General features: G+C 57.6%; 48 protein-coding genes (2 of these 48 only partly in view). 17 read left to right on the top strand and 31 right to left on the bottom strand.

All coding sequences use genetic code 11. From position 1 onward, the window contains the following. The 6 genes from AUC60_RS01155 to AUC60_RS01130 all read left to right on the top strand — a co-directional run. Positions 1 to 846, top strand: partial view of a M20 family metallopeptidase gene (locus AUC60_RS01155; RefSeq protein ID WP_087264177.1) — the 3' portion only. Its footprint begins 447 nt before the window's first position; 846 of the gene's 1,293 nt are visible here — the last part of the coding sequence; its start codon lies off the left edge, out of view; its stop codon occupies positions 844 to 846. 95 nt (positions 847 to 941) lie between these two features. Beyond that, positions 942 to 2,513, top strand: coding sequence for an ABC transporter substrate-binding protein (locus AUC60_RS01150; RefSeq protein WP_087264176.1), 1,572 nt, complete (start codon positions 942 to 944; stop codon positions 2,511 to 2,513). Between the two features lie 15 nt (positions 2,514 to 2,528). After that, the gene (locus tag AUC60_RS01145) at positions 2,529 to 3,476 is read left to right on the top strand and encodes an ABC transporter permease (RefSeq protein WP_087264174.1); all 948 of its coding nucleotides are present in this window, start codon (positions 2,529 to 2,531) and stop codon (positions 3,474 to 3,476) included. Further along, on the top strand, positions 3,469 to 4,302 hold the full coding sequence (locus AUC60_RS01140) for an ABC transporter permease (RefSeq protein ID WP_087264173.1): 834 nt from the start codon (positions 3,469 to 3,471) through the stop codon (positions 4,300 to 4,302). Before AUC60_RS01145 ends, AUC60_RS01140 begins: the two co-directional genes overlap by 8 nt. Next, a complete protein-coding gene (locus tag AUC60_RS01135) occupies positions 4,299 to 5,933 on the top strand; it encodes a dipeptide ABC transporter ATP-binding protein (RefSeq protein WP_087264171.1) in 1,635 nt (544 codons plus the stop codon). The genes AUC60_RS01140 and AUC60_RS01135 overlap by 4 nt, the downstream gene beginning before the upstream one ends. Then, positions 5,920 to 7,140 (top strand): M20 family metallopeptidase, encoded by a 1,221-nt coding sequence (locus AUC60_RS01130; protein ID WP_238599490.1) that lies wholly within the window; start codon positions 5,920 to 5,922, stop codon positions 7,138 to 7,140. The genes AUC60_RS01135 and AUC60_RS01130 overlap by 14 nt, the downstream gene beginning before the upstream one ends. 196 nt (positions 7,141 to 7,336) lie before the next feature. On the opposite strand, the gene AUC60_RS01125 is transcribed toward AUC60_RS01130, so the two are convergent. Together AUC60_RS01125 and AUC60_RS01120 are read right to left on the bottom strand one after the other, a co-directional pair. Next, a complete protein-coding gene (locus AUC60_RS01125; RefSeq protein ID WP_087264168.1) occupies positions 7,337 to 7,624 on the bottom strand; it encodes a DUF1883 domain-containing protein in 288 nt (95 codons plus the stop codon). 46 nt (positions 7,625 to 7,670) lie between these two features. Further along, on the bottom strand, positions 7,671 to 7,973 hold the full coding sequence (locus AUC60_RS01120) for an ArsR/SmtB family transcription factor (RefSeq protein WP_087264167.1): 303 nt from the start codon (positions 7,971 to 7,973) through the stop codon (positions 7,671 to 7,673). An 85-nt stretch (positions 7,974 to 8,058) separates the two neighbouring features. On the opposite strand from AUC60_RS01120, the gene AUC60_RS01115 reads away from it, so the two are divergent. After that, positions 8,059 to 9,147, top strand: coding sequence for an NADH:flavin oxidoreductase/NADH oxidase (locus AUC60_RS01115; protein WP_087264166.1), 1,089 nt, complete (start codon positions 8,059 to 8,061; stop codon positions 9,145 to 9,147). Between the two features lie 93 nt (positions 9,148 to 9,240). Here the strand turns inward: AUC60_RS01115 and AUC60_RS01110 are convergent, their stop codons facing one another. Next, the gene (locus tag AUC60_RS01110; RefSeq protein ID WP_087264164.1) at positions 9,241 to 10,140 is read right to left on the bottom strand and encodes a polysaccharide deacetylase family protein; all 900 of its coding nucleotides are present in this window, start codon (positions 10,138 to 10,140) and stop codon (positions 9,241 to 9,243) included. A gap of 523 nt (positions 10,141 to 10,663) precedes the next feature. Between AUC60_RS01110 and AUC60_RS01105 the strand changes: the two genes are divergently transcribed. Then, entirely contained in the window at positions 10,664 to 11,101 is a 438-nt protein-coding gene (locus tag AUC60_RS01105; protein WP_087264162.1) for a response regulator, read from the top strand. 146 nt (positions 11,102 to 11,247) lie between these two features. Here AUC60_RS01105 and AUC60_RS01100 read toward each other — a convergent pair whose 3' ends face one another. The 6 genes from AUC60_RS01100 to AUC60_RS01075 all read right to left on the bottom strand — a co-directional run bounded on the left by AUC60_RS01100 (position 11,248) and on the right by AUC60_RS01075 (position 19,151). Further along, a complete protein-coding gene (locus tag AUC60_RS01100; RefSeq protein ID WP_087264160.1) occupies positions 11,248 to 14,346 on the bottom strand; it encodes an error-prone DNA polymerase in 3,099 nt (1,032 codons plus the stop codon). Beyond that, a complete protein-coding gene (locus tag AUC60_RS01095) occupies positions 14,343 to 15,758 on the bottom strand; it encodes a Y-family DNA polymerase (protein ID WP_087264159.1) in 1,416 nt (471 codons plus the stop codon). The genes AUC60_RS01100 and AUC60_RS01095 overlap by 4 nt, the downstream gene beginning before the upstream one ends. A 7-nt stretch (positions 15,759 to 15,765) precedes the next feature. After that, positions 15,766 to 16,383, bottom strand: a complete 618-nt coding sequence (gene imuA, locus AUC60_RS01090) for a translesion DNA synthesis-associated protein ImuA (protein WP_144443217.1) — start codon at positions 16,381 to 16,383, stop codon at positions 15,766 to 15,768. Continuing rightward, complete coding sequence (lexA, locus tag AUC60_RS01085) at positions 16,383 to 17,000, bottom strand: transcriptional repressor LexA (RefSeq protein WP_087264155.1); 618 nt, start codon at positions 16,998 to 17,000, stop codon at positions 16,383 to 16,385. The genes imuA and lexA overlap by 1 nt, the downstream gene beginning before the upstream one ends. A gap of 65 nt (positions 17,001 to 17,065) precedes the next feature. Then, positions 17,066 to 17,746 (bottom strand): hypothetical protein, encoded by a 681-nt coding sequence (locus AUC60_RS01080; RefSeq protein ID WP_087264153.1) that lies wholly within the window; start codon positions 17,744 to 17,746, stop codon positions 17,066 to 17,068. A 286-nt stretch (positions 17,747 to 18,032) separates the two neighbouring features. Continuing rightward, positions 18,033 to 19,151 carry an MFS transporter gene (locus AUC60_RS01075; protein ID WP_087264152.1) on the bottom strand — a complete coding sequence of 373 codons (1,119 nt, stop codon included), beginning with the start codon at positions 19,149 to 19,151 and terminating at the stop codon, positions 18,033 to 18,035. Positions 19,152 to 19,283: 132 nt separating this feature from the next. Here AUC60_RS01075 and AUC60_RS27805 point away from each other — a divergent pair, with 132 nt between their 5' ends. Next, complete coding sequence (locus AUC60_RS27805) at positions 19,284 to 19,430, top strand: hypothetical protein (protein WP_158099086.1); 147 nt, start codon at positions 19,284 to 19,286, stop codon at positions 19,428 to 19,430. Between the two features lie 79 nt (positions 19,431 to 19,509). Next, entirely contained in the window at positions 19,510 to 19,782 is a 273-nt protein-coding gene (locus AUC60_RS01070) for a DUF1652 domain-containing protein (protein WP_158099085.1), read from the top strand. Positions 19,783 to 19,910: 128 nt separating this feature from the next. Here AUC60_RS01070 and AUC60_RS01065 read toward each other — a convergent pair whose 3' ends face one another. Continuing rightward, on the bottom strand, positions 19,911 to 22,319 hold the full coding sequence (locus AUC60_RS01065) for a UvrD-helicase domain-containing protein (RefSeq protein WP_405622777.1): 2,409 nt from the start codon (positions 22,317 to 22,319) through the stop codon (positions 19,911 to 19,913). 363 nt (positions 22,320 to 22,682) lie between these two features. On the opposite strand from AUC60_RS01065, the gene AUC60_RS01060 reads away from it, so the two are divergent. After that, the gene (locus tag AUC60_RS01060) at positions 22,683 to 23,378 is read left to right on the top strand and encodes a pirin family protein (RefSeq protein WP_087264148.1); all 696 of its coding nucleotides are present in this window, start codon (positions 22,683 to 22,685) and stop codon (positions 23,376 to 23,378) included. A gap of 227 nt (positions 23,379 to 23,605) precedes the next feature. Here AUC60_RS01060 and pgm read toward each other — a convergent pair whose 3' ends face one another. From pgm to AUC60_RS01040, 4 genes are all read right to left on the bottom strand, one after another. Beyond that, complete coding sequence (gene pgm / locus AUC60_RS01055) at positions 23,606 to 25,246, bottom strand: phosphoglucomutase (alpha-D-glucose-1,6-bisphosphate-dependent) (RefSeq protein WP_087264146.1); 1,641 nt, start codon at positions 25,244 to 25,246, stop codon at positions 23,606 to 23,608. 133 nt (positions 25,247 to 25,379) lie between these two features. Further along, the gene (locus AUC60_RS01050; protein ID WP_087264485.1) at positions 25,380 to 27,692 is read right to left on the bottom strand and encodes an ATP-dependent DNA helicase; all 2,313 of its coding nucleotides are present in this window, start codon (positions 27,690 to 27,692) and stop codon (positions 25,380 to 25,382) included. A gap of 210 nt (positions 27,693 to 27,902) precedes the next feature. After that, complete coding sequence (locus tag AUC60_RS01045) at positions 27,903 to 29,408, bottom strand: hypothetical protein (RefSeq protein WP_087264144.1); 1,506 nt, start codon at positions 29,406 to 29,408, stop codon at positions 27,903 to 27,905. 678 nt (positions 29,409 to 30,086) lie between these two features. Further along, the gene (locus AUC60_RS01040; RefSeq protein ID WP_087264142.1) at positions 30,087 to 31,115 is read right to left on the bottom strand and encodes a zinc-dependent alcohol dehydrogenase family protein; all 1,029 of its coding nucleotides are present in this window, start codon (positions 31,113 to 31,115) and stop codon (positions 30,087 to 30,089) included. Between the two features lie 559 nt (positions 31,116 to 31,674). On the opposite strand from AUC60_RS01040, the gene AUC60_RS01035 reads away from it, so the two are divergent. After that, positions 31,675 to 32,589: a LysR family transcriptional regulator gene (locus tag AUC60_RS01035; protein WP_087264140.1), complete on the top strand. Its 915-nt coding sequence runs from the start codon at positions 31,675 to 31,677 to the stop codon at positions 32,587 to 32,589. Positions 32,590 to 32,735: 146 nt separating this feature from the next. On the opposite strand, the gene AUC60_RS01030 is transcribed toward AUC60_RS01035, so the two are convergent. Beyond that, complete coding sequence (locus tag AUC60_RS01030; protein ID WP_087264138.1) at positions 32,736 to 33,986, bottom strand: MFS transporter; 1,251 nt, start codon at positions 33,984 to 33,986, stop codon at positions 32,736 to 32,738. Positions 33,987 to 34,088: 102 nt separating this feature from the next. Here AUC60_RS01030 and AUC60_RS01025 point away from each other — a divergent pair, with 102 nt between their 5' ends. Next, a complete protein-coding gene (locus AUC60_RS01025) occupies positions 34,089 to 35,057 on the top strand; it encodes an AraC family transcriptional regulator (RefSeq protein ID WP_087264137.1) in 969 nt (322 codons plus the stop codon). 37 nt (positions 35,058 to 35,094) lie between these two features. Here the strand turns inward: AUC60_RS01025 and AUC60_RS01020 are convergent, their stop codons facing one another. From AUC60_RS01020 to AUC60_RS00980, 9 genes are all read right to left on the bottom strand, one after another. Further along, positions 35,095 to 35,856 (bottom strand): SDR family oxidoreductase, encoded by a 762-nt coding sequence (locus tag AUC60_RS01020; RefSeq protein WP_087264135.1) that lies wholly within the window; start codon positions 35,854 to 35,856, stop codon positions 35,095 to 35,097. 29 nt (positions 35,857 to 35,885) lie between these two features. After that, entirely contained in the window at positions 35,886 to 36,713 is an 828-nt protein-coding gene (locus AUC60_RS01015) for a DMT family transporter (RefSeq protein WP_087264133.1), read from the bottom strand. A 74-nt stretch (positions 36,714 to 36,787) separates the two neighbouring features. Next, positions 36,788 to 37,693, bottom strand: coding sequence for a transcriptional regulator GcvA (gene gcvA, locus AUC60_RS01010; protein WP_087264131.1), 906 nt, complete (start codon positions 37,691 to 37,693; stop codon positions 36,788 to 36,790). A 219-nt stretch (positions 37,694 to 37,912) separates the two neighbouring features. Then, positions 37,913 to 38,638 carry an ABC transporter substrate-binding protein gene (locus AUC60_RS01005; RefSeq protein ID WP_087264130.1) on the bottom strand — a complete coding sequence of 242 codons (726 nt, stop codon included), beginning with the start codon at positions 38,636 to 38,638 and terminating at the stop codon, positions 37,913 to 37,915. 162 nt (positions 38,639 to 38,800) lie between these two features. Continuing rightward, entirely contained in the window at positions 38,801 to 40,444 is a 1,644-nt protein-coding gene (locus AUC60_RS01000) for an acetolactate synthase large subunit (RefSeq protein WP_087264127.1), read from the bottom strand. Between the two features lie 83 nt (positions 40,445 to 40,527). Continuing rightward, positions 40,528 to 41,853, bottom strand: a complete 1,326-nt coding sequence (locus tag AUC60_RS00995) for an MFS transporter (protein ID WP_087264484.1) — start codon at positions 41,851 to 41,853, stop codon at positions 40,528 to 40,530. A gap of 61 nt (positions 41,854 to 41,914) precedes the next feature. Further along, the gene (locus AUC60_RS00990; RefSeq protein WP_087264126.1) at positions 41,915 to 42,967 is read right to left on the bottom strand and encodes a lactonase family protein; all 1,053 of its coding nucleotides are present in this window, start codon (positions 42,965 to 42,967) and stop codon (positions 41,915 to 41,917) included. Positions 42,968 to 43,063: 96 nt separating this feature from the next. Continuing rightward, positions 43,064 to 45,739 (bottom strand): aconitate hydratase AcnA, encoded by a 2,676-nt coding sequence (gene acnA / locus AUC60_RS00985; protein ID WP_087264124.1) that lies wholly within the window; start codon positions 45,737 to 45,739, stop codon positions 43,064 to 43,066. Between the two features lie 147 nt (positions 45,740 to 45,886). Then, the gene (locus AUC60_RS00980; RefSeq protein ID WP_087264122.1) at positions 45,887 to 46,777 is read right to left on the bottom strand and encodes a LysR family transcriptional regulator; all 891 of its coding nucleotides are present in this window, start codon (positions 46,775 to 46,777) and stop codon (positions 45,887 to 45,889) included. A 168-nt stretch (positions 46,778 to 46,945) separates the two neighbouring features. Between AUC60_RS00980 and AUC60_RS00975 the strand changes: the two genes are divergently transcribed. After that, the gene (locus AUC60_RS00975) at positions 46,946 to 47,851 is read left to right on the top strand and encodes a GntR family transcriptional regulator (RefSeq protein WP_087264121.1); all 906 of its coding nucleotides are present in this window, start codon (positions 46,946 to 46,948) and stop codon (positions 47,849 to 47,851) included. Here AUC60_RS00975 and AUC60_RS00970 read toward each other — a convergent pair. After that, on the bottom strand, positions 47,838 to 48,908 hold the full coding sequence (locus tag AUC60_RS00970; protein ID WP_087264119.1) for an isocitrate/isopropylmalate dehydrogenase family protein: 1,071 nt from the start codon (positions 48,906 to 48,908) through the stop codon (positions 47,838 to 47,840). The genes AUC60_RS00975 and AUC60_RS00970 overlap by 14 nt on opposite strands. A 219-nt stretch (positions 48,909 to 49,127) precedes the next feature. Between AUC60_RS00970 and AUC60_RS00965 the strand changes: the two genes are divergently transcribed. Next, a complete protein-coding gene (locus tag AUC60_RS00965) occupies positions 49,128 to 49,808 on the top strand; it encodes an aspartate/glutamate racemase family protein (protein ID WP_087264116.1) in 681 nt (226 codons plus the stop codon). A 93-nt stretch (positions 49,809 to 49,901) separates the two neighbouring features. On the opposite strand, the gene AUC60_RS00960 is transcribed toward AUC60_RS00965, so the two are convergent. The 3 genes from AUC60_RS00960 to phbB form a co-directional block, all read right to left on the bottom strand. Continuing rightward, a complete protein-coding gene (locus tag AUC60_RS00960) occupies positions 49,902 to 50,885 on the bottom strand; it encodes a GntR family transcriptional regulator (protein ID WP_087264114.1) in 984 nt (327 codons plus the stop codon). Between the two features lie 111 nt (positions 50,886 to 50,996). Further along, on the bottom strand, positions 50,997 to 52,322 hold the full coding sequence (locus AUC60_RS00955) for a CitMHS family transporter (protein ID WP_087264112.1): 1,326 nt from the start codon (positions 52,320 to 52,322) through the stop codon (positions 50,997 to 50,999). Positions 52,323 to 52,446: 124 nt separating this feature from the next. Beyond that, entirely contained in the window at positions 52,447 to 53,190 is a 744-nt protein-coding gene (gene phbB, locus AUC60_RS00950) for an acetoacetyl-CoA reductase (protein ID WP_087264110.1), read from the bottom strand. Between the two features lie 297 nt (positions 53,191 to 53,487). Here phbB and AUC60_RS00945 point away from each other — a divergent pair, with 297 nt between their 5' ends. Further along, complete coding sequence (locus AUC60_RS00945) at positions 53,488 to 53,922, top strand: DUF4174 domain-containing protein (RefSeq protein WP_087264109.1); 435 nt, start codon at positions 53,488 to 53,490, stop codon at positions 53,920 to 53,922. 19 nt (positions 53,923 to 53,941) lie between these two features. Here the strand turns inward: AUC60_RS00945 and AUC60_RS00940 are convergent, their stop codons facing one another. The 3 genes from AUC60_RS00940 to AUC60_RS00930 all read right to left on the bottom strand — a co-directional run bounded on the left by AUC60_RS00940 (position 53,942) and on the right by AUC60_RS00930 (position 57,229). Then, positions 53,942 to 55,147 (bottom strand): MFS transporter, encoded by a 1,206-nt coding sequence (locus AUC60_RS00940; RefSeq protein WP_087264108.1) that lies wholly within the window; start codon positions 55,145 to 55,147, stop codon positions 53,942 to 53,944. 158 nt (positions 55,148 to 55,305) lie between these two features. Beyond that, entirely contained in the window at positions 55,306 to 56,094 is a 789-nt protein-coding gene (locus AUC60_RS00935) for an SDR family NAD(P)-dependent oxidoreductase (RefSeq protein WP_087264106.1), read from the bottom strand. A 52-nt stretch (positions 56,095 to 56,146) separates the two neighbouring features. Then, positions 56,147 to 57,229, bottom strand: coding sequence for an alkene reductase (locus AUC60_RS00930; protein WP_087264104.1), 1,083 nt, complete (start codon positions 57,227 to 57,229; stop codon positions 56,147 to 56,149). A gap of 131 nt (positions 57,230 to 57,360) precedes the next feature. Between AUC60_RS00930 and AUC60_RS00925 the strand changes: the two genes are divergently transcribed. Next, positions 57,361 to 57,671: the 5' portion of a TetR/AcrR family transcriptional regulator gene (locus AUC60_RS00925; RefSeq protein ID WP_087264100.1), read on the top strand. It continues 277 nt past the right edge of the window; the window shows 311 of its 588 coding nt (coding positions 1-311); it begins with the start codon at positions 57,361 to 57,363; the stop codon falls past the right edge of the window.

Raw genomic sequence — 57,671 nt, 5'->3', positions numbered from 1 at the left:
CTGCCATTGCGCTATTGCCCGGCGCTGCTGCTCTGCACTGACGAAGAAGGCGGACTTTACCCCGGCATACGGTATCTGGCTGAACAGCAATTGGTAGAAGGTCATATCCTCAGCTTCAACGGCGGCGCGGCACCACGGGTATGGGCCGGTTGCTTTGGCAGTATCGACCTGAAAATTACGGTCAAAGGGCGATCGTCGCATTCGGGTGAGCCGGTCAATGCGATCAACGCCATTGAACAGAGCCTGCCGCTGCTTAACGCACTGCACAGCCTCAAGCACGAAGTACAACTGCGCGCCTGGCCAATGCCCGCACCGCCGCACTACAACGGGGCCCCGCTGATTTCCCGCATGACCCTGGCCGCCGCCCACGGTGGCAGCAAAGGCTCAACCGTCCCGGCACAGTTCGAGATCCTGATCAATCGTCGCTACGCGCCGCAAGAGCCATTCGAACAGGTCATGGCTGAGCTGCAAAATTGCATCGATCGCGCGATGGCGGATACCGAAGCGTTGTCCGTCGAACACGAAGTGATCGGCCATCTCGCGCCGGTGGCCGACCCTACCGGTCCGCACTGGCCACGCTGGCAGGCGGCGCTGGGAGTCGGCTTTGGCTTCACCCCGGAACAATTTCAATGTTATGGCTCATCGAGCAGCTCGGACATGGGCTGGGTGCAGCAAGCTGGCATACAGGAAATTCTCCTCGGCGGGCTGATTCGTCCGGAAAGCCGAATCCATGCCGCCGACGAATACACCACGCGCAGCGACCTGATCGCCCTGGCGCAATCTATCCTCGCTTACCTGGCAGCCGACTTCACCCCGTCCTGCCCGGCTGAACACTCGGATTCTTAAGGACCGTAAGCCCCGAAGACTGGCATCAAGACTGGTTATCGGCGTTGTTTTACCTGGCTGCCCTACGCCCACTCATCGCTAAGTGAAGTATTGCCATGAATACAGTTTTCAGGCTCAACCGCCGTCGTTTCCTGACCACCTCCGCCATCGTCACCGGTGCCGCCATGCTGCCGTTTTCCGGCACACTCTGGGCTGCTGCCGCAGCGCGCAAGGGTGGCACGTTGCGCATCAGCGTCGACCAGGCGGTCGGCATGCTCAACCCGCTACTGGCGCGGATCAACCCCGAGTATCTACTCAGCGAGCTGCTTTATAACGGTCTGACCCGCCTGAGCCCGGACATGCAGGCTGAACCCGATCTGGCAGAATCCTGGACCCACAGCGACGACCTCACCGAGTGGACCTTTACCTTGCGCAGCAATGTGCTATTCCACGACGGTAGCGCTTGCACCGCCAAGGATGTCGCCGCCAGCCTGCAAGCGATCCTCGATCCTAAAACGGCTTCGCCCGGCCTGCGTAACATCGGTCCGATTCAAAAAGTCGAAGCGCTCGATGACCTGCGGGTCAAGCTCACCACCAACGCGCCTTACGCCGACTTGCCGGTAAGCCTGGCTTACCCGGACGCCAAGATCGTCCCGGCAGCCATCGTTCAGGGCGATCTGGCGCGTCTGTCCCGCGAAGCAATCGGCACAGGCCCGTTCAAACTGGTGTCGTTCGAGCCGGAGCGTATGGTGGTGGTTGCCCGGAACGAGCACTTCTATGACCCGCAGCGTCCGCACCTGGACCGCGTGGAAATCCGTGTTTATCCCGATCCATCCTCGGAAGGCTCGGCATTGATCTCTGGCGATATCGACCTGATGCTTTCTGCGCAAGCCACCGAGTTCAACCGTCTCAGTGAAGCGAACGGCGTCGAAGGCCTGCGCGTCGCCTCTGGTCAGTTCCTGAATATCAACATGGCGTGCGATCAGCCGCCCTTCAATGACGTGCGCGTGCGCCAGGCGCTGTCTCTGTGCGTCGACCGCGCAGCGCTCGTGGACTTTGTGGCTGAAGGCTTCGGCACACCCGGTAACGACACCCCGCTCAATGCCGCTTACCGCTACCACGCGGATATCCCACTGCGCGAAGCGAATATTGAAAAAGCGAAAAAACTGCTGGCCGATGCCGGTTACCCCAACGGTCTGGACATCACCCTTGTGGCCTCGGACAAACCCTCCACGCGCACCCAACTGGGGATTACCGTGCGCGAAATGGCCAGGCCAGCGGGCTTCAATATCAACGTCGCAACCATGGCCAACAGTACTTATCTGGATCAGGTCTGGAAGAAAGGCAACTTCTACGTCGGCTTCTACAACATGCAGCCTTCAGCCGATGCGTTGTTCTCGCTGTTGTACACGTCAGACGCGGCGTGGAACGAAACCCGCTGGAACAACGCCGAATTCGACGCTGCAGTCGCGGCTGCCCGCGGTACTGACGACCCGGTCAAACGCGCAGCGCTGTATGCCACCGCGCAGAAGCTGATGTACGAGCAGGTGCCGTCGCTGATTCCGACGTTCTTCGATGTATTGGCAGCTCAACGCAAGTACGTTCAAGGCTATCAACTGCACCCGCGCGGCGCGGTATTCCGTCTCGATCAGGCCTGGCTGGACGACAGCGCTCCCAAGCGTGGATGAACCGAGGATAAACCCGTGACTGCTGCTTATCTGACCAAGCGTTTGCTGTTGGTCGTGTACACCTTGCTGATCGTTTCACTGCTGGTCTTTGCCATCACGCAGATACTCCCGGCAGATGCCGCGGTGACGTTGCTCGGCCAGAGCGCCACGCCCGAAGCCTTGGCTGCACTGCGCGCCAGACTCGGTCTGGATCAACCCGCATGGCTGCAATTCGGCCGCTGGTTGATGGCGGTTCTGCAAGGCGATCTGGGTGTGTCAATGCGCAATGGCCAGCCCGTGCTCGGCTCGCTGGTCGATGCGCTGGGCCGCTCATTGTTGCTGGCAGGCTGCTCGCTGCTGTTGATGCTGGCGGTGGCAATTCCCTTGGGGATCATTGCCGCTGTGCGTCGCGGTCGCCCGGTGGACCTGATCATCGGCGTGTTGTCGTATATCGGCGTTTCGTTGCCGGAATTCGTCACCGCCACATTACTGATACTGCTGTTTGCCGATGTCTGGCAATTGCTGCCAGCGACCGGTTACGTGCCACTGGGTGACAACGTTGGCGAGAGTATTCGCCACTTGATCCTGCCGACGCTAACGGTGTCGATGATCATGGTTGCCCATGTCTCGCGCATGGTGCGCTCGGAGATGGTCGACGTCCTGGAAACCGACTATATACGCGCGGCACGTCTCAAAGGCCTGACGCGGCGGCGGGTATTACTGCGGCACGCACTGCGCAATGGCTTGCTGCCGACGATCACCATCGTCGCTCTGGACGTGGGCTACCTGCTGGGCGGCATCGTGGTGGTCGAAGAGATTTTCAACATCCCCGGTATCGGCCGTGAACTGCTGGTGGCCGTTGCCGCCCGTGACTTGCCGGCCATTCAGGGCGGTGTGTTGATCCTTGCTGCTACCTATTGCCTGGTCAACTTCGTGGCTGACCTGACCTATGCCTATCTCGACCGGCGAATTCAATATGCGTAATGTTTTTTACCGGCTGCTAACCACGCCGCAAGGCTTGCTCGGCAGTCTGATCCTGTTGTTGGCCGTGGTACTGGTCGTCGCAGGACCGGCTCTGGCACCGTTCGACCCGGAAGCCATTTCAATCCTTGCCCGCTACAAAGCCCCCAGTCTCGTGCATTGGCTAGGTACCGACCAGTTGGGCCGAGACATCTTCAGTCGCTTGCTGATTGGCGCACGGGCGACGATTTCGCTGTCTGTTTTCGCCACCGTCATGGCCATGCTCATCGGTGCGTTGCTGGGCACCGTCAGCGGCTACCTCGGCGGGCGTATCGACGAAGCACTGATGCGTACGCTGGATGCGGTGATGTCGATCCCCACCCTGTTGTTTGCACTGTTGATTGTCAGCACGCTGGGCAGAAGCGACTTCAACGCGGTACTGGCGATCACCATTGCCTTCGTTCCCGGCATGGCGCGTATCGCTCGTAGCGTTGCCCTCGCTGCTCGCCGTCAGGACTACGTCAATGCGGCGATTGCCCGTGGTGAATCCACGGGCTACATCGTCGTGCGGGAAATGCTGCCCAATATCGTGGCGCCGATCATCGTCGAAGCAACCATCCGCGTGGCCTTCGCCATCATGCTGTTCGCCACGCTCAGCTTCCTCGGCCTTGGCGCGCAACCACCGCAGCCGGAATGGGGCCTGATGGTTGCCGAAGCCCGCCGCTATTTCTTCCAGGCACCGTGGATGATGCTGATGCCAGGCCTGGCGATCGCGATCATTGCGATCGGTTTCAATCTGTTGGGCGATGGCTTGCGCGATGCCCTTAATCCCAAGGGGCAGCGCTCATGAGTACCGTCTTGCAAGTGGCTGATTACAGCCTCGACTATCAATTGCCCACGGGCGCCCTGCACGTTTTGCAAAATATTGATTTCAGCGTCGCGGCAGGCGAAGTCGTCGGTCTGGTCGGTGAGTCCGGTTCAGGCAAGACCACCCTTGGCTGGGCGATCATGCGGTATCTGGCTGGCAACGCTCGGGAGCTTGGCGGCAGCATCAGCCTACAGGGCGAGAACCTGCTGCAGATGCCTCAACGTGAGGTAGAAAAGCTGCGTGGCGGACGTTTGGGGATGATTTTTCAAGACCCGAGCGCCTCGCTCAACCCGACGCTCAGCCTTGGCGAGCAAGTGGTCGAAGTGCTCACCCGACACCGAAACCTGGGCTATCGCGAGGCCTGGGCCTTGGGCGAGCAGTTGCTGGCCGATGTCGACCTCAAAGACCCGGCCGCCATGATGAAGCGCTTCCCTCACGAAGCGTCCGGTGGTGAGAAGCAACGCGTGCTGATTGCGACAGCCTTCGCGTGTCGCCCCCAGTGTCTGATTTTCGATGAGCCGACCACGGCCCTTGACGTGATCAGCTCCGCGCAGATCCTGCAGTTGTTCCGCCGCCTGCGCGAAGAAACGGGCGTTGCTTCTCTTTATATCTCCCATGATCTGGCTTTAGTGTCGCGAGTCGCGGACCGGGTTTGCGTCCTCAATCAGGGACGCATCGTCGAACAGGCACGTGGCGGGCGTATTTTCAGCGCCCCAAGTGATCCTTACACGCAACGTCTGGTGGCCGCCGTACCAGCCGCAGACAAGCGTCTGCTGGATGAACAGAAAGCCATTGGCGCCCCGCTGCTGCAAGTCAGCGACCTCAACGTTCGTTATGGTCGGCCCGGCATGCTCGACAGCCTGCTGCGGCGCAAGTCGGTGCCCTCAATGGGTGCTCGCGATATGAACCTGAACATGGCGCGCGGTGAGATTCTCGGCATCATCGGCGAGTCCGGCTCGGGTAAATCGACCCTGGCCAAGGCCCTGACCGGTTTAACGCCGTTCACCGGCGCTGTGTATTTCGACGGCAAACCGATTTCCGGCCCGGCGCAAATGGATCGCGATTACCGACGCAAAGTGCAGATTATTTTTCAGCACCCGGATGCGTCGCTGAACCCACGCCAGACCATCGGTCAGATCCTTTCGCGACCATTGCGCCTGTACGGCCTGAGCGAAGGCGAAACGGAGGCTCAGGCCATTGCCCGACTCCTTCGTGAAGTGCGTCTGCCCGAAGACTTTGCCAGCCGCCACCCTCACGAGTTATCGGGCGGACAAAAGCAACGTGTGGCCATTGCGCGCGCCTTCGCCGCCCGCCCGGAACTGGTGATTTGCGACGAAATAACCGCCGCGCTGGACGTCTCGGTGCAGGCCACGGTGATCGAACTGCTTCTGGAGCTGCGCCGCCAGCACGGCACCGCGTACCTGTTCATTACTCATGACCTCAACCTGATCCGGCAGATCGCCCATCGCATCGCCGTGATGTACCGCGGCGACTTGCTGGAAATTCTGCCCGCCGTGGATATGGCCGCGCAGGCCACTCACCCCTATACCCGCGCCCTGCTCGACGCAGTGCCGCAGCCTTTGAATGAACTGGAGCTCCATGATGACGCCTGAAGCGCTACTCGACCGCATTGACGAGGCGTACTGCCTGGATTTTCTGGCGCGCATGGTGCAACACAAAAGTTACAGCGCCACCCCCGAAGAACGGCAACTGGCCGAATACATGGCGGGGCAAATGCAGGAGCTGGGTCTGCACGCCGAACTGATGCCGGTTCCAGGCGAGCGTCTGAATGCGATCGGAACCCTGAAGGGACAAGGCGGCGGCCATAGCCTGCTGTTCAACGGGCACCTGGACACCAACCCGGTGACCGAGGGCTGGACCGTGGACCCTTGGGCCGGAAAGATTGATGACGAGTTCATCTACGGTATTGGCGTGTCCAACATGAAGGCCGGCGATGCGGCCTATTTCTGTGCGCTGAAAACCTTGATCGATGCCGGTATCAAGCTCAAGGGCGATGTCATCCTCACTTATGTGGTGGGTGAACTGCAGGGCGGCATCGGGACCATTGCGGCCATCGATCAAGGCGTCAAGGCGGACTACTTCATCAACTCCGAGCCCACCGACTTGCAGGCCGTGACCCTGCATGTGGGCTCTTTGATGTTTGTCATTGAGCTGACCGGCGACACCCGTCACCTGTCCAAGCGTGAAGAAGCCGTGGACGTGATCACCGCTGCGGTGCAGTTGATCCCGCAGATCAACGGCATCACCTTTAGCGGAGCCCGCTCGCCGGAACATGAAAAGGTCAACCGCGGGCATATCGGCGTGGTGCGCGGCGCCCTTGGCCGCGACCTCGAAGAATGGCGTCCTCCGCAAGTCGCAGACTTCTTGCGCCTGCGCGGTTCGGCGCGCTACACCCCGGGCCAGACCGTAGAGTCGGTACTGGCTGATTTGCAGCGCCTGCTGGATCAGCTCTGCGAGCAATTTCCGGGGCTGCAGGCCACGCTGATCAATGACAGTGACAACCAACCGCTGATGCCGCCGTTCGAAGTGTCCCACGACTCGTTGATCGTCAAGGCCGTCAATGAGGCCTACCAACAGGTGCGAGGTGAACCGCAACCTACCGGGATCATCACACCGCCCGCCTATTTCGGTACCGATGCGGCGCATTTTTACCAGCGTCTGGGCATGCAAGGCGTGGTCTGCGGCCCGGGCGGCAAGTTCAACACCATGCCGGACGAACGCGTACACATCAGCGATTACCTGGACATGGTGCGCGTCTACATTCTGGCCATCCTCAAGATTTGTGAGGTCGCCGAATAGCTCTGCTTCGAATTGCCCTGTTTTGAATAACGCTGCATCTAATGACAGTGAATTCACGCACAAGAATTCATAACCAGACGGCAAGGACGCCAACATTTTCTGTAGGAGCTGCCGAAGGCTGCGAAGCATTTAGCCTGACACACCCCGATCGCAGCCCTCGGCAGCTCCTACAGGTCTGATTCCGCAGGCAGCAGTATCAAGACCTGCGAATAATCTTGATCGAGTGCGTCAGTGTCGGTTTGCGTGTCACGCTGATGGCTCGGCGCGTGACGGTATCAAGGGTGATGTTCCAGTAGCCACTGCTCGGTACAGTGATTTTGGCTGGAAATGTATCGAACGCTCCGCCGTGATAGGTATGCCGTCCGCCGTTCTTGAAGCTGCGGAAGTTTGCATCGCTCATCAGGCGAATGTTGCAGGTCTGCGAAGCCTGAATGACCACGATGTCGTCTTCATTGAGGTGTTCACGCTGGTGTATGAATTTCATTTACCGCTCCGGCCAGGTGGGTCAGGCCTTTCTGTCGTTGAAAGCTTCAAGCCTTTTGGGCAAGGATCGCGGCCATCAGCCCCGGAAATCGACTGTCCAGATCATCGGTTCGCAGCGAGTTCATGTGCGTGGTGCCTACGTTCTGGGTCATGACCAGACCTGCATCACGCAGCACCCGGAAATGATGGGACATGCTCGACTTGGGTCTTCCGCCGTCAAGCTCGCCACACGTGGCCTGAGGCACGCTGCCCAGATGACGGACAATCTCCAGACGGACCGGATCGCTCAAGGCATGAAACACGCGCTCGAGTTCGAAGTCGCTGGCAGGGGGATGTTTGAATGGGCGCATGGGGCGAATCATACACGGGGGTTTACCGAACAGCCATTGTTCGAATAGTATCGAACAAACGAAACATCATCCCGAGGCCTGTTCAATGTCTGCTTTATTCCAACCGTACACCCTGAAAGACATCACGCTGCGTAATCGAATTGCGGTTCCGCCCATGTGCCAATACACCGCTGTCGATGGCCTGATTAACGAATGGCATCAGGTTCATCTGGCAGTCATGGCCCGCGGCGGTGCAGGTCTGGTTATCGTCGAAGCTACCGCAGTTTCGCCCGAAGGCCGGATCACTCCGGGTTGCACCGGTATCTGGAACGATGAATTGGCGCAGGCGTTTGTGCCTGTCGTGAAGGCCATCAAGGCAGCTGGTTCGGTACCTGGCATTCAGATTGCGCACGCCGGTCGCAAGGCCAGCGCCAACAGGCCATGGGAGGGTGACGATCATATCGCCGCTGATGATGCACGCGGCTGGCAGACCATCGCCCCCTCCGCCATTGCCTTTGGCGCTAACTTGCCGAAGCAGCCAACGGCCATGACCCTGGACGACATTGCCCGTGTTCGCGAGGACTTCGTCGCTGCGGCCCGCCGGGCGCGGGATGCCGGTTTTGAGTGGCTGGAACTGCACTTCGCACATGGGTATCTGGCTCAATCGTTCTTCTCCGAGCACTCCAACCATCGCGAAGACGCCTACGGCGGCAGCTTTGAAAACCGCAGCCGTTTCCTGCTGGAAACCCTCGCTGCCGTACGCGAAGTCTGGCCAGAGCATCTGCCACTGACTGCACGTTTCGGCGTACTGGAATTTGATGGCCGCGACGAGCAGACGCTGGTGGAGTCCATTGAATTGACTCGTCAGTTCAAGGCTGCTGGTCTGGATATGTTGAGCGTCAGCATTGGCTTCAGCATTGCCGAGGCGCAAATTCCTTGGGCTCCGGCGTTCATGGGCCCTATCGCCGAGCGTGTACGTCGCGAAGCCGACATTCCGGTTTCATCCGCATGGGGCTTTGGGTTCCCGGGTATCGCCGAGCAGGCAGTCAAGGATGGTCAGCTGGATCTTGTGATGGTCGGCAAGGCTCACCTGGCCAATCCGCACTGGGCCTATTTTGCCGCTAAAGAACTGGGCGTTGATCGGGCATCCTGGACATTGCCAGCGCCGTACGCTCACTGGCTTGAGCGCTACTAAGCGTTAGCTGCGCCGATTATCAAGCGAAAAGCAGAAAGGCGACCCGGTGTCGCCTTTCTGCTTTCTCAAAAGCTGCCTGTCGCTGTACGTGGTTTATCTGGAGTCGTTGTCCCAGCCCCATCCCCACAGTCCCGGCAAGTGCACGGCCACCGCACTGCTGGGCACCGTTCGTGACATGGCGGCGCGTTGTAATTCAGCGCGGTCGTCATAAAACGCCTTGGGAGCGACCTTCAGACCGGTTGCCTGGGCGCTGTCCAGCAGTATCTGCAGATATTCCCGAGTATGCCGCGCGGTGTAGCGATTCAAGTCGTGAAACGTCACCACAACCGGGATGGCACCATCTACCGCCGCAAATTCGCCGGCAGCAATTCGCTCGCGCACCTCGGACATTTCCCTAAGCATATGAGCCCGTCGGCGCGGGCTGGCATTGAAACCCCAGATCTTGCCGTCATTGGCGCTGATATCGGTCAGCAGCACGTGCAGGCCATGGCGCTGGTAAGCAGCAAATGTATGCTGATCGTAGTTCCAGAATGGCGGTCGAAGTAAGGTTGGCGCGCTCCCCATAGTTGAGGCAATGATCGCGCTACCTTCCTGTAAGGATTGCTCCAGTACTTCGGGGCTTAACGAACGGTGGTTGGTATGGCCAGCGGTCCCCGAGTGAAAGCCCAGAATATGCCCTGCGGCGCTTTCGCGACGCATGATCCTGCGCCCCCGATCGCTGTTGCCCGCGCGCGAAACACCGGTCTGAACGAAGAAGATCGCTTTGATATCGTTTTGCACGGGATTCTGCGCGAGGCTATGCAGCACTTGCAGTGTAGGGTTGGCCAGGCTGGAAGCGCTCGGACCATCGTCAAAGGTCACAACAAAGCGCACAGGCGGTTGCTGGTCCAATCGTTCCGAAGTTTGCTGACTCAGGGGGATAGGCGCCGAAATACACCCCGCCAGAACCGCCGAAAGGGTCAGTCCGGTTAAAACGATACAGATACTTCTCATTTGACGTGGTTTTTCCGGATTACAGCCGCAAGGTATTGCGCAGAGTCTCTTCAGGCACCCTTGCGAAGCAGATCGTGAGCGGTCTGGCGAAGAAGGCAACAGCCAGTCCACACAAGTCTTTTTGCCTGGATGTGCCGGATGATGCGAAAGCAACCAAGTGTATACGCCGGCCATTTGGCTGTGTAGATATTGATGCTCTCGTGCTCACCGCCCTCGCCTGCCACCGGTATCGTCCAAGCCCGGCAGGGCCTGAATCAGATCCAGTTCACAGCTCGATCCGCTGCATTCTTATTAACTGACTATGATCCATTCCAATCGTGATAACTTCGCTGCCAGTCGGGTTTGAACGGGTATTTTCCGTACTTGCAGCAGGGATAAATAAGCCGATTATCTGCAACTCGTCGTTTTTTATAAAAAAATGAATTTTTTCGGGTTTGATTTGTTCAGATATCGGGGAGCAACAAAATGGATCCACGTTGCAGTGCTTCCCGATTTTTAATGTATGAGGCTGAGGAAAGGAAAAATGACTCAATCACCGCAGTACGGGGAGTCCTCGCAAAACCAGGATCTGATCTTGATCGTCGAAGACGAACCGATGATCCGGGACTTTGTGCAGGAAATTCTGGAGTTCGAGGGCGGCTTCAGGACTGAGTCTGTGGAAAATGCCGATCAGGCAGTTGAGTACCTGGAACAGCATGCGGGTGATGTTTCGCTGCTGCTGACTGACGTACGCATGCCCGGCAGCATGGATGGCATCGCATTGGCCAATCTGGTTGCAACCAAATGGGCTATTCCCATTGTGGTCATGTCAGGTCATGGAACACCCGGTAGCGACCAGTTGCCTACCGATGTTTTGTTTATTGCTAAACCCTGGACCATTTCTCAGTTGCTCGATGGTGTCAACGACACCCTCACTGCCAGTAAAGCGCCGTTAAGCGTACCCGCCAGCGAAATACGCTGAAAAAACGTTGCCTGGAATTCCCGAACTGCCTTTTCGATCTGAAACCTTAAGGGCAGTTACCCGACGCTAAATCATCTGTCAGCCACTGAGCACTTTGGCTCTGGATTCAACAAGCAGACTGGCTGGCAGATGGTTTATCTGATTGTTTATCTAAAATCCCGACTACGTACATCCAGCCCGGTCAACAAAGGTGTCAGGTCATACATGCGTTGAGCAATCAAATGACGCACGCCCCCTTGTGATTCCAGACGACCAAACACCTGAAGCAGTTGTGATCCCACCAGGACTTTGCGCTGACGCTCGGCAAGATCACGCCAGACCACCACGTTGACCATCCCGAACTCGTCCTCAAGTGTTACGAAAGTAACGCCGCTGGCTGTACCTGGACGCTGACGACCGACCACCAGCCCAGCCACACTAAGGGTCCGGCCATGCTCAAGTTCGAGCAAGTCTTTTGAACTGCGAAACCGTTTGGCAGCCAGTTGTCGCCGTAACATCGCCAACGGGTGCGGCCCTAGCGTAGTACCGGTCATGGCGTAATCAGCCATCAAGTCTTGCGCCACCGTCGGCAACGGCAGTGCCACTTGAGTTTCCTCAGTCGCGTGCTCAGGTCCAAACAATGGCCGCTGCGCCTCAACACCGGCCACCTCCCAGCGGGCCCGATGCCGATGTCCAATCAGGCCGCGCAGCGCTCCTGAATCAGCCAGTTGCTCTAACGCTCGTCCGTCCAGACCGGCGCGCTGGCTCAAATCGCTGGCATCGCGCAACGCACTGCGGGCGCGCGCCATTTCGATACGTCGACCATCGTCTTCACGAAATCCCCGAACCATGCGCAGTCCCATCCGCAACGCCAGTGAGCGATTACGATCGGTGTGCTCGACAGGCTCAAGGGAGCAATCCCAATCGCTATAACGCACATCTACGGGGCGGATTTCGATGTGGTGGCGACGGCCGTCCTGCAGGATTTGATCCGGGCTGTAGAAGCCCATGGGCCAACTGTTGATCAATGCGCAGGCAAACGCCGCTGGCTCATGGCATTTGAGCCAGCAACTGGCGTAAGTCAACAAGGCGAAACTGGCCGCATGAGACTCCGGAAACCCGTAGCTGCCAAAGCCCTTGATCTGCTCAAAGATGCGCTGAATGAAGGCAGGCTCGTAACCATTGGCGCTCATGCGCTCGGCGAGACGTATGCGGTGTGGCTCCAGCCCTCCATGACGCTTCCAGGCGGCCATGGAGCGACGCAACTCGTCCGCTTCTCCCGGTGAGTAGTCGGCGGCAATGATTGCCACCTCCATGACCTGCTCCTGAAACAAAGGTACGCCCAGGGTACGTTTGAATACTTTCTCCAGCCTGGGCGGATAGGTCACTTCCTCTTCGCCATTACGCCTGCGCAGATAAGGATGAACCATATCGCCCTGAATCGGCCCCGGACGAACAATGGCGACTTCGATCACCAGATCGTAAAACTCTTTGGGTTTCATGCGCGGCAGCATGGCCATCTGCGCCCGGGATTCAATCTGAAAAACCCCGATGGTGTCGGCACGACCAATCATTTCGTAAGTGGCCGGATCATCAGCTGGCAGTGTGGCCAGAGTCCATTTATCTCCGCGGTAGCGGCTGACCAGATCGAAAGTCCGACGTAACGCGCTGAGCATGCCCAGCGCCAGAATATCGACTTTGAGCAAACCAACGGCGTCCAGATCGTCCTTGTCCCACTGAATGATGGTTCGATCAGCCATGGCCGCGTTTTCAACCGGCACCAGCGTGTTGAGCGGATGCTCGGAGATCACAAAGCCGCCGGGGTGCTGTGACAGGTGCCGGGGAAAGCCGATCAGCTCTCGGGTCAGTGTCAGCACCCGATGAAGAATCGGCGTTTGCGGATCGAAACCGCTTTCACGCAGGCGCTCCGCCGACGGCAACTCATCACTCCAACTGCTGAAGCAATCGGCCAGGGCATTGATCTGATCAGGTGGCAGGCCCAGTACTCTGGCGACATCGCGCACCGCGCCTGTGCCGTGATAAGTGCTCGCTACAGCCGTCAGCGCGGCCCTGCCCCGACCATAGCGTTGAAACACATACTGCAAAACCTCCTCGCGGCGCTCGTGTTCGAAGTCCACGTCAATATCCGGCGGTTCGTTACGCTCCTTCGAGATGAAGCGCTCGAACAGCAGGTTGCTTTTTTCCGGGTTCAGTTCAGTGATGCCCAGCGCAAAGCACACCACCGAGTTGGCCGCCGAGCCACGCCCCTGACAAAGGATGTCGCGGCTGCGAGCAAATGTGACGATGTCATGGACCGTCAGGAAATAGCTGTCGAATTTCATTTCGCTGATCAGGCACAGTTCCTTTTCGATCTGTGCCCTTGTCTCTGGCGCAGGTCCGAGTGGCCAACGCCTGCGCGCACCTTCTTCGGTTTTTTCTCGTAACCACGAAGTGGACGTATGCGCTGGCGGCACAAGCTCGTGGGGATATTCATAGCGCAACTGGCTCAGGTCAAAACTGCAGCGACCGGCAATCCGTCCGGTTTCAGCCAGCAATGCTTTGGGGTACAGCGCAGCCAATGCACTGGGCGAGCGCAAATGCCGCTCGCCATTGGGAAACAGGTGATGACCTGCTTCGGCGACTGTTATGTGCTGGCGAATGGCGGTCATGGTGTCCTGCAAGGCTCGCCGTCCGCGGGCATGCATGTGGACGTCGCCGCTGGCTACGGCGGGAATGTGCAGGGTGTTTGCCAGCTCCAGAAGTTTATCCAGGCGCTGCTGATCATCGGGGCCGCAATGCAGCTCGACAGCCAGCCACAACGCCTCGACAAAATGGGCCGCAAGCCATCGGCCCTGCTCTAGCAGGACACTGCCAGGCAGGTCAGTGTCCGGGATCCACAACGTTATCAATCCCGGTAACGGCAGGCTCAAATCGCTACGAAAGAGTTGATACTGACCCTTTTTGGCTCTACGCCGGGCCACGGTGATCAATTGGCACAGCACCTGATAGCCCTGCAAATTCTCTACCAGCAGAACTACCTTGGGGCCGTCAGCGATCTGTATTTCGCTGCCGACGATCAATGCCAGTTCGGTTTTTTTAGCGGCTTGCCAGGCGCGGACGATTCCCGCCAGGGTGCATTCGTCAGTGATCGCCAGCGCGGAATAACCGTGGGCTTTGGCACGCTCGAACAGCTCAAGGGCACTGGATGCGCCACGCTGAAAGCTGAAGTTCGACAGGCAGTGCAATTCGGCATAGTGATCGCTCATGCAAACCAGCCATGGAGCAATAGCTCACCTTGCTCACCCACGGGGCGATAAGCCCAGCCACGCTGCCCGGTTCGGGTCTCGATCAAGTAATAATCGCGACGAACATCGCCACCGTCCCACCACCCCGACTCAATCCGTTCGGGCCCGGCAAGAATCCGTGTGCCTACGCCCTGAACAGGCTGTGGCTCTGGTAATAACCAGCCAGGCCTTGGGACACCCGGCGCGCTGGATCGGGTCTTGGCCACCACATCGCGCTGCCAGGCGCATTCAGGACGATGGTCAGCGTGCATCTGCAAAGCGTTGACTGAATCATCACCAAGACGCGCCCGCAAGCGTTCGCGCAGTTGCTCCCAGGGCAAGGCCTGCTGTGGACGCTCGTCGAATAGCTCCCGATGTGCCGGAACAAAAGCTGGCAGATCCCGCGCCAACAAACGCACGGCCTTGACGGGTGATGTCACCTGAATCTGCTCAAGTCGGCCTCTGGCCAGCTCAAACAACATGCCTGCTTCGCGTTCGGCACTGAGTAACCCGACAGGCACAACGCTGTCTGGCCCGTCGTTATGCTCCAGATACAGGCCAAAACGCTGCACACCGCTGTCGCGGCCGGCCAGAAACGCCGCCAGATCTGCGATAAGACGTTTGAGCGGGAAGAGCAGCGCCTGATGAGACTCGACATCGAAATTCAGCTCGATGCGTACATCGAAATAGTCCGGCGGTACATAACATTCCAGAGCAACCGGACGCTCGCCCAGCAGGTTATCGAGGTGATGCAGCACCTGCGCCGGAAAGCGCCGGGCCAAGGTGTCGCGTGGTAAACCCAGAACCTGACGCAGGTTACGCAAGCCCATGCGGGACAGCGCTGTAGCGGTGTCCCGGCTCAATCCGGCCCGATCCACAGACAGTTGCTCCAGCTTGCGGCGCAACTCTCGGGGGCAGGTGACGGCCAGACCATCATGAGCGTTGGCCAGCATCCGTGCTGCGACAGGGTTGGGGGCAACGACGATGCGATGACTGAAACCCAGCGCGGTCAGCTCCTGACGCAGCCGCGCTTCGAACACCGGCCATGGACCAAACAGGCCCAGGCTGGACTCGATTTCCATCAGCAATACCCTTGGGTACTTGAGGCTGACCTGGGAACTGAAGCGGTAGGCCCATGCAGCGAGCAATCGGTGCAAACGCTCGGTTTCGGCCGGGTCATGTTCGACCGTGGCAAACTCCTTGACCAATACCTGCGCACTGGTCAGGGATTGACCTGAACGCAAGCCCAGCGCCCTGGCAGCAGGGTTTACCGCTTGCAGAATGCGCCGCTGCGCAGTGCCACTCAGCAATGCTAATGGTGCGTCGGGTTCAGCGCGACGGCGCATGACGCCGTCCAGTGCCATTTGTGGCAGCAGGACACAGGCCCACAGCATAGGAACCTCAGGCGTCAGTGGAAAACGGAATGGGTGAAACGGGTGCCAGACCGCCACGGCACTTGAGCACGCGTAACTGGCCAGGCCTGGTATCGATAGCGATACGTAACGCTGCGGGGGACGGGTTGTGCACCGCCGTCATTGGCCGACAGGCGAATGCCAGCGTCTGTCCCGTTTCAGCGGCCACCTGCAAGCGCCGCAATGCGCGATCATCTACGTGGCGCGGCCAGCACAGAACCGCACCGCAACTGCCGGAACGCAGACATTGTTCAGCCGCCCAGAGCGCATCACGCTCGCTGGCCTGAATCACGCTGACCTGACGCATGTCTATTCCGGCCGCCAGCCAGGCCTGGGGGTATGGAATATAAGGAGGAGCCACGAGCACGATACGCTCGCCGCTGTCGGTCAACCGGGCGAATGTTGGCCAGAGCAGGCGCAATTCGCCGCTACCATCAGCTGCAATAAGGATTTCACTGAGTGCCGAGGCGGGCCAGCCTCCCGCTGGCAACACCTTGTCCAGCGCTGAATGGCCCGTGGGCTGCAAGCCGACAGGCGCGGTGTGCTGTCTGCCTTTCCAGACCCGGCGCTCGTCCAGCAGCGCATCGAGACTGACCACGGCGCCCATCATGCACGCCTCACCAGACCGCAGAACACGCCTTCAATGGCGAAATCCTGATCCGGCTCTACAACGATGGGGGCATACGCCGGGTTGCGCGGCAGCAGGACAAAGGTATCGCTGCCCTTTTGCAGGCGCTTGATGGTCACTTCACCGTCGAGCCGTGCTACCACGATTTGCCCGTCATGAGCATCGCTGCTGCGGTGCACGCCCACCAGATCACCGTCAAGGATGCCATCCTCGATCATCGAGTCCCCCTGAACCCGCAACAGGTAATCAGGCACGCGGGAAAAGGTACTGCGGTCCAGCAGCAAGGTGTCGTGATAGTCCACATCCGGCCCGATCGGACTACCCGCAGCCACACGACCCATAACCGGAATCTCCAGCAGTTCGGGACGTGGCGTGGACTGCACCAGACGAATACCTCGCGCCTGATTGGGCATGACCTCGATCAGCCCTGCTTCGGTGAGGGCAATAATGTGTTTGCGGGCCACACTGCGCGAAGCAAAGCCAAAGGCTTCGGAGATTTCGGCCAGGCTCGGGGATTGACCCTGCTGCGCGATACGATCGCGGATGAAGGTCAGGATGGCGCTACGTTTGGGAGATAATGTGCTCATGGAGCACATTTGTACTCCATTGCGTTATCGGTGACTAGAGCATTTGGTCGCCGCGTCATGCGGTACTCAAAAAATCAGCTCGGACAACCCTCAGCACCGTCGTTAAGCCCCTGCTTGTAGTTCTCGTATTCCAGCGTGGCTTTGCCATTGACCCACCTGAGGGTCAGTACCAGCACTGAATCGAAATCATCACCAGTCCAGTCATCCAGGAGTTTGATTTTCTTTCCGGAAGCCTCTTCGGCCACCTTGTTGATCAGTTCAGGCAGATAACCGTGAGACCAGGCCGTATAGATCGTAGCGTCGTGATACTTGTCGCGCATCAACTCATCAGCCAGCGCGCCGGTGTCATTGGCACCGAAATCAATATTGACCGGCAGACCCAGCTTGATGGCGCTCGGGCCAACGGTCATTAATGGCCGAAGGTAGCTATAGGAAAGATCACCCTCGCCCTCTTCCACATGACGGCTGGGGTTGGCGGCAAAGATGAAGTTGGCCTTACCGAATTGTCGTGGCAGCAGTTCGGAGAGATCAATGGCGCGGTTCAGGCCTTGGCAGTTGAGTTGCCCGAGCCCCATGGAGGGTTTCTCCGCATGGCGCATGAACACCAGCGTCTGGGTACCGTTCTTGGGCTCGGCATGTACGCCTTTGCCCAGGCTGAACAGTGCAATGGAGGAAGCGACCAATGCCACGGGAATAAAAAACCAGGCACAGCGGCGCTGAAACCGGCTGAGGATGGGGGATTTGAGAATATTCATGAGTCTCTGATTTTAGGTGTGCAGTAGTGAGGTGCGTAGCGTGAAATGCTTCCCTGACTGGGTCAGCTACCCCGTACAACTCCCTTTTTTCGAGCACTCCGAAGCGTGTCCCTGAAACGCCTCACAGCCTAACGCGCACATGTTTCGATCTTGTTGACGTGCCAATAGGAGTCAAAATAGCCCCTAAGGTTTCACCAGACACTCCCGAAAGCCGGACAAATCAAAGAGTAAGGTGTAATTGAATGTGTGTTTTCTCAGCTATAAACACTCGGTCTGCTGGCGTCTTCTACTTGCGAAGCCCACAGAATACGGCACTGAGCGCTACCGCCAGACCTGCCAGAGCATACACCCATACCGCCGAAGTCACAGGCAACAATAGCCCCGCCAGTAAAGGCCCGATGCCCGCTCCGATATCCCGCCAGACCGCATTGGAGGCCAATGCCTGCACGCGATCAGGCCCGGGATTGCGCTGAGCAACCAGCGTTGCCACCAGCGGCAGCTGCACTGCACGCAGCACCAGTACGCCGCCCGCGCCCAGTATCAGCCAGTGCGAGCCAAAAGCGGTCAGCGCAATACAGGTCAGGACAGAGCAGACCACCAGCATGCGCACCGCGCCAAAGTGGTCCGCAGCACGCCCTCCCAAAGGGCTGAGAACCATTTCGGAAACATAGCGCAGGGCCAGAAGAACCCCGGCCACCACCACCGCATTCGCGCCCATGACAGATTGCGCCTGCAAAGCGAGACCGAATATAAACAGGCCGTCCAGCGCAACACCTTCGATGAATGACCAGACAGCGACACTGTCAGGTGCCTTGAACCGACGACCAGTCGGTGCGGGCATGCTATGCGGGCTGTCGGGCAAGCTTCGGGCAAGCCACCAACCGACAGCCGCAGCAACCGCCAGCAGCAGGAATATCAGCCGTGGGCCAACTTCGATACTTAATAAAGCGCCCAGCGGCAGTGCAATCATCGGTCCTATGGCAATAAAGGCTCTGGACCGACCCGAACGATGAGCGGCACCCGCCGCATCCGAAGTCGCCAACACTTGGGTCGAAAGATTCATGGCCGCGTAAGCCAGCCCCCACCCCAGACGCAATATCAATAGCCACCAAAAGCCCGAAATAAACGCATTACCCAACGCACAAATGGCAGCCGTTGCGGCGGCCAGCATGACCGTAGGCCGATCCCCCTTGCGTGCGTAGTAACGCACCACATAGCTGTAACCGAAGATCCGCACCAACCGGTTAGCCGCCAGCAACACACCCGCTTGCGCGAGGGTGATGCCAAAAGCCTGCACATGCATGGGGAGCAAGAGATACAGCAAGACATCGCTGGGTAGACACAGCGCCAGAACAATTGCGGAACGACGGGAAGCCACATCAACAGTGCGCAGAGCCGAAGCCATATCCAGAAAAATCCGGTTACAAAGCGGAGCCGCAGCATGCCGCGTGAGGGTTGGTCATGACAACCCTGTGACGACGCAAATAGCATTTTCAATGCTACCGCTCAGCGCAAAGAGCCTTTAGGAATAACGAGCATGACTCACATCAATAAATCGAAATATTTTTCATTTACTGCAAAAAAATCTCTGCTGGCGTTCTACAAGAGTGCTACTTTTGCTCTTCGTAAGGACTGTCCGAAAATGTTGCAAGAAAGCGCCATGGCTGACGCAGAAATCGACTGATTCACTCTAAGGCCATTCAGCTTTTGCTGACGTTTCGACAACTCCCTTGCCTCCCCATTTGAGCTATGGAAGTGCTCGTTTGAAAGAGGTAGGCCTCATGAATAAAGTCACGTTCCCCAATGCTTGTCAGCTGATGCGCTGGTATTTCCACCCGGTGGGCTTTGAAGCCACCATGGACGCTCCCAGTAGCATGGTGGTCCGCCTGTTTGATCGGGCCAGTGGCGAGACGGTCATCGCTGTTGCCGGTCTGCGTTGCGCAACCGTCATGAACGCAACCGAGGTGGAGCTGATTATTGAGGCTATTGAGGCAGAACTGGAATCGTTCGTGCCATTGCGCGCTGTAGGGCTCTGAACAGCCTTCGCACTTCAGAAAGCAGTTGATCTGTAGGAGCGACAAAGGCTTCGATGGCGAGGCATCAGAATCAGTGCTTTCGCAGCCTTCGGCAGCTCCTACAGAAGGACACTGATCTGGAGCGATATCTACAATCCTCCCCTACGACCGCGCAGATCCTCAAAAAACGGCTTGTCTGCCGGGATCCGGTCTGACGCCTTTGTAGTGTTCACCCCCTCCTTCGCGCTGCCATCGATATACCAATAGCAATGTCGCACTGCACGAGTGATTGCCACGTATGCCAAGCGCAAGACTTCGTCTTTTTGCGCATTGTCGAAGGCATCCGTATCCCCGGGATTACCTAACCCGGCCTGACGATAAAGCTGATTCTTGTGCGGCGAGTGAGTCAAATGCTGGCAATCACCCAGCAGGAATACTGCATCCGCCTGCAGGCCTTTGGCGCTGTGGTAGGTCAGTTGTTTGAAGCGCCGCGATTGAGGTGGCAATGCATAATCAGCATTAACAAGCGCCTGTAACTTATCGGAAAATAGAGCTTTATCGCTGCTCTTTCGATATAGCAACAGGATCGAATCACCGTCGTTGTAATGCTCGATCAGACGCTCTGTCAGTGAATCATCATCGCGCTCCAGCACCGTAACCGGTAGCAATTCCTGCGCTGCTCCGCTGGCTTTGGCTTTTTTGCCCGCAATGGCCGGTGCCGCCCGCACAATATGTTCCGCAGCATCAATGATGTGCTGATGACTGCGATAGTTATCGCTGAGCATGACCTTAGTGGTGGCGGGAGCCGGAAACTCCTTGGGAAACTCCATGAAGAACTTCGGAGAGCTGCCACGCCAACCATAGATAGACTGCCAGTCATCCCCCACACACAGCAGCGATGCGTGCTGAGCGGTGCGGCCGATATGCAGGTCGGAACCGCGACGGCGGATCTCTCGCAAACAGGCGCGGCCCCAGGAAACGATCTGCGGCGAGACGTCCTGAAACTCATCGATCATCAAATGCGAGAGTGGCCTGAGCTGATGATCACCGACAAGCTTGAGGTTTTCCGGTGAGTTCTCGCCAAACAAGGCAAACATCCGGTTATAGGTCATCACCGGCGGTGTCTGGCTCAACAAGTGATTTTCAAACGCCTTCCAGAACAGGCTCAGGGCTTCAAAGAAATACCGGTCAGGATCGTTGTTGGCAAAGCTCATTTCGGCAACGGCAGCCGGAACATCAAGCCCCAGGTTTTCGATAAAGCCTGCTGCCGCGACAAAACTGTCCAGCAGTGGCGCAGCACTTAGATCGCCCTTGACCTTGTAATCGAAGCCCGGCCCGGCCACCGCTGCGCCGGACAAGGACTGCAGCACACGACCGCCCGCTTCATAGTTATCGAGCCAGATCACCGGCTTGCGACAGAAAGCTTGAAACAGTGTGCGCTTGATGACCCATTCCGCCCAGATCGGCAACTTGGCGCCAGAGCGTTTCATCTGCTGGTCTTCGGATGGATCAAACCCGAGCACCACCCAGGCGTCCAGTTCTGCCACGTAGCCATGCAGATGAAAGCCGAAGCCGTTGATCTCGACCGTTTGCCGCATCGGCTCGATGCCTTTGACGGGCCAGGCTTTTGCGCGAATCCACAGGTCTTCGATGGTGTCGCACAGCTCTTCATCACGCTTGGCCGACAACTCGGTGACCGTCACCCGCTTCTGCACATCGGGATGATCGCGCTCCAGCTCCTTGAGCTGCAGTGCCTGGCGATACAACGGCGCCATGACATCACGGAAACGCTCGTTGCTGGCGTACAGGTCGCGGTAACACAGGTTCAGTTGCTGACGCTGTGCGTCATTGATGCGTAAGTCAAAAGGATTGCTATCCGCCCCCTCCTCCAGCCCTGCTGTGGATTGAGCACCCAGATTTTCAAAAGCAGTGAGTCTCTCAAGCCCCGGCATACTTCGCACCAGCGGCAGAATCCGCGAATGGAAGGTGCGAACCACGTCCCGCGCCTGTTTCTGATCCAGATTGAGACCCCAGCAAGCAAATATCTCGACCAGTTTATTGACGAAGTCCTTACGCGACTCACGGGTGAAAGTCACCACGGTCATGGAGTCCAGCTCGAAGCTCAAATAATGGCTGAGCAGCAAAATCCGCAATACCAATGAAGTCGACTTGCCTGCGCCTGCCCCGGCGATGACGTACGTCGATGGCGTGTCACTGAAAATCATCTTCCACTGCGCAGCACTCGGTTGCGCATGAGCCGGTAACTTCTGACTGACATCGGCTTTCATCCGCTTCTTGATGTCAGCGGTCAGCGGCAGGCGCCAGTCATCGAACAGATGGTCGTCGACTTTCGGCCCGCGATGCTCATGGGGGCGAGTATCGCGGATCACCAGGACCTTGCGGCCCTCTTCAATGCCGTCCAGATGCCCCTCGGCATAACCCTCTTCGACACCCTGCAAGTGGCCGTTGAGATAACCGTCGGCATGGCCTTGAGTCCATGACGGCAGGTGTTGCCCGCCCAGACGGTTTAGCCCTCGCCCCAACAAGCGCGAGAGCATGCGCTTGATCAATGGAAGCTGATGGGGAGGTGTGAGTTCGGGTTCGACATCGGCGGCAACATCAACAGGCAGATTGTCTGGCACGCAGGCTCCAGGGCACAGATAGGGCGAAAGTCCCTATGGTCGCCCGATTCGCCTTTTAGCTCCAGTAAATGCTTTTCCATCAGGTAATTAGCCGATCAAGTGCAGGTCAAGTGGAGAATACTGACTCAGCCATAACATCGATTAAATCGATAATTAAAAGCGAGTATTTACGCTTTTTATCGATAATTATTTGATCAATCATAGCTGCCATCAACAACTTACAACGTTCAGCAGCCCGGGCTCACAATCAATGCCCGCTTCTGCACAGGAGGCCACACCATGCTGCAATTACGACCTTTCAACACTTTGGGCGGCGCCAACCACGGCTGGCTGGACGCACACCACCACTTCTCGTTTGCTGAATACTACGACCCAAAACGCATGAACTGGGGTCAGCTGCGAGTCTGGAATGATGATGTTATTCAGGCCGGGACCGGCTTCCCGAAACACCCGCACCGGGACATGGAAATCATCACTTATGTTCGTGAAGGCGCCATTACTCACGAAGACAACCTGGGCAACAAAGGGCGTACTGAGGCTGGCGACGTTCAGGTCATGAGTGCCGGGACGGGTGTGGCTCATAGTGAATACAACATGGAACCTACCGCGACCAAGATCTTCCAGATCTGGATCATGCCCAATGAAACCGGTGCAGCACCCTCTTGGGGCGCCAAACCGTTTCCAAAAGGTGATCGGGAAGGTTTCGTGACCCTGGCCAGCGGCAAGTCCGGTGATGATGTAAGCCTGCGTATCCGCGCTGATGCACGTCTGGTGGCCGCCAACCTGAAAGCCGGGGAAAGCGCCGAGTACCATATGGATGCGGGTCGACGTGCCTACCTGGTACCTGCTACCGGCAGCATTGAGGTCAACGGTCTGCAAGCGAACGCCCGAGACGGTGTTGCCGTTGAAGATGAACGCGTACTGCGGGTAACCGCCATCGAAGACAGCGAAATCGTGCTGGTCGACGTGGCTTGAACCTTGAGCAAACGCTGCAAATGAAAAAAGCCCGGATTCTCGCGAGTCCGGGCTTTTTTGCGCTGAATTGAAACAGATCACTTGTAGGAGCTGCCGAAGGCTGCGAAATCCGTCGTCCTGACACACCGCTATCGCAGCCTTCGGCAGCTCCTACAGATCATTCGTCCATTCAATAATGAGTCTGTAAGAGAGCACGGAGAATACGCGACGCCCGCGATGGCGGTGTGTCAGGCAATCGCAGCATCCACCAACACCTGAGCTTCTGCTACCAGCCGCTTGAGGTGCTCTTCACCGACGAAGCTCTCGGCGTAGATCTTGTAGATGTCCTCAGTCCCTGATGGACGAGCCGCAAACCAGCCATTCTCCGTCATGACCTTCAGGCCGCCAATCGCCTGATTATTGCCAGGAGCATGACTGAGAACGCTTTGAATCGCCTCGCCCGCCAACTCTGTGGACTTGACCTGATCCGGCGACAGCTTGCTCAGCGCAGCTTTCTGCTCCGGACTCGCCTTGGCTTCAACCCGCGTCGAGAATGGCTCACCCAGCTCCTGAGTCAGGGACTGGTAAATTTCGCTTGGGTCGCGGCCTTTGCGAGCAGTGATTTCTGCAGCCAACAGCGCAGGAATCAGACCGTCCTTGTCGGTGGTCCAGACGGTGCCGTCCTTACGCAGGAACGATGCACCTGCACTCTCTTCCCCGCCAAAACCCAGCGAGCCATCAAACAGGCCATCAGCGAAGAACTTGAAGCCCACTGGCACTTCGTACAGACGACGACCCAGGCGGGCCGTGACCCGATCGATCATGCCGCTGCTGACCACGGTTTTACCAACCGCCGCATCCGCACGCCAATCCGGACGATTCTGGAACAGGTAATCGATGGAAACAGCCAGATAGTTGTTCGGGGCCAGCAGCCCGCCGCTTGGGGTCACGATGCCGTGGCGATCGTGGTCAGGGTCGCAGGCAAACGCGACCTGATACTTGTCTTTCAGGCCGATCAGGCTCTGCATGGCAAAGTTGGACGACGGGTCCATACGAATGCGGCCGTCCCAGTCAACGCTCATGAAGCGGAACGTCGGGTCGACGAACTGATTGACGACGTCTAGATTCAGACCGTAATGCTCACCGATTGCCGACCAGTAACGAACCCCGGCACCACCCAGCGGATCAACGCCAAGGCGCAGACCTGCGTTGCGGATGGCGTCCATGTCGATGACGTTTTTCAGGTCGGCAACATAGGTGTTGAGATAGTCATGACGATGCGTCGTGTCGGCACGCAGCGCTCGTTCATGAGTGATGCGGCTGACGCCCTGGATCTTTTCAGCCAGCAGTTCATTGGCCTTGGCTTCAATCCACTTGGTGATGTGGCTGTCTGCCGGGCCACCGTTAGGAGGGTTGTACTTGAAGCCACCGCTTTCCGGCGGGTTGTGCGACGGCGTGATGACAATGCCGTCAGCCAGGCCGGATGTGCGGCCGCGGTTATAGCAAATGATCGCGTGGGAAACGGCAGGTGTCGGGGTGTATTCATCACCTTCGGAAATCATTACCTGCACGCCATTGGCGGCAAGGACTTCCAGGGCGCTGGCAGCGGCCGGCGTGGACAAGGCATGGGTATCAGCGCCCAGGAACAGCGGGCCATCGATGCCATTAGCCTGACGGTACAGGCAAATCGCCTGACTGATGGCCAGAACGTGCCATTCGTTGAAGCTGAGTTCAAACGAGCTGCCACGGTGGCCGGAAGTACCAAACGCCACGCGCTGGGTCGAAATCGACGCATCAGGCTGGCCGGTGTAATAAGCGGTAACCAGTCGCGGAATATCGACCAGCAACTGAGGCGGTGCCAGCTTGCCGGCGAAGGGACTGAGACTCATACAACCTCCATGAAAAAACAGAATAGAAATAAAGCTGGCTGCTGTACGGCAAACAAAAAATGATCAGCGGCGCGGCAGTTTACTGGCAGTTTGACCTCGCTGCTTGGCTATCGATCCCTAAGTCTTTGAGCAATCAAAGCTGCCACCAGCGAGGGAGTAACTGACGGACTTTGGGCTCGGCAAATCGATCATCAATCAGCATGACCACACCCCGGTCCTGCTGCCCACGAATCACCCGCCCCGCCGCCTGCACAACCTTTTGTACACCCGGAAAAAGGTAGGTGTAATCGTAGCCCGCACCGAACAACACAGCCATACGTTGTTTGAGCTGCTCATTGACCGGGTTGAGTTGAGCCAGGCCTAGCGTGGCAATGAATGCGCCGATCAGTCGCGCGCCCGGCAAATCGATGCCTTCACCAAACGCGCCGCCCAGTACAGCGAAGCCGATCCCTTGGCTCTCAAGGGTAAAACGATCAAGAAAGCCCTGACGTTCACTCTCACTCATCCCACGCGCCTGCTGCCAGAGCGGGATATGCGGATGGCTTTGCTGCATCAAGTCCGCGACTTGCTGCTGATAATCAAAACTGCTGAAAAACGCCAGGTAGTTGCCCGGCCGAGCCTGAAACTGTTCAGCCAGCAGTTCCACGATCGGCGCCAGTGACGCCTGGCGATGGGTGAACCGCGTGGAAATCCGGCTGATGATCTGCACGTCCAGTTGTTCCCGACTAAACGGCGACTCCACATCAATCCATGCCGTATCAGCGGGCAACCCCAACAGATCGGCGTAATAGTGACGAGGGCTCAGGGTGGCCGAGAACAAAACGCTGCTGCGTGCGGCCGTCAGCCTCGGTCGAATGAACCGGGCTGGCACCACGTTACGCAGGCACAATCTGGAGTAGCTGCGCTTGCTGCTTAGCGCCCTTTTACTGATATCGAATACAAAGTGCTCGTCGAACAACTCGGCGATACGCACAAACGCGATCACCTCGAAATAAAAGCTTTGCAGCCCGCCGTTCAGCGCCTGGGGGTGATCATTGAAATAATCTCCCATGGCAGACACGCAGAGGTTCAGGGCTAGGAGAAATTTGCCAGGGGTTTCGGGGTAAGCCTGATAAGGGGCAAGTTGTTCTTTATGTAGCGCGTTCCACTCACGATTCAGCCGCTGCAGGGTTTTCTGTAACGCCTCAGGCGCTGTCTGACGCAATGCGTTCAAGTTCTGCTGATCAAGACTGGCGCTGTACATCTGCCGCGCACGCTCGACCATGTTGTGGGCTTCATCCACCAGCACGGCCACGCGCCATTGATTGAACTGACTGAGCCCGAACAACAATCCGCTGAGATCGAAATAGTAGTTGTAGTCAGCAATCACCACGTCCGCCCAGCGCGCTATTTCCTGGCTGAGGTAGTACGGGCAGACCTCATGCGCCAGTGCCACTTCACGCATGCCGGCCTGATCCAGCCAGGGCGCGGCCAGCGCAGCACTGCGCGCAGCGGGCAAACGGTCATAAAATCCTTTGGCCAGCGGGCAGGAATCGCCATTGCAGGCCTTATCCGGATGCTCGCAAGCCTTGTCCCGGGCGACCAGCTCCAGCACACGCAGTTTCAGCTCTGGTGCGCTGGTCCGAATCACCGTCAACGCATCCAGTGCCAGCTTGCGACCCGGCGTTTTCGCCGTCAGGAAGAACACTTTGTCCAGCTTCTGCGTCGGCGCGGCCTTGAGCATCGGAAACAATGTGCCAATGGTTTTACCAATGCCGGTGGGCGCCTGCGCCATCAGACAACGTCCGGTACTGACCGCTTTGTAAACCGATTCCGCCAGATGACGCTGGCCGGTACGAAAACTTGCATGGGGGAACTTCAGTTGGCTCAGTTGCTGGTTACGCTCACCGGCGTGCATGAGTTCCTGCTCAGCCCATTGCAGAAATATGGCGCAGTGCTGCTGAAAAAACGTCTGTAGGGTCAACGCAGAGAAGCGCTCTCGAATCAGCGTTTCCTGCTCGGTGACAATGTTGAAATACACCAGCGCCAGATTCACCTCATCCAGCTGCAATTGCTGACAAAGGAGCCAGCCGTAGACCTTCACCTGTGCCCAGTGCAACTGCCGATGGTTATCCGGCATCGCTGACAACTCACCGCGGTAGGTCTTGATCTCCTCCAACTGGTTCAGCGCAGGGTCATAACCATCTGCCCTGCCGCGGATCTTCAGATGCTGATACTCCCCCGACAGCGAAACCTCGGTTTGATAACCCGGGCCGCGTCGCGCCGCCACACTGCGATGCCCAGCGATGCCTTCCTGGGCCGTAGGTGATGGCGTAAAGCGCAGATCGAGATCACCTGCCTTGGCGGTGAACTCGCACAGTGCACGAACGGCCACAAGGTAACGAGCTTGATCAGTGGGGTCAGGAGCAAGCGAGCGGAGCTCTTCAGCGCTGACCTCGGGCTTTATTTCGGAACTGCTGGATAAAGAAATGACGGTCACAACCTGAGATGCCGGTACTGGATGGGCATACAGATAACAGCACCGGTCATATCTGGCAAATACAAATGGATCAATGGGCCGCTCTACCTCAGCAGCACAGGACTGTCGTGAAGCAAACATGTGTCCGGTAGTTCCCACAGGGAATGCATTTCAATCCGGGCTCGATAAGGGCGACCGTCAACGCCCGGAAAGCACCTCGACGATATTGCCCCCCGTTTGCGGATCAATCGTCATGACTCGTTTTTTGTCAGGATCGGATGCGCGCACCCGGGCAATGATCGACGTCGGATCACTGAAGTCCACCCGGTTTTTTCGATACAGGCTCTGCAGGCCCTCAAGGGTCAGCCCGCTTATATCGCCAAGCCATTGCAGAACCTGATCAGGCGCGGCCAAGCCCTGCAAGGCCTTATGCAAATCCGGCAGAGCCACCAGCATGCCTGGATGAAGACGCCGCAGGAAAGCTTCGAGATCCCGACCTTCGTTGATGAACGGGGAAAACAACAGGCAGATCAATTGTGCTTCGCTCACGCCGAAGCCTTCCTGAGCAAAGGCCGAGGCCAGCTCGCGACGCGAGGCAATCCCCTCCTCGCTGGCATATGCGTTCATGGCCTGATCGATCAAGCGTTGAGGCATGTGTTTACGACGCATCATGGCTTTAGCCAACTGCAGATACTCGGCAATCCCTTCGGCGTAACTGCGGCCCTGGACGTATTGCACTTTCAACCCACGCATATGCGCCATCAACAGCGGGTTGGCACAATCGGACTCGCTGAAACCGAACGCCAGCTCATCGAAACGAAACTCCAGGAATTCAGTCAGCAACTTCCAGTGTTCTTCTGCGTTGCTGGCGATCAGGTCACTGATGGCAATGAATGCCGGAGCGGCGGCTTTATTCGCAACACTGACAGGCGCAATCAACGGCTCCGCAGATTCGTCATTCGCCCCATAAAGTTCCTGATGGTAGGACTGGCTGATATTTCCGATGATACTCAGCATCGCGCTGAAGTTCTGGTTGCCCCAATCGGTAAAGCGGTACGCCGTACGTGGCGCAAGTCGCATGACCCATGTGACATATTGCTTCTGCTCCTTGCGTGAGTCGCCACTCACGACGGCATCTACACCGCTGCCCCAGGTAGTCGCCAGCTCAAAGAACTCGGCGATTCCCAGATAACAGCTGTTGCAGAATGTCGTGCGCCCGTCACCGGCAGAAACGTGCCCACTGACCAGCATGTCGGAGCGATTTTGCTCGCGCCCGACATGGGACATCGGCTGACCCGGCTCGAATATCCTGACGGCCTGATGATCGACCTCCAGCAGTTCCACACGAGGGTCGTCATGCAGAAACAGTGCGGCGTACGTGCGCTGGATGTTCTCCATGACCGCCGGGGTCATGCCCGCGTGACGCATGTTGGCAATACGCAGATGAAAAGTCGCGGGGGCACGCCCAGCGATGCTCAACTGGGCGGCCCGCAGCAATGCGACCGTGTAAGCGCTGTCCTTGCCGCCACTGAAGGGCACCAGCACCTTGAAATCGGAAATACGTTCGATACCGCCCGCCGCAACGATCAGACGCTGTATCAGTAGCTGCAATGCAGTGCGCTCTGATCGTCGAAAATAACCCAGCAGGCGTTGCAGCACTTGCTGATAGACGTAGTTCATTGCCTGTTCGTGAATAGAACTCATGCTGTCTCACTCCTGTGTTTTCCCCAACGAGGCGCGTTGCAAGAAAGGAGTTCTGAATCAGAAAGCACCACAAAATTATAATTGACCATGACTCATTCCCTGAGTGGTAAGCACCCAACTATTATCGATATTAATTTAACAATTACAAGATCAGGGACGGGAATAATATTTCGAGGCTAGTACGTTTAAGTTTGCAGCCATTAAACACTTTAGTTTAATTTAATGTTTATGAAAGCCCCACTGGCCGGCCGCTTCTGATGAGGACTTGCGCAAGGCGTCGTGCTGCAACGCTATCCCTGAGGCCGAGAGTTCTTTAGTGGATGAGGTAAATCAGGCACAACATATGTCGGCTTCGATAACAAATTCGCCCCGACAGCGAACCGGATTTCAGTTCAGGCATTTGCGGTTACTCAAGATATCTGGATTCGCCTGCATCAATATACGCCCATTATTAAACACATTAACGCCTATAAGCGTTAGCACATTCACATCGAGGACGAGTATGCGACAGCGAGGCAAAAAGCTCGCTGTTTAATAGTTGCTTATTCAGACAGACAATAGGTAGCCGGATGTTTAAAAACATCCCGACACTATACCGTTACGGACTAAACCAAATACCCCACAGCAAAATGCCCTCCAGAGCGGAAGGCATTTTAAGAGGTGCAGCGCTGAATCTGATCAGGCCTGAGGCTTTTCAACCTCGAGCACTGCACGGCCACCAATCGGGCAACCATCCATGTAACGGTGCGCCTGAACCACGTCGCTGAAGGCGAAAACCCGTGTCTTGAGGGGTTCCAGCACCCGATCGGCAGTCAGTTGATTGATGTCACGCAGTGCACGTTGCAGCGCTGCGTCATCCTGAGTAATACCCAGTTCCGGCTTGCCCGTGAAATTGCCCAGGCAGTGGACGAAGAACTGAATGTTCTTCTGGAACGCCGCACAGGCCGGGAATGGCGTCTGATTACCACCTTGCAGGCCATACAACACGAGGCTGCCACGTGGTGCCAGAACATCACCCATGATCGACATCTGTGGCCCCCCCAAACCGTCGAGCACCACATCGACACCGCGATTGTCCGTGTACTTGTTGACGGCCATCAGCAGGTCCTGCTCTTCGGTCACCACTACTTTGTCGGCACCCAGCGACAGCAGATAGTCGCGAGCGTCGTCGGTCTTGGTGACCGCGATCACCTTCAAACCCAATGCTTTGCCCAACTGCACAAATGAAGGCCCTGAACAGTGGCTGGCATCTGTAACCAACGCAGTTTGTCCCGGCTTGATTCGCGCCAGATCAACATAGGCAAAGTACGCAACCAACAACGGCGTGTAGTGAACGCTGGCCTCAACCGGAGTCAGCACATCGGGGTAGCGCGTCAATGACGTGCGCGGGATGACGATAAGTTCGCCATACACCGGGTGTTGATTCGGATCGGCTGACGGAAAGCTGGCGACTTTGTCACCCACCTTCAGGTCATCAACACCCTCGCCAACCGCTGTGACAACACCGGCCATTTCGTGACCGAGGCCCGCAGGAAGCCGTGCTTGAGAAGGTGCCAGATTTTGCCGCCAAAGCACGTCGTACCAGCTGATACCGATCGCCTGGACACGTACCTGTACCTCACCGGGTGCTGGCAACGCGACCGGATGCTCTTCTACCTTGAGCACCTCGGCTGGACCAAACTGATGAAAACGAATCGTGCGGGACATTTCGAACCTCGCCTAGAAAACCTTGATGCCATGAACTCTATCCGGGCTCTGCCGGTAACACTATCAGTGGCTATTAATAGTCGACATGTCTGTCATCGATTGTCATAGGTTTCGCAGGGATATTCCCAGGCCAATCGTCAAACGCTCATGCATTCATGGGCCGCCATTGTTGGCATGTCAGCCTGACAATGCAACCCGCAGCGTCGCCGGGCGTCTGGCACAGCGTAAAATTTATGAATGCGCAAAGGTAGCGTTTGCTCGTACTATTCACGCCCGAGGGGTGTAGGAATTGTCGCTAAACCTCCGACACAGTGCTGTCGTCTGGCGAAGATTAATCTTTTGGCGTGCACCAGCATTGAGGTCGCGATAGCAGTTTATCTGACACACAGCGTCGCTGTCGTCATCACCTCCGCATCCGTAAGGAAATACCAGCACCATATTTTGTTGAGGAAAGGTCGCCGCTGGAATCTCAGCTTGATCCATCCGGCTTCACCAAACAGCTACAAACGTCAGCTGTTTGCATACCATCGCATTGACAAACGGCCCGAGATATCCCGCCATGAATCGCAACGACCTGCGTCGCGTTGACCTCAATTTGCTCATCGTTTTCGAAACCCTGATGCATGAGCGCAGTGTTACGCGGGCGGCCGAGAAGCTGTTTCTCGGGCAACCGGCTATCAGTGCAGCCCTGTCGCGGCTGCGTGGTTTGTTTGACGACCCATTGTTTGTGCGCACCGGACGCAGCATGGAGCCCACGGCAAGAGCGACCGAGATTTTCGCCCTGCTCTCGCCGGCTCTGGATTCTATTTCCACCGCCGTTAGCCGCGCTTCGGAGTTTGACCCGGCGACCAGCACCGCCGTATTTCGAATTGGTCTGTCAGACGATGTTGAATTCGCTCTGCTGCCGTCCCTGCTCAAACGCCTGCGCTCGGAATCACCGGGCATCGTTCTGGTCATCCGCCGGGTCAACTACATCCTGATGCCTGCACTGTTGGCGTCCGGCGAGATATCCATCGGAGTCAGCTACACCAGTGACCTGCCAGCCAACGCCAAACGCAAGGTCCTGCGCCGCAGCAAACCCATGCTGCTACGCGCCGACACCATGCCCGGCGCATTAAGCCTCGAAGACTTCTGCTCCCGCCCCCACGCACTGGTTTCCTTTGCCGGCGACTTGAGTGGCTTTATCGACGAACACCTCGAGAAGATTGGCTGTAAACGTCACGTCGTCCTCGCGGTACCGCAGTTCAACGGGCTGGCAACGCTGCTTGCCGGAACCGACATCATCGCCACAGTGCCGGACTACGCCGCGGCCGTGCTGGCCGCTGCCGGCGGCGTAAGGGCCGAGGCATTGCCCATTGAAACCCAGACCTTCGAACTGCACATGGCCTGGCGTGGGTCGCAGGATAACGATCCGGGTGAGCGTTGGTTGAGGTCGCGGATTCAGATGTTTTTTGGCGACCCTGATAGCCTTTAATGGAACTCCTGCCGCCTGTCTAAACCCACTGGACTTCATGACTCATGAACGCTGCGCGCAACGATTTTAGGCGTCCTTGGAGACGTCGTATTGTTCACGATGCATCTACTGATTACGGACGGATCAAGGCGCTGCGGCAAACCGGATCAAAGGTGCAACGCGGGCTTGGGCTGGCGAACGTCATGGGCAGAAGGGACGCGGACACGCAACGCAATCAGCAACGCGGCTAGCAGCATCAGCACGGCCGCCGCTACAAATACGCCTGCGCTGCCACCGAGGCTGAACATTGCACCGCCAGCGGCGGCGCCGGTGGCAATGGCTGACTGCACAGAGGCCACTACCATCCCTCCGGCGCTTTCCGCCTGATCAGGCACCGCGCTGGCGACCCAGTTCGACCACGCCACCGGCACACCACCAAAGGCCAGGCCCCAGACCGCCAGCAGTACCGCCTGCCCCGGCACCGAGGGCGGCAAGAGCACCAATGCCAGTGCTGCAACGCCGACCAGCGCGGGCATCAGCACCAGAGTGGCCAGCGGGTGGCGCTCCAGCAGCTTGCCGGCCAACAGTGTGCCGACAAAGTTCGCCACGCCAAAACCCAGCAGCATCAGTGACAGTCCTTGCGGGCCGATACCGGTCGTTCCTTCAAGGAACGGCCGGACATAAGTGAACATCGCGAAGTGGCCGCTGTGCACCAGCACACAACCGAACATCCCCATGGCAATGCCCGGACGCTGCAACACCTCGAAAACGGTGCGCAGACGTGCCGGCCGACGCGGCGCGAGGGGCGGCAGAGTGAACGACTGGAAAGCCAGGGTCACCATGCCGACCGCCGCCGCTGCAAAGAACGCGCTGCGCCAGCCATATAATCCGCCCAGATAGCTGCCCAGCGGCACCGCCACGACCGTGCCGATGGCAATGCCGCTGAAAATGATCGACAACGCCCGGGGCAACAAAGCACTCGGTACCAACCGCATCGCTACCGCCGCCGCCATGCTCCAGAATCCGCCAAGGGCAATGCCCAGCAAGATGCGCATCAACAACAGCACCGCGAAGCTGGAGGAAACGGCGACCAACAGATTGGAGGCGACCATCAACGTGGAAAAACCCAGCAACACCCAACGTCGGTCTATGCTGCGGGTCAGGCCTGGAACCAACAAGCCAGCGAACAGCGCCACCACTGCGGTCACCGTTACCGCCTGGCCAGCCAGCGCCTCGGACACTCCCAGGTCGGCAGCCATCAGCGTCAACAAACTGGCCGGAAGGTACTCAGCGGTGAGTAATCCGAACACACCCATTGCCAAAGAGAAGACGGCCATCCACGCCGGGGTCTCAGGCTCTACATCCGCACCGACGCCAGGATGGCGGTCAGACGGGGCGTTACATACACAGTCAGTCATTGCACAGATCTCCCAATCTTCATGGCGAGCCGAAGTCTAGGCGCCGGAAGCTGGATGATCTATGATCGAAAATCTCTACTTTTTGATCAAAACACCTGAACGATGCCTGCTGATCAGTTTGCCCTCTCTTCGGATCTCATCAACGAGCTGTTGCGCGGCATGCGCCTGCGTGGCGTCGAATACCGGCGTATCCAGGCGGGTCCAACCTTTGGCTTGGGTTTCTCGGAAAAACCCGGGCATGCCTGGTTCCACTTCATGGCTGTCGGTAATGCGGTGCTGCAAATGGAGGACGGCAGCACCTACGCGCTGTCTGCCGGCAACGCCGTGTTCATCTCACATGGCGCGGCCCATCAACTGTTTTCCCACCCGGACGCGCCTGTTCAAGACATCGACCGCCTGGACGGCGCCCCCTTAGGTGACACCGTCAGCGCGGTGGATACCGGAACCGATGCCAGCCCCACGCCGAGTACTATTTTGTTCAGTGGTTGTATGGAGTTCGAACTGGGCAGTATCCATGGCCTTGGCCAGTTGATGCCGGGCCTGATGCTGATTGATGCCGGCGGCCAGCGTTACCCCGGCCTGGTGCCGATCCTGAGCACCATGGAGCGCGAGGTCAGCGCCGCCCGTGTGGGCTTCGCCGGAATCCTTGCGCGGTTGGCCGACGTGGTGGCCGCCATGGTCGTTCGCGGCTGGGTGGAGTGCGCCTGTGGCAACGCTTCTGGGCTGGTCGCCGCCTTGCGCGATCCACGCTTGGCCGCTGCACTGCTTGCGCTCCATCAACAACCGGGCCGCGACTGGACTGTCGCGCAGCTGGCAGAGCACTGCAATACCTCGCGTTCGGTGTTCGCGGAGCGCTTCCAGGTGACGATTGGCATGACCCCGCTGCGCTACGTCACCGAACTGCGAATGCGCCTTGCAAGCCAGTGGCTGACCCTCGAAAGGCTGCCGATTGAAGAGGTGGCGCAGCGTCTGGGCTATACATCCCAGGCGGCTTTCAGTCGTGCATTCAAGCGCATTACCGGCCAGACACCGGGATTGAGTCGCAAGGTGAGGCAGCCTGCTGTGAGTTGAAACCGAGCGTAAGCAGTCGATGATCCGTACCTCTGACTCATTTGCCGCCCGTAACGTCGAGGAATGTACCGGTAACGAATGATGCCTCCGCGCTCGCCAGCCATAGAATAGCGCGGGCCACTTCCTCAGGCTGGCCGCCGCGTCCCATGGGAATCGAGTCCTTGACTCGATCGACCCGTCCTGGCTCTCCACCACTGGCATGCATGTCGGTATAGATATGTCCGGGACGAATACAGTTGACGCGTATCCCCTCCCGAGCCACCTCCTTTGCAAACCCAATAGTGAAAGTCTCCAACGCGCCCTTCGACGCCGCATAGTCGACGTACTCATTGGGGCTGCCAAGGCGCGCCGAGGCTGATGAGACATTGATCACCACACCGCCCGGTCCGTTGTGACGGTACGCCATGCGCTTCACCGCCTGCTGGGCGCAGAGCATTGGCCCAATGGCATTGACCGCAAAGATACGCTGCATCCGCTCGAAGCCGAGCCCTTCCAGGCGTGACTGAGGCGCCAGCATCCCGGCATTATTGACCAGTACGTCGATGCGTCCGAACTCGCGGTCGATTGCAGCGAACAAATCGGCCACCTGCTGGGGGTCCGCACTGTCGGCCCGTATCGCTAACGCCCTGCCCCCCAATGCTTCTACATCCGCAGCCACGCCCAACGCTGCGGACTCGTTGGCAACGTAGCTGATAGCGACGTCATAACCTCTTTCGGCAGCCAGCCGGGCGGTTGCTGCCCCCACTCCACGACTTCCTCCGGTGATTAGAATCAGCGGTGCCTGCGAGACGTTGACCATTAGACATAGCTCCTTAGCCGTTGGCTGTATCAGCCGATGATGAGGGTGCCACTGGCGATCACCACGCACGCCAGTATTCGGCGTGCGGTGAGCTTCTCGCCGAGAAACACATAGCCGATCAACGCCGCAAACAGCACGCTGGTTTCGCGCAATGCGGATACCGCGCCGAGGGGCGCTTCGTTCATGGCGTAGATGACCATTGCATAGGCGAGCAAAGAGACCAGCCCGCCGACCAACGCGGACACTATTCCGGGCCTCACGGAGAACAAGCTGCGGGTGTCGCGCAGGCCGATGTAGACCACCGGCATCAGCACGCCCCACAGGGCACACATCCAGACCGTGTAGGCAAGCGGCGCGCCGGAGAGTCTGGCACCGATGCCGTCGACCACGCTGTAGGCCGCAATGAAACAGCCTGTTCCCAGCGCATAGGGCAGGTTGGGAATTGACAGGCGGCGCCCTCTGAAGGCCAGCGAAATAATCCCGCCTGACACCAGCGCAATACCCAGTAACTCGCCAGGCGTGATGCGTTCTCCGGCAAACACGGCTGCTCCGAAGGTGATCAGTACCGGCGACGATCCACGTGAAACCGGATAGACCTGCCCCAGGTCGCCGACTTGGTAACTGCGCACCAGAAACAGGTTGTAGCCTACATGCAGCAACGCCGAAAGCACTGCGTAGCTCCAGCTATCAATCGCAGGAGGTTCCATGAACGCTGCGGCGACGATACTGGCGATGGCGATGGCAATGCACATCACCGTCATTGACCACAGCCGGTCGGCGCCGCTGCGCAACAGCGCATTCCAGCTGGCATGCAGGAGCGCGGCAAAAAGCACGAGGAAGATCAGATGAACAGGCATGCGCCACTTTAGGCAAGCCGGTGCCGGGACTAAAGCGAAGTCTCCTCATCGCAGCATGAGCAAATACTCATGACTCACTGTTCCAGGCGTCGTACTTTCAGCGCCTCATTGACTAACCATTGGCGAAAGCTGGCGATGTGCGGTTGCGCTTCGATGCCCTTGGGGCAGACGAAATAGTACGCAAGCGGTGATGGGAGCGGCACATCGAACAGACGCACCAAACGACCATCGCTGATCTCGTTCTCGACATGCCCGCTGCGCACCAATGCCACACCCTGGCCGAGCAAGGCCGCTTCGACTGTCATGTTGGTATCGCCAAATCGGACGCTCTCCTGGAGCGGTGAATAAGCTAGCCCGACAGCTTGAAACCACACTTCCCACTTTGGCACCAACTCGGCTCCATCGCGCGTCAGCAGCGGGAAGTGCAACAAGTCCGAAGGGCTCTGCGGAATTCCCACGCGCCGCAGCAGTTCGGGGCTGGCGACAGGAAAAACCTGCTCCCCAAACAAGAACTCCGAATGCAGACCTGGGTAATTGCCCTTGCCTAGCCTGATGGCAACATCTGCCTGGCCGTGCGAGAAGTGGATGACTTTATCCGTGGTGTCCAGCGAGACCAACAGCTCGGGGTGCTGACGAGAGAGACGCGGCAAACGGGGTAGCAGCCATTTGAGCGCGAAGGAATAGGTGGTGCTGACGCTGAGTCGAACCCTGCCCTTTTGCTCGCGCAGGTCACCCAGAGTCGCCTCAAGACTGATGAAAAACTCCCGCACGATGGGCGCCAGCGTGGCGCCCGCTGCCGTGAGGCGCAACGCCTTGCCACGCTCAAACAATTGCACTCCCCAAAGCCCTTCAAGGTGCTTGAGCTGGTGACTGACCGCGCTTTGAGTAACATGTAGCTCCTGTGCGGCAGCTGTAAACGTTGGATGGCGGGTAGCAACTTCAAAAGCGCGCAAGGTCGCGGTGGGCGGCAGGTCTCTCATAGGGGCGATATCCAGCAAGTTATCGAAAAAGCGCGCACATGAACGTTAGCTCATGCGGCTGCTGAATTCACCGTAAATATCGATGTGCTAACGGGGCAATAGCTAGATTGAAACTGGGCGCTCAAAGATGCGAAGGTTTTTCGGTGTGCTGGATAAGCGAGTGATCGGGCATGAATAGCCTGATCACTCGCCAATAATGAGCTACAGAATGCTCACCGGTTATTTCGGAATGGAAACGTCCGCCTGCCCGGTTTCATCCAGTGCCTTGCGCACCAGACCATTGGCCTTCTGCCGTTTTACAAAGTCCTGGATGTATTCAGCACCGGCTGCGTACTGGCGGGGCACGGCCATCGCTTGGCGAATGGACGTGAATTGCCCCTCGATCACCCGATAACCCGCGTGGGCCGAAGCGAATTTCTCGAGAGGCTGACGCACCCCGGCCGCAGCGTCCAGCCCCTGATCAACGAACAGCTCGACTGCACCCGCCGAGGTGTCAGCCCGAAGCAACTCCGCGTGCTTCAAGCTCCGGGACAGATAGAGATCGTAGGCCGCACCTTCACCTACTGCGAGTTTCAAGCCAGCGCGGTCCAGATCATCAACCTGAGTGAACGTCGAATCAGCCCGTACCAGATAAGTGCCTTCGATGGCCACATAGGGATCGCTGAAAGCAACCTGCGCAGCACGCACCGGCTCGATCGCCATGAACGCCACATTCCAGATGTTCTGATCGAGCGCGGCAAAGACTTTTCCCGCAGCATCGAAAGTGACCATTTCCAGTGGTACGTTCAGCTCCTTCGCCAGTGCCTTGGCAAGCTGAACGGATACGCCTTGCGGGCTGCCATCGGCAGCTTGTTGCGCCAGCACAGGGTTACCAAAGTTAATCGCGGCACGAAGAGTGCCACCGGGTGCCAGGTCAGCCAGAACGGCCGGTGATACTGCGCTCATGTTTTTCTCCGAATCCAGAGCCCGGACAGGCAGTGAGAAATTAGCGGCAACGGCCGCGACGATGGAAATACAGCAACTGATGCGACGAAGTGAGATATAGATGGGCGTGCCCCTGCCCTATACCCGCGCTTAACGCCGTCTGGAGCCTGAAACCCGATCGATTTATACAAGAGCACTTCTTCTCTTGAGCTCAGTATTGAGAATGAAGTCATTCTCTGAATAGTCGACCGGGCAATCAATGACATGTACGCCTGGCTCGGCAATACAGCGTTCGATCATTGGCAGAAAAGCTTCTGCGCTTTCAACCCTGTGCCCTTTGGCTCCATAGCTGTTGGCGTACATGACAAAGTCAGGATTGCCATAATCCAGACCGAAGTCCTCGAAGCCCATATGCGATTGCTTCCAGCGGATCATCCCGTAGCCGTCGTCACGCAGGATGATGACAATCAGATTCATCTTCATACGCACCGCAGTTTCCAGCTCCTGGCTATTCATCATGAAACCGCCGTCGCCACACACCGCAACAGTCGGTTTCTGTGGATAGACCAACCGGGCGGCCATCGCCGAAGGGAGACCCGCGCCCATGGTCGCCAGCGCGTTGTCCAGCAGCACCGTGTTGGGCATGTGCGCTTTGTAATTGCGGGCAAACCAGATCTTGTAGATCCCGTTGTCCAACGCCACGATCCCCTCCGAAGGCAGCGCCTTGCGCAAGTCGGCCACCATCCGTTGCGGGTACATGGGGAAACGGTTGTCTTCGGCGCCCTCCACTATCTGAGCTTCGTTGGCACTACGGATCGTCAAAAGACGACTGAAGTCCCAGTGCTCCTGAGTCTCAAGCGCTTCAGAAATCTGCCAGATCGCATTAGCGATGTCGCCCACCACCTCAATCTGCGGGAAATAGACAGGGTCGACCTCAGCCGAACGGAAGTTGATATGAACCACTTCGGTGCCGCCACGAACCATAAAAAACGGCGGTTTTTCGATGACGTCATGGCCGACATTGATGATCAGATCCGCAGACTCCACCGCCCGATGGACAAAATCCCCCGAGGACAATGCGGCGTTGCCAAGAAAGCGCGGGTGGCGTTCGTCCACTACCCCTTTGCCCATTTGTGTAGTGACAAATGGAATGCCGGTCTTGTCGATCAACTGACGCAGAACCTTGGCGGTCATCTTCCGGTTGGCCCCGGCGCCGATCACCAGGATCGGACTTTTGGCCGCCTTGAGTTTCGATACAGCGGCCGCAATGGATTTGTACTCAGCCAATGGCCGACGGCTCAAGCTTGGAGGAATCGGCATGCTGTCGGTCTGTTCGGCAGCAATGTCTTCAGGCAGCTCCAGATGCACCGCGCCGGGCTTTTCCTCTTCTGCCAGCCGTATCGCTTCACGAACACGGGACGGGATGTTATCGGCGGAAGCCAACTGGTGCGTGTATTTGGTCAATGGCCTCATCATCCCCACCACATCGAGGATCTGAAAACGGCCCTGCTTGGACTTCTTGATCGGTTTCTGACCCGTGATCATCAGCATCGGCATACCGCCAAGGTAGGCATATGCACCGGCAGTCACCAGATTCGTCGCGCCAGGACCCAGCGTCGACAGGCAGACGCCCGTCTTGCCAGTCAAACGGCCGTAAGTTGCCGCCATGAAGCCAGCAGGTTGTTCATGCCGGGTGAGGACAAGCTGAATGCTTGAGCGCCGTAACGACTCCAGCAGGTCGAGATTCTCCTCACCGGGGATGCCGAACACGTACTCAACACCTTCACTTTCCAGACATTGCACTACAACATCAGCGGCCTTGGCCATCTTGTTACCTCAGCTTTTGGTAAGCGATGAGGCATCGCTTACGAATCGATTTCGGGCCGGTCACAGTATCAATCAACTGGCCGTTAGCGTGCTTCCTGACTCCTGACCACCAGGCTCTGCGCCGAATCTTTGTTGGTCACCCGCATGAACAAGGTCATCAGGAATCCAGCCATCAGCAGTGCGCTCAGGAACAGCAATCCATTGGCCGCACTTTGACTGTTGCCCTTGACCATACCAATCAAAGACGGCCCAACGAAACCACCCAGATTGCCTATCGAGTTGATGACGGCGATCGACACCGCTGCGGTAGTGCGATCAAGGAACAGCGTTGGCAGCGCCCAGAACGGTGATTTGAAGCTGTACAACCCGGACAACGCGAGGCAGATCATGGCCATGGCGACGTAGGGGTTGGCCAGCAAACCTGCGCCGATCAGTCCTAATGTTGCCAGGAGCAGTGGAATGGCCGAGTGCAGTTTGCGTTCGTTGCGTTTATCAGAACTGCGCGACCAGAGGATCATCGCCGCCGTAGCCACGATGTAAGGCAGCATGGCGATCAAACCGATCTGCGTATGCGTCAGCGACTCGGAAAAACTCTTGATGATCTGCGGCATCCAGTAACCGACACCAAGGCTGCCACACTGGTAAACAAAGTAGATGAACGACAGGTACAGCACCTTGGGATTGGTCATCGTCTTGTAGACGCTCAAGCTCTTGACGTTCTTGCGGCTCTGACGATCTCGCTCCAGCTCAGCGACCAGCCAGGCTTTCTCTTCAGGCTTGAGCCACTTGGCCTGCTCCGGCTTGTCCGTCAGAAAGAAGAAGCACGCTACGCCCAGAAACACAGCGGGAATCCCCTCAAGGAACAGCATCCAGCGCCAGCCGCTCCAGTTGAACCAACTGATGTTATCCATGATCCAGGTGCTCATCGGCGCACCAATGATGTAGCTCACCGGGATGGCTGCGGTGAACAACGCAACAGTAGTCGCGAGCTCTTTGGAGCGGAACCAGAACGTCAGGTAAACGATGATGCCAGGGAAAAAACCAGCCTCGGCGACCCCCAGGAAAAAGCGCAGGACGTAGAGCTGGTTGGCCGTCTGGGCGAAAGCGGTTGCGGCCGCGATCGCCCCCCAGGTCACCAGAATCCGGGCAATCCAGACCCGTGCGCCAAACTTGTTGAGCATGACGTTACTCGGCACTTCAAACAGGAAGTAACCGATAAAGAAAATTCCGGAAATGAAACCAAACGCCTCGCTGGTCAGCGCCAGTTCCTTGTTCATCTGCAGCGCGGCGTAACCGATGTTGGCGCGGTCCAGATAGGAAACGATGTAAAGCAGAAAAACGAACGGGATGATGCGCAGGGTTACCTTGCGCACGATAGCGTTTTCATCAGGCGTATTATTGTTGTTCATGGCGACCTCACTGTAAGCAAGCTGCTGCGTGCTCATGTACTTGTTATGGATCGGGCGTTACTCAGGCAGAAAAAACCATGCAAACAGGGCTTCCGGTGGTGGCCGTAAAACCTGTCTTGCTTAACCCTCCTTTGTGCGAATCCACAGCCAGCGAGATGATGGTGTCGCTGTCTTCGTTGAGCGCGAAGATGAAGCGACCATTGGGAGTCAGCGCAAAAAAGCGCGGTGTTTTACCGTTCGTGGGCGTGAATTCAACCGGGTTCAACAAGCCCGTTTGCTGATTAATGGCAAATACCGCAATGCTGTCGTAACCGCGGTTGGAGGCGTAAACGAAGCGTCCGTTGCGATCCACCTCTATCTCCGATGCCCGGCTGTTTCCGGTGTAAGTGCAAGGCAACGTTGGCAACACTTGAAGCGGCTGCATCGAACCGTCTTCGGCATTGAACTCGTAGGTCGTCACCGTTGAGTCCAGCTCGTTGATGACATAGGCAAAGGGTGCCTTGGGATGCAGTGCCAGGTGGCGTGGACCCGCACCTTCTCGCGTCATCACAAAAGGCTGATCGGCCGGGAACAAGTTGCCGTTGTCAAAGCGGAAACTGAACACCCGATCCAACCCCTTATCCGGCACCAGCACAAAATTGCCTGAGTGATCGAAGGGATTGAAATGCGGCTTGGCAAACGGCTGCTCGACCCGATGCGGGCCGGCAGTACCATCGAGTTCAAGCAGTTGATTGATCGTCCCCAGCGAACCGTTCTCGAGCACATTAATGACGGCCAGCGAGCCGCTGATGTGGTTGGAAACGACCAGAAAACGCTCACTCGGATCAAGAGCCAGGTGCACCGGGTTCTTTCCGTCACAGCTCTGCTGATTGATGAAGCTCAACTTACCGGTCGTCTTGTCGACGCTGAACGAGCTGACTTCGCTTTGATCGCCGTGCACGGTGTAGAGCCGATCACCCGACTTGTTGAGTGCGAGGAAGGACGGGTTAACTAGATCCTGAACAATCTGGATCAGTCTCAATGCGCCGTTTTCTTCGTCCACCTGATAAACCGTGATGCCAATGCCGCGCGCGTTTCGCGCGCGGGTGGTCCGTGAGCCGACATAGGCGTACATAAAAACTGTCTCCGGTTAGCTGAAGCCTTTTAACGAACGTCCCTTTCCCTCAGGGCTGACCGAGACACCCAAGTGTCGCGGTCGCCGCTGCGATCATCAGGTCGTGCGCTTGACCACCTTGCGAATCACGAACGGCAACACGCCGCCATTGGTGAGGTAGCGGATTTCCTGCAACGAATCGATTCGGGCGAACAGCTCGACCTGATCCTGATCGCCATTGCTACGGCAAACAGTCATCGTGACCGGGTTGTTACCGACGACCAGATCGTCGAGTCCGATAAAGTCGAAGTGCTCGCTGCCATCCAGCTTCAGATCTTCAACCCGCTCACCCGCTTTGAACTGCAGCGGGATCACGCCCATGCCAATCAGGTTGCTGCGGTGGATTCGCTCCACGCTGCTAGCCACTACAGCTTTGACGCCGAGCAGCGCCTGAGCCTTGGCCGCCCAGTCACGGCTTGAGCCGGCGCCGTAATTGATACCGGCAAAGACCACCATCGGGATTTGCTTGCGGGTATAGCTCTCAGCTGCCAGAAACAGCGGCAGACACTCGCTGTGGTCCGCGTTCCACGCCCAGACGCCAAGGCCCGGCTGGTTGTCCCCCAGCAGCAGGTTTTTCACCGAACGGTTAGTGAAGGCGCCGCGCAGCATCACTTCGTGATTGCTGCGGCGGGTGGAATATTGGTTGAGGTCCTGCGGATCCTCGCCGCGCTCGAGCAGCCACTGTCCGGCCAGGCTGTTGGCCGGAATAGCACCCGCAGGTGAAATGTGATCGGTTGTCACGTTGTCGCCCACCACCATCAGGACGCGCGCGCCGCTGATGGCCAGGGAATCTTTCGGTTCGGCCTTGATGTCCGCCAGGTACTGCGGGCGACGCAGATAAGTGGACTCCGGGCTCCATGGAAACTGCACGCTGCCGACCGCCGACAGCGCCTGCCATTGATGGGTACCGTCCCAGACCGTGGCCAGCCGTTGCTGGAAGAACTCTGGCTTGACCACTTCCAGCACCTGCCTGGCGATATCGGCATCGCTGGGCATCAAGTCGCGCATGTATACCGGCTGGCCTTGCTGATCCCGCCCCAGTGGCTGTGATTCAAGATCAATGTCGATTGTCCCGGCGATGGCATAGGCCACACAGAGCGCTGGCGATGCCAGATAACCGGCCTGCAGTTTCGGGTTGACCCGACCTTCGAAGTTGCGGTTGCCTGACAACACCACCACACCTTTGAGGCCTTGATCGGCAAACGCTTCAACATGCTCTTCGAGCTTGCCGGAGTTGCCAATGCAGGTCATGCAACCGAACCCTGCAAGGTCGAAGCCCAGCGCCGAGAAGTCTTCCAACAGGTTGGCTTCGGCCAGGTAATCCGCCACCACTTGCGAGCCGGGAGACAACGAGGTTTTCACCCAGGGTTTGCTTTTCAGACCCCGCGCACGGGCGTTGCGCGCCAGCAGGCCAGCCTGGACCATTTGCGAGGGATTGGCGGTGTTGGTGCAACTGGTAATGGCCGACATCACAACGGCGCCATGCGTGATTGGCTCGCCAAAGCTCGGCTCGAAAAAGCTCTGCTCGGCAGGACCGGCGATCAGGTTACCGCCTCCCATCACACCGTCACGGAACGACGCAGCAGCGTTCGCCAGGCTCTGGCGTTGATGAGGTTGATGGGGGCCGGCAACACTTGGCTCGATACTGGCCAGGTCAAGTTCGATCAGTTCGTCGAACTGCGGCTCGGCATGCTCGTCACGGCGCCACAATGGCTGAGCATTCATGTAGGCCACGACCTTGGTGCGCAGCTCGGCGGAACGACCGGTCAGCTCCAGATAGTTGAGCGTGTCACTGTCGAACGGGAAGAACACCACGGTCGCGCCGTATTCAGGCGCCATATTCGACACCGTGCCACGTGCAGCCCAGCTCAGTGTAGACAAGCCAGGGCCAGTGAATTCGACAAACTTGCCAACTACCGAACGCTTGCGCAGAATTTCCGCCACGTGCAGCGACAGGTCGGTCGCGGTCACGCCGGGACGCATGGTGTTGGTCACACGAATGCCCACTACTTTAGGAAAGCTGATGGGTACAGGCTCGCCGACCATTGCCGCCTGCCCTTCAAGCCCGCCTACGCCCCACCCCAGTACGCCAATGGCGTTGATCATCGGCGTGTGGCTGTCAGTGGCGACCATGTCATCCGGGTGGAGCATGCGCTGGCCGTCTTCGGTTTTGCTTTCCCAGACCACCTGCGCCAGAGCTTCCATGTTCATTTGATGGATGATGCCAGTGCCCGGAGGGATCACGCCGAAGTTGTCGAGGCTCTTCTGCGCCCACTTGATGAAGCGATAGCGTTCACTGTTGCGACGAAAATCGATATTAAGGTTTTCTTCGACAGCATCGGCTTCAGCGTAATGCTCAACGATCACCGAGTGATCGATGATCAGTACAGCGGGGATGAGCGGGTTCATTGACTTGGGATCGCCACCCAATTCCGCGACCACGTCACGCATCCCGGCGAAATCCGCCAAAGCCGGCAAGCAGGTAGTGTCATGGAACATCAGCCGGTTGGGCTGGAACGGCACCTCACAGTCAGGGCCGTCGCCCAGCGCCCGAGCCAGCACCGAAGGCAGCGCCTCAGGCGTACAGCGCGCGACGTTCTCCAGCAGGATGCGGATCGAATAGGGAAGCTTCGCAATTTGATCAGGGTTCAACATCTTGTGCAGATCGACGTAAGCGAATTGTTCGCCGTCAACCACCAAGCTGTTCAGCAGGTCAGTTGCAATCTCGGTCATGGTTGCATCACTCATTTTTATAATATCCGCGCTGTCGTTCGAGGGCTCACTCGCTCACCGCTGGTGGGTGAATACTAGAATTGGCCGTCTGTGATGAAAATTGATGTATTACCAAGCCTTCGTTCTCCAGCGGAGAACGCTGCTCGCTCATGTCTGGGTTTGTTTCAGGTTATCGATCAGGGTTTTCAAGGTCGGTGATGCCGCCTCGTATTTGCGAAAAGCCAGCAGCAATGTGCGCTGTGCCCATGGCTCATCGAGCGTGACAGCCTTGAGCTTGTGGCTGCGCAGATAGGGCTGCAGCACAGTGCGTGGGAGGATCGCCAGTCCCAGTCCGTTAGAGACCATTCGGCACATGCAATCAAAACTGCTGATGCGGATTCGCAGCTTCAGTGCCTTGCCAAGCTTGTCGGCTTCGCTGGTCAACAGGCTGTGCACCGAGCTTTCCAGGTGCGGCCCGATAAATTCGTGCTCAAGCACTTCACTAAAGTGGATGCTCTTTTGGCTGGCCAGCGGATGACCCTGCGGGACCACCAGCGTCAACTCATCACGCCGATAAGGCGTCGTTTCCAGGCCTTGGGCTGAGGTATGGTCGGCAATGATGCCCAAGTCAGCGCGCCCGTCGGCGACTGCACGCACAACGGCCGAACCTACCCGCTCCTCGATATCGAACTTGATTTGCGGATAGGTCGCGACAAAACGAGCGATGTCGCCCGGCAAGAACTGAGAAAGCGCGGATGTAATGGCGTGAATGCGCACATGGCCTTTGACGCCTGAAGCGTAGTCACCCAACTCGTTATCCAGGCTGGCGAGGGTTTGTTTCAGCTGACGGGCATAGAACAACATCGACTGACCAGCCGGAGTAAGATCGACGCCGCGTGCGTTGCGTATCAATAGTTCAGAACCCGCCTGGGCTTCCAGTTCGGTAACGCGCTTGCTGACTGCCGAAACAGCCAGATGCTTGAGTCGTGCCGCACGGGTCAGGTTGCGCTCCTCGGCAACGCTGATGAAAATGTCCAGGCTGATCAGGTCGTATCGCATTGGCATTCCTCTTGGCCGGTAACATTCAACTCTGAGTACAAATACGCGCCGTGCCGTGTCGCCATTTTGTATGTCGACACAACACAATACAATATTATTTTGCGGCCGCGTCGAAGCGTGGCTTGAATGCCTGCGAGGGCAACAGCCTGACCAACCGGTGTAGTGGAAATGCCATCAAGTGTATTAGTGCAGCGCATCGTGACTCAGCTGCAACACCGCATTCAGAGCGGAGAAGTCGCCGTGGGCAGCCACATGAGCGCGCAGAAGATTGCGGATGAATTCCAGGTGTCGCGCTCACCGGCTCGTGAAGCGCTGGTCACTCTTGCTGATCAAGGCCTGCTTGATCAACAACCCAATCGTGGTTTTTTTGTTCTTGCGCCTGGGCAGCACGCCTCCCCTGCTCTGCCTTGTGCATTGGAGGAGCCTGAAGCCTATTACCAGTTGTCCGAAGACTGGTTGAACGACCGCATCCCGCAGGATGTGACCGAGCCGTTCGTGCGTGAACGCTATGGGTTGAGCAAGGCGCAAGCCAGCGACATTCTCAACCGCGCCGCCACGGTCGGCTGGGCACAACCCAAACCGGGTTATGGCTGGCGCTTTTCTGAAGTTGCCAAAACCCGGCAATCCTTGAATCAGATCTATAACCTGCGGCTGCTGATCGAGCCTGCCGGTCTCCTCGAACCGACGTTCCAGAACGATCCACTGATGTTGCGCAAGCTCGGCAGTGAGCAGCAGCAGTTATTGCGCGGAGGGATTGAAACGCTGCCGGCCGATGCGCTGTTGCGCACCGGCATGCGTTTTCACGAAGAGCTGATGAGAATGTCCGGCAACTCGATGTACCACATGGTGCTGGTGCAAATGAACAACATGCGACGCCTGATCGAATACCGGGCCATGGTGGATCGCAAGCGCTACTACCAGCAGTGCGAGGAGCATCTGCAGATCATCGCGCTGGTGGAACAGGGAGACAATCAGGCAGCGTCCGAGCTGATGAAACGCCACCTGACCGGTTCGCTGGCACGTAAATCACCTGTGTTGCAGCAATTTGCCGAGGCAGCAGTCAGCCCTGAATGACCGCAGCCACAGCCTCACCAAACCCTCTGCAACCCAGAGTGCCGCCCAAGTCAAAGGTCCGGGTAGCCGGGTTTTCCAGCACCACATCGACGGCACGGTCCATCGCCAGGCCGGCCTCGACCAGAGCGCTGTGCTGATGGCGCTCGCCCATCCACTGCAACAGCATGGCCACCGACAGAATCATCGACACCGGGTTGGCCTTGTCCTGCCCGGCAATGTCCGGCGCGGAGCCGTGTTGAGCCTGCGCCGCGCAGTGCACATCACTGGCCATGATTGAGCCGGCCAGGCCAAGGCTGCCGGACAACTCGCTGGCCAGATCGCTGAGAATATCGCCATAGAAATTGGTGGCAACCAGTACATCGAAGCGTTCCGGATTGCGCACCAGATGCGCGGTGGACGCATCTACCAGGAGATCGTCGAGCACGACGTCAGGAAACTCCTTCGCCACCGTTCGGACGGCTTCGAGAAACAAGCCATCGGTCATGTGAAAGCTGTTGGCTTTATGGATAGCGGTAACCTTTTTATTACGCTTCATCGCCAGCTCGAACGCGCGCCGAGCAATGCGTTCGCTGCAATGGCGAGTGATCTTGCGGGTTGAAAGCGCCATATCAGGGCTGGGCATGACCTCACCCCAGCCCTTGCTCATATTGCGATCAGGATAAAAGCCTTCAGTTGCCTCGCGCATGATCACCAGATCCATGCGCTTGCCTTCCTTCATATTCGACGTCAGGAACGATCGGGTACGTGCCGGACGAACATTGGCGTACAAATCCAGCCCGATCCGGAAACCGGCCGACACGTTACGCCCCCCTTTTTCCGGTACCGGATAATCTGCGTGGGATTGAGTCCCGAGAATGATCCCGTCGTAATTTCCAGCCTTGAGCAGAGTTTCGTCACGCAACGTAGTGCCGTGCTTTTCCAGGCTGGCGAAACCGACGTCGTCATAGTCGAACGTCAGGTCGAGGGCAAACTTCGCGTTCACGACCTCGAGCACACACATGGATGATTCAATGATTTCAGGACCGATGCCGTCGCCGGGCAAAACCAGAATACGCATAACCTTCTCCTTCTTGTTTGCATTGGCTGAGATGTCGATGACCGCTTCCGATATGTATCTACGAATCACAAAATACAATAAAACTTAGTATCCCGGGTTCGTTGAATCCATCTACATCCCAAAAAAGACCGCTTGCAGGCGGACGCCAAAGAATTGCATTTTATATAGTTAATATGCAATCTGCTCACGCGTAATTTTTGCTGCTCAGGAGGCAAAGTGATGCCCGGCGCACGTATTTTTCTGATTCACGCAACTCCGCTGGCGATTGTGCCCATCACCGACGCCTTCAAAAGGCACTGGCCTGAGGCGCAGCTGGCTAATCTGCTGGATGATTCTCTGTCCAAAGATCTGTCTTTAACAGGCGAATTGGCCGAGGCGCTGATACAGCGATCCCTCAGCCTGGCCCAATACGCCGAGTCAGCCGGTGCAGACGCAATACTCTTCACCTGCTCGGCGTTCGGTGCCGCTATCGACGCCTGCAAGCATGCCGTCTCAATCCCGGTATTGAAACCCAACGAGGCAATGATTGATCGTGCGCTTGGTTCGGCGTCGCGTATCGCGCTGTTGGCCACATTCGAACCGGCCATCGCACCCATGCTTGAAGAATTCAAGACTGCGTCAATAGCCGCCGACACGCCTCCGCAGATCACCACACACGTTGTTGCAGGTGCCTTTCAGGCGCTTCAAGATGGGGACATTGAACGCCATGACCGCAAAATCGCGAATGTCGCCAATGCGATTGAAGGCTGTGACGTGATCTGCTTTGCGCAGTTTTCCATGACCAGTGCGGCTGGAACAGTCCGGTCAGAAAGCGGAAAGCCGGTGCTGACCACCCCTGACAGCGCCGTGATACGGCTGAGGGAGTTGCTGGAACTCCTTGCACCTGCAGGTGTGGCCTAAGGCTAGATTCTCAGCCCTCTGCAGATCTCATCAGAAAACTACAACTAACTGAATTGGAATACTTTTCTGTGGGTGCTTGGTGGAGGTGAATCATCAAACCGAAGAAGAAGCAGCACTTTCTCTTGCTCGCTTTTCGGCTTCATCCCGCGCCTCTTTCTCCGTCTTCTGTCGGCCGACGATATCAAGGTGATGACGCAGGAAGCCGGCAGCGGCTTCGCACTTGCCGCTCTCGATCAAATCCAGTAACTGGATATGCTCGGTGGACTGGATGATCAGACGCTGACGATCCAGGTTGGCCTTGTAGGCCATGAAGCGGCGCAGCTGGTTTTGTCGACGGATGGCCTCAAGAAAAAACGCATTTCCGGAGCAGCGCACGATCAGCTCATGCAGTTGGGCGTTAATGTGGAACAACTGCGATCTGGAGAGGCTGAAAATATCACCATCAAGCAGCTGTTGCTGTAACGCCCTTGCCTTGGCAAAAGCGGCCTTGTCGACCTTATAACCAGGTTCAAGCAGCGCCGCCGGTTCAATCGCCATACGAAAACGATAGCTTTGAATATGCGCGCTGGAGTCATGCAGAAACGCGTTGATTTCCCAGCCTTGGCCAGGCTTGCGCTCAATCATCGCTTCGTTGGCCAGCCGATTGAGAACTTTGAGTAACTGACCGCGAGGCACATCGTACTTACGCAGCAGTTCCGCCTCGAAAAACGAGGTGGGGATATCGCCACTAAGCACGTCATCGACGACGCGCAGGTAAAAATCTTCAAAAGGATCGACATCCAACGGCAGCTTGGCCGTATCAATCCCTCGAGCGTCGCAGGTCAGGAAATAACCGCGATTCTGTTCCCGGCGAGCAATACCCAGCTCTTCGAGCAAGGCAAAACAGCGGCGAATCGGTGATCGGGAAACCCCAAGCTCCTTGGCGAAAGATTCTTCGCGCAATGGGTCGCCGCTGCGCATTGATCGAGCGCGCGCCATATCGACGATTTTCGGTGCCAGTTGCTCCGCCAGATCGGACTTGATCCGAGGCTTTGTCTTGCCGTGTTCAGGGGCTGAGGCTACACCGGTAGAGTTCATGATCGCTCGTGAAGATGGGGGATTGTACGCAAAGGGTCGGCTTAATCAGCCGACCCCGCCAAAATACCACAGCTCATTTGCCGAGACATCCTGACAACCCGCGCCAGCTGCTCACGGGAACATCGAGAACGCGCCAGTCGCTGCCATCGCGCCCATGATCAGGAAGCTCAGCGCGAACGCCCACTTCATGGTGTATTTCTGATGATCGCTGAACTCGACACCGGCCAGCCCGCACAGCAGATAAGTGGAGGCCACCAGCGGACTCAGCAAATGCACCGGAGAGCCAATCAGCGACGCCCGGCCAATCTCGGCATGGCTGATGCCATACGCCTCGGCTGCCTTGGCAAGCACTGGCAGCACACCATAATAGAACGCGTCGTTGGACATGAAGAACGTGCCGGGGATACTGGCCAGCGCGGTAATCGGTGCCATGTAGGGCCCCCAGGTTTCAGGCAGCATCGCCAGAAAGCTCCCCGACATGGCGTTGACCATCCCGGTACCGGACAGAATTCCGGCGAGAATCCCCGCAGCAAGAAAGATCGCGATCTGGTTCAGCGCTGTCGGTGCATGGGCAGCGATGCGCCGACGCTGGTCGGCCATATGCGGGTAGTTAATGACCAGCCCGACCGAGAACGCGACCATGAACAGAATGGCCAAAGGTAACCATTCCATGACGAGCCCGGCCATTAACGCAATGGTCAGCGCCGCATTGAGCCAGAACATCTTGGGACGACGTAGCTCGGCGTCTTCCTGAGACATCGCAGGCATTCCAGTGGCATCGTCATCGAAATCTGAACCTTCTACATCATCTGGCAAACTGAGTTTGCCCAGACGCGACCTCTCGCGAACGCCGATATACCAGGCCAGACACATAACCCCGATAAAGCCGATGATCATCGCCGGAATAATTGGCTGGAACAGTTCCGAAGTTTCCACTTGTAGCGACGCCGCCGCCCGAGCCAACGGGCCGCCCCACGGCAACAGATTGGTAACGCTGGCGGCAAGGATGATGACGCAGGTCATCGCCAACAGATTCAAACGCAAGCGCTTGAACAGCGGCAGCATGGCGGTCACCGTGATCATGTAGGTGGTCGAGCCATCACCATCGAGCGAGACCATGCCAGCCAGCAGTGTGGTGAAGACCACCGCTTTGACCGGGTCGCCCTTGATGATCTTCAAAAAGGCGCGAATTACCGGATCGAACAGCCCGGTGTCAAACATCATCCCGAAATACAGGATGGCGAACATGACCATGATGGCCGTCGGCGCGACTTTTTTCAGGCCGTCGATCATCATCGTATCCATCGTCGAGCCGAAGCCCCCGAGAAGGGCAAAAATGATCGGAACGATGGTCAGCGCAACCAGCGGAGAGAGGCGCTTGGTCATGATCAGCGCCATGAAGGTTACGATCATGCCGTAACCGAGAATTGACAGCATATGTATTTCCTCGACTAGAAGTACATTTGTTTTTATGGTTTGGCGCAGAGGCGCTTCGAGAACTACATGCCATGAAACAGGGTGGACAGGCCGATCAGGCGGTTTTACTACCCCAAAACGGCAATCAGCTCATGTGCAGGCCGCCATTAATGGAAAAATCTGCGCCATTGGCATAGCCGGATTCCTCCGAGGCCAGCCATGAGCAGATCGAAGCGATTTCCTCTGGCGTGCCCAGGCGTCGGGTTGGAACTTCACGAATCAAACGATCCATCGCATCAACCGTGGTGACGGCCTTGAGCTTGGGGGTGGCGATATACCCCGGAGAAACGGTGTTCACAGTCACACCACGCGAGCCCACTTCCTTGGCCAAGGCACGGGTGAAGCCGCGAATGGCGGATTTGGCGGTCGAATAGTTGACCTGACCGACCTGCCCTAGCTGGGCATTGACCGAAGAGATATTGATCACTCTGCCCCAGCCGCGACTGACCATAGCGTCGATGACCTGCCGGGTTACGTTAAACAGGGAATTGAGGTTGGTGTTGATCACCGCTTGCCAGTCGCTTGGCTGCATATCGCGAAACATCACATTGCGAGCGGTTCCGGCATTGTTGATCAGCACATCGATCGGCCCGACATCTTTAAGGATTTTCTGGAAAGCAATCTGACAAGATCCCCAGTCGGCGACGTCGCCTTCTGACGCGATAAAGCTGAAGCCTTGTTGCTTCTGCTCGTCCAGCCAATTCTTTTTAAGCGGCGAGTTCGGCCCGCAGCCCACCACGACGGTAAAACCATCTCTTGCCAGGCGCTGACAGACAGCAGTCCCAAGAGCCCCCATACCAGCGGTGACATAAGCGATGCGTTTAGTCATGTGAAGCACTCCATTTGTTTTTGTAGGGGAGTTTTTATGAAAACAACTGTCGTGACAGTGCCTAATAAACGCCATACACAATTGTTTTGCAATACGACGGAGTACAATTAATTCGAATGTGTGCTTCGAGTGCCGACACAGAGCGCTAAGCAAACACTGGAAATATTTCGCGGAGTTACAACATGGTTTCATCGGCTAGCAGCTGTGCGACGTGGCGACCTTTGGTCCGTCATTGCGATCAGACCGGCAGTACTGAAGTCGAACACTTCAACATCAGCCAATGCCAAGGAGTTGCCAATGAAAAGCCTGATGACCCCACTGAGCTTGCTGTTCGTCATGGCGGGCAGCCCGGTGATGGCCGACTCCTCCAATCCCCTGGACGCTGAGCGCTGGCAGTCCCGGCCGTTGATTGTGGTAGCGCCTCACGCCAGTGATGCAAGCTGGCTTCAGTTCCAGCAGGACCTGATGAAGCCAGCCAACCGTGAGGCCTTTATCGAAAGGGAAATGGTGCTGTACACCGTGGTCGATGGCGTCGGCAAACGCAACGACCAGGCCCTGGACCCACAAGCCACGTCGGCACTACTGGGCACACTTGGCGTAAAGCCCGGTGGCCCGACCCGTTTGCTTCTGGTGGGTAAAGACGGCGGCACAAAGATTGACCAACAGGCACCGCTGGACATCAGCGCGATCTTCACGACCATCGATAAAATGCCGATGCGCCAGAACCGCTAGCCTCAATGCCGCCAGTACATCAATGACCGGTGACAACTTGACCGGAGTGCCTGTCGCCTTTTGCAAAACCATGGACTTGCGCCCGCGATGCAATGACCAGACTGAGCAGTAGCAATGCCAACAAGACCCAGGGAAAAGAACTCACCCCTGATTGACCGAGCAACACGCCGCCCAGTAGTCCACCCCCTGCAATCGCGCTGTTCCAGACAACGACGTTCATCGACAGCGCGACGTCAGCGCCCTTACCTGCCGAGTCGGCGAGCGCGGTTTGCAAAAGCGTAGCGGCGCCGCCAAACGTCAGGCCCCAGATAAACACCCCGGTATACATTGCCGGCGCAGAGTCTGAAAACAAGCCGAAGAAAACCGAAACCGCGGCGAAGGTTGCGAGACTGGCCAACACCGTCTTCCGCAAGTGACGATCAACCAGCCGTCCCGCCACCCAGATGCCTGCCAGCGCTGCGATACCAAATGCCAGCAATACCAGATCCACGTCACTCGCCAAACCGGCTTTGGTAACAAAAGGAGCAACGTAGGTATAAAGGATGTTGTGAGCCAGCATCCAAGTGAAGACCACTGCCAACACCGAGCGTACCCCAGGTGTGAAAAATACCTGACGCAAGGCCATGCGCTGCGAGGCTGACTGGCCAGGGTAATCCGGCACTTTGACCAAAACCAGGACGATCAACAGCAAGGTCAGCCCGGACATCAATGCAAACGCCATGCGCCAGCCAATGAACCCACCGACCCATGTGCCCAAAGGCACACCCAGTGACAGGGCAATGGGCGTCCCGACCATTGCCACCGCCATCGCGCGGCCCTGTAGTTGAGGGACAACCATGCGTCGTGCGTATCCGCCGATAAGGCTCCAGGCCAAACCTGCAGAAACGCCGGCGAAAAACCTTGCGATCAACGTCAGCCAGTAATTGGAAGACACGGCAGTGACAGAGTTGAAAACCAGAAAGCCGACAATCGTCAGCAGTAAGACTGTCCTGCGACGCCAGCTCTGCGTGGCAATGGTCAGTGGAATAGCTGCCAGCAGCGAACCCAATGCATAAACAGTGACCATCTGCCCTGCAAACGAGGGCGAGACCCCAAGGCCGCTGCCGATCTCAGGCAGTAAACCTGCCGGTAAAGTCTCAGTAACGATGCAAATGAAACCCGTCATCGCCAGCGCCAGTAATGCACCTAACGGCAGTTTTTCGCTCTGTTTGTCATCCGTAGTCATTTGAACCCCTCACTAATATACCGATCGGTATGAATATAGGGAGGGGTGTCTAGGCAGTCAACAACTTATGTATCGATCAGTATTTAAATAAATCCGCATTGAGGTACGCCCCCCACGCCAACGGTGCAGGGAGCATGGTCATTACGAAACCAGAACCCTCAGGCTTTGGGCTGATAGCGCTCGGCGGCATGGGCCTGGCGGATATCCGATAGCAAGCCCTGACGCGCGGCATCCAGTGCATCCCAGCGCTCTGCGACGTGCAGCGGTGGAATGGTGACGAGTTCACGCCGGTCAAACCCGACCAATGCCGCATCGACCAGCTCGTCAACCTCCATCACATCGGCGATGGTGTTGACGTCGATCCCCGCCCTCTCCCATATCTCAGTGCGCGTCGCTGCAGGCAGAACGGCCTGGACGTAAACGCCCTTGGGCGACAGCTCCACGTTCAAGCCTTGAGACAGGAACAGCACGAATGCCTTGGTGGCACCGTAAACTGTCATGCCGAACTCTGGAGCCAAACCCACTACTGAGCCGATATTGACGATTGAGCCAGTGCCCGACTGCGTAAAACGCGGTGCGACTGCGGCGGCCAGACGGGTCAGTGCGGTGATGTTAAGGGTGATCAGCTTCTCGATAGCGTCAGCACCCTGCTGGACGAAGCCGCCCGACTGAGCCATGCCAGCGTTGTTGATGAGAATGCCGATATCAGCGTCATCGCGCAGGCGGGTTTCGAGTGCAGTGAGGTCGGCGGCGCGGGTCAAGTCGGCTTGAAGCACTTCAACTGCAACGCCGTTTCCCTCGCGCAAGTGCGCTGCCAGCGCGTCAAGTCGGGTCTTGTCCCGTGCCACCAGAACCAGATCGTGACCACGGCTGGCGAAGCGTTTGGCATAGGTGGCGCCGATACCGGTAGAGGCGCCGGTGATGAGTACAGTCGCAAGCTTTGTCATGGGGAAATCCTTCAAAATGGGGTTCGATTTTTTGCTCTGATAGCCAAGAGCTTCAGTCGGAAATGCTCGGGTAGTCGGTATAACCTGCCGCGCCGCCGCCATAGAGGGTGGCTGGATTGGGCTGCGCCAGTGGCGCGCCGGTCTTCAATCGCTCGACCAGATCGGGGTTGCTGATGAAAGGACGCCCAAAGGCAAACAGGTCAGCCTTGTCAGTATTGAGGTGGGCAGTGGCGAGTTTCAGGTCGTAGCCGTTATTGGCGAGATACGTCCGCTTGAAACGGCTGCGCAGTGCGCCATAGTCGAATTCGGCCACATCACGTGGGCCACCCGTTGCCCCCTCAACCACATGCAGAAAAACAACGCCCAGACTGCTGAGTTGCTCAACGATGTACTCGTACTGCGGTTGCGGGTCGCTACTGGAAATCGCATTGGCAGGCGAAACCGGCGAGATACGCACGCCAGTCCGATCCGCTCCGATCTCTTTAACCACGGCTGTTACGACTTCCAGCAACAGACGTGAGCGATTCTCGACCGATCCGCCGTAGGCGTCGGTACGCTGGTTGGCCCCATCCTTGATGAACTGTTCCAACAAATAGCCGTTGGCCCCGTGAATCTCCACACCGTCGAATCCCGCAGCAATGGCGTTGGCAGCTGCCTGGCGAAAATCATTAACGATGCCTGGCAGTTCGGCGAGTTGAAGCGCGCGCGGCTCGGAAGTGTCGGCAAACTCATTGTTGACGAAGACTTTGGTCTGCGCCCGAATTGCTGAAGGCGCGACCGGCGACGCGCCACCCGGCTGCAAATCAACGTGGGAAACGCGGCCTACATGCCAAAGCTGCACGAAAATGCGACCGCCCTTGGCGTGCACGGCATCGGTGACCTTACGCCAGCCCGCGATTTGCTCTGGCGTGTAAAGACCGGGGGTATCCTGATAACCCTGAGCCTGCGCCGAAACTTGCGTGGCCTCGGTGATGATCAGCCCCGCCGAAGCGCGTTGGGCATAGTAAGTGGCAGCCAATTCGCCGGGGACCAGACCGGCACCTGCACGGTTACGGGTCAATGGCGCCATGACGACGCGATTGTTGAGGGTCAGATCGCCGAGAAGATAAGGTTCGAAAAGTGTTTTGTCAGACATGTGTTTTGGCTTCTGCTGTGTGAGTGGCGCCAATGATTACGATCACAATCTAAAATGTCAATCGTTTGATGTCGAACGACATCAATGTATAGTGTCGAACTCATTCCGGTACAAACCTTGTTGGATAAGCGATGAAAGTCACCAAGCAACAGGCCCAGGCGAATCGCGCGCACATCGTCGAAACCGCGTCGGCTCTTTTTCGCGAGCGCGGTTATGACGGGGTTGGCATTGCCGATCTGATGGCGGCGGCTGGCTTCACTCAGGGCGGTTTTTACAAGCACTTCGGCTCCAAGGCCGATCTGATGGCAGAGTCAGCAGCGTCCGGCATCGCCCAGTCTGCGGCGCTGACTGCAGGTGCATCGGTTCAAGAGTTCGTTGAGGTTTATCTTTCCCGCGAGCACCGCGACAACCGCGCCACTGGCTGCACGATGGCGTCGTTGTG

It is taken from the genome of Pseudomonas caspiana, assembly GCF_002158995.1.
Taxonomy (GTDB): domain Bacteria; phylum Pseudomonadota; class Gammaproteobacteria; order Pseudomonadales; family Pseudomonadaceae; genus Aquipseudomonas; species Aquipseudomonas caspiana.
Note: the sequence above shows the minus strand (reverse complement) of the source record. Positions and strands in the feature narration are given on the sequence as shown.

Excerpts from the sequence above, each read along its gene's own strand:
- AUC60_RS01025 (WP_087264137.1), top strand. The coding sequence starts at position 34,089 with ATGCCTGCTGATCAGTTTGCCCTCTCTTCGGATCTCATCAACGAGCTG.
- AUC60_RS01125 (WP_087264168.1), bottom strand. The coding sequence starts at position 7,624 with ATGAAATTCATACACCAGCGTGAACACCTCAATGAAGACGACATCGTG.
- AUC60_RS01060 (WP_087264148.1), top strand. The coding sequence starts at position 22,683 with ATGCTGCAATTACGACCTTTCAACACTTTGGGCGGCGCCAACCACGGC.
- AUC60_RS00995 (WP_087264484.1), bottom strand. The coding sequence starts at position 41,853 with ATGAACAACAATAATACGCCTGATGAAAACGCTATCGTGCGCAAGGTA.
- AUC60_RS01095 (WP_087264159.1), bottom strand. The coding sequence starts at position 15,758 with ATGCTGTGGGCCTGTGTCCTGCTGCCACAAATGGCACTGGACGGCGTC.
- AUC60_RS01065 (WP_405622777.1), bottom strand. The coding sequence starts at position 22,319 with ATGCTCTCGCGCTTGTTGGGGCGAGGGCTAAACCGTCTGGGCGGGCAA.
- AUC60_RS01080 (WP_087264153.1), bottom strand. The coding sequence starts at position 17,746 with ATGAATATTCTCAAATCCCCCATCCTCAGCCGGTTTCAGCGCCGCTGT.
- AUC60_RS00940 (WP_087264108.1), bottom strand. The coding sequence starts at position 55,147 with ATGACTACGGATGACAAACAGAGCGAAAAACTGCCGTTAGGTGCATTA.
- AUC60_RS01130 (WP_238599490.1), top strand. The coding sequence starts at position 5,920 with ATGATGACGCCTGAAGCGCTACTCGACCGCATTGACGAGGCGTACTGC.
- AUC60_RS00935 (WP_087264106.1), bottom strand. The coding sequence starts at position 56,094 with ATGACAAAGCTTGCGACTGTACTCATCACCGGCGCCTCTACCGGTATC.
- AUC60_RS01000 (WP_087264127.1), bottom strand. The coding sequence starts at position 40,444 with ATGGCCAAGGCCGCTGATGTTGTAGTGCAATGTCTGGAAAGTGAAGGT.
- AUC60_RS00975 (WP_087264121.1), top strand. The coding sequence starts at position 46,946 with ATGCCATCAAGTGTATTAGTGCAGCGCATCGTGACTCAGCTGCAACAC.
- AUC60_RS01040 (WP_087264142.1), bottom strand. The coding sequence starts at position 31,115 with ATGTCCCGCACGATTCGTTTTCATCAGTTTGGTCCAGCCGAGGTGCTC.
- AUC60_RS01030 (WP_087264138.1), bottom strand. The coding sequence starts at position 33,986 with ATGACTGACTGTGTATGTAACGCCCCGTCTGACCGCCATCCTGGCGTC.
- pgm (WP_087264146.1), bottom strand. The coding sequence starts at position 25,246 with ATGAGTCTCAGTCCCTTCGCCGGCAAGCTGGCACCGCCTCAGTTGCTG.
- AUC60_RS00970 (WP_087264119.1), bottom strand. The coding sequence starts at position 48,908 with ATGCGTATTCTGGTTTTGCCCGGCGACGGCATCGGTCCTGAAATCATT.
- AUC60_RS01115 (WP_087264166.1), top strand. The coding sequence starts at position 8,059 with ATGTCTGCTTTATTCCAACCGTACACCCTGAAAGACATCACGCTGCGT.
- AUC60_RS01035 (WP_087264140.1), top strand. The coding sequence starts at position 31,675 with ATGAATCGCAACGACCTGCGTCGCGTTGACCTCAATTTGCTCATCGTT.
- AUC60_RS01140 (WP_087264173.1), top strand. The coding sequence starts at position 3,469 with ATGCGTAATGTTTTTTACCGGCTGCTAACCACGCCGCAAGGCTTGCTC.
- AUC60_RS01120 (WP_087264167.1), bottom strand. The coding sequence starts at position 7,973 with ATGCGCCCATTCAAACATCCCCCTGCCAGCGACTTCGAACTCGAGCGC.
- AUC60_RS01020 (WP_087264135.1), bottom strand. The coding sequence starts at position 35,856 with ATGGTCAACGTCTCGCAGGCACCGCTGATTCTAATCACCGGAGGAAGT.
- AUC60_RS00990 (WP_087264126.1), bottom strand. The coding sequence starts at position 42,967 with ATGTACGCCTATGTCGGCTCACGGACCACCCGCGCGCGAAACGCGCGC.
- AUC60_RS00930 (WP_087264104.1), bottom strand. The coding sequence starts at position 57,229 with ATGTCTGACAAAACACTTTTCGAACCTTATCTTCTCGGCGATCTGACC.
- AUC60_RS01150 (WP_087264176.1), top strand. The coding sequence starts at position 942 with ATGAATACAGTTTTCAGGCTCAACCGCCGTCGTTTCCTGACCACCTCC.
- AUC60_RS01045 (WP_087264144.1), bottom strand. The coding sequence starts at position 29,408 with ATGAGTTCTATTCACGAACAGGCAATGAACTACGTCTATCAGCAAGTG.
- gcvA (WP_087264131.1), bottom strand. The coding sequence starts at position 37,693 with ATGAGAGACCTGCCGCCCACCGCGACCTTGCGCGCTTTTGAAGTTGCT.
- AUC60_RS27805 (WP_158099086.1), top strand. The coding sequence starts at position 19,284 with ATGACTCACATCAATAAATCGAAATATTTTTCATTTACTGCAAAAAAA.
- phbB (WP_087264110.1), bottom strand. The coding sequence starts at position 53,190 with ATGACTAAACGCATCGCTTATGTCACCGCTGGTATGGGGGCTCTTGGG.
- AUC60_RS01135 (WP_087264171.1), top strand. The coding sequence starts at position 4,299 with ATGAGTACCGTCTTGCAAGTGGCTGATTACAGCCTCGACTATCAATTG.
- AUC60_RS00955 (WP_087264112.1), bottom strand. The coding sequence starts at position 52,322 with ATGCTGTCAATTCTCGGTTACGGCATGATCGTAACCTTCATGGCGCTG.
- AUC60_RS01075 (WP_087264152.1), bottom strand. The coding sequence starts at position 19,151 with ATGGCTTCGGCTCTGCGCACTGTTGATGTGGCTTCCCGTCGTTCCGCA.
- AUC60_RS00960 (WP_087264114.1), bottom strand. The coding sequence starts at position 50,885 with ATGAACTCTACCGGTGTAGCCTCAGCCCCTGAACACGGCAAGACAAAG.
- imuA (WP_144443217.1), bottom strand. The coding sequence starts at position 16,383 with ATGGGCGCCGTGGTCAGTCTCGATGCGCTGCTGGACGAGCGCCGGGTC.
- AUC60_RS00980 (WP_087264122.1), bottom strand. The coding sequence starts at position 46,777 with ATGCGATACGACCTGATCAGCCTGGACATTTTCATCAGCGTTGCCGAG.
- AUC60_RS01105 (WP_087264162.1), top strand. The coding sequence starts at position 10,664 with ATGACTCAATCACCGCAGTACGGGGAGTCCTCGCAAAACCAGGATCTG.
- acnA (WP_087264124.1), bottom strand. The coding sequence starts at position 45,739 with ATGACCGAGATTGCAACTGACCTGCTGAACAGCTTGGTGGTTGACGGC.
- AUC60_RS01110 (WP_087264164.1), bottom strand. The coding sequence starts at position 10,140 with ATGAGAAGTATCTGTATCGTTTTAACCGGACTGACCCTTTCGGCGGTT.
- AUC60_RS01100 (WP_087264160.1), bottom strand. The coding sequence starts at position 14,346 with ATGAGCGATCACTATGCCGAATTGCACTGCCTGTCGAACTTCAGCTTT.
- AUC60_RS01015 (WP_087264133.1), bottom strand. The coding sequence starts at position 36,713 with ATGCCTGTTCATCTGATCTTCCTCGTGCTTTTTGCCGCGCTCCTGCAT.
- AUC60_RS01005 (WP_087264130.1), bottom strand. The coding sequence starts at position 38,638 with ATGAGCGCAGTATCACCGGCCGTTCTGGCTGACCTGGCACCCGGTGGC.
- AUC60_RS00945 (WP_087264109.1), top strand. The coding sequence starts at position 53,488 with ATGAAAAGCCTGATGACCCCACTGAGCTTGCTGTTCGTCATGGCGGGC.
- lexA (WP_087264155.1), bottom strand. The coding sequence starts at position 17,000 with ATGTGCTCCATGAGCACATTATCTCCCAAACGTAGCGCCATCCTGACC.
- AUC60_RS00965 (WP_087264116.1), top strand. The coding sequence starts at position 49,128 with ATGCCCGGCGCACGTATTTTTCTGATTCACGCAACTCCGCTGGCGATT.